Origin of the sequence: Providencia manganoxydans (assembly GCF_016618195.1) — a bacterium.
Lineage (GTDB): Bacteria > Pseudomonadota > Gammaproteobacteria > Enterobacterales > Enterobacteriaceae > Providencia > Providencia manganoxydans.
This window is the reverse complement of sequence record NZ_CP067099.1, coordinates 2883572-2941242: the sequence shown is the minus strand read 5'-3', so window position 1 is coordinate 2941242 and position 57671 is coordinate 2883572. Positions and strand designations below refer to the sequence as shown.

Below are 57671 nucleotides of genomic sequence, written 5' to 3'. Positions count from 1 at the left end.
GGCTTTAAAAACGTTTATCACGTTGAAGGCGGTATTATTGAGTATGCACGCAAGGCGAAAGAGCAAGGTTTGCCATTACGCTTTAAAGGTAAAAACTTTGTGTTTGATAACCGTATGGGTGAGCGGATCACTGAAGATATGCTAGCGAATTGTCATCAGTGTGGTGAGCCGTGTGACTCGCATACTAACTGTCGTAATGATGGCTGCCATTTATTGTTTATTCAATGCCCTTCATGCGCTGAAAAATATGAAGGCTGTTGCAGCAGTGCATGTACAGAAGAAATGAAACTGCCAGAAGAAGAGCAACGCGCTCGCCGTGCAGGGCGTGAAGTGAGTAATAAAATATTTAATAAATCACGTCATCGTTTATCCGATGGTTTGTTAAATAATGATAAGTAATTCATATAAATAAAAATATTTATTTTCAGCCCCAATAGTTGTTTAACCAATTATTGGGGCTTTTTTTAATATAAATATTTAAAAATATTATAAATAAAAAATAGTTCAATGCGATTTTTTACATAAACTTTTGATGCAATATGTCTTTTTTGTGAATAAACCGTACTGTTACTGATCCCCAACTTTTTTGAAATAATATGATTAGGTGTTTCATTCATCCAGCTGTTGATTATACACTGTTCTTTTAATGTAAATATTGAAGAATTCGTATTATTGGTTAATTTTATAGTTTCTTCGATTTGCTCGGATTCGTTGATCACTTTATTTAATGTCGGAATAATAATCTTCTTAGACATAATGAAGTAATTATTCTTTAATAACAATGGTTTATCTGATATTGGGTAAGTTGCGTTAATATAAATATAAAATCTTATCTCATTTGAAGTATTTAATAGTTTTTTTAAGGCTAAGCAAAAATGAGAATGATGACAATAGTAGGTTAAATTAACCAGTATAATGGTTGGCTTGCAATTGTTAATACAGTTAATCGCTTCTTTTATACAGCCTACGCTAATAAATTCTAATTTCTTATTAGAAGATAAATATTCAGTAATGCCGACACGAGTATAATAACATTCATCAATGACTAATATTTTCATAAGGAACATCCTTGTTCGAAAAGAATATTACAATAAATTGGAATGGATGCTGAAGTCAATAAGTGAATTATAAATTACGATTAATTGCTCTTATTTTTTTATAATAAAGCAATAATTTTAAATCATATCATTATAAATAGCATAAATTTATAATATGATTGAATTATATAAGAGTAAATATAATTTAAAATGAATTAATGATGTGAATTATTAGAGGGTATTGACTAAGATTGAAAAAATATTAGGTTAATGGATATTTGGTATGTACCAAATATCCATTACTTTCACTAGTGCGTCTTAAAACCTGGTTCTACATAATCGCCGGATTCTATTTTATCAATACCGGCCTGTAGAATATTAATCAGTTGTCTGGCTACATCGGTTGTTAACCACATTGTTTTATCAACAATGGCATTCTCATTTTGTTCACTTTTTTCTGGGAGGTAATGCAAACGTAACATCATTGCATTATAAGCATCAACAGTACTGATGTCCCAGCCAACAACAGGGTGGGTCTGAATTACATCATCTTTTCTATTCATGTACACCTCCTAATCATACTGCGAGATAAATATATATCGATAACTGACTAAGGGCGAAAACTCATACGCAATGAGTACTTGTTAGTATAAGGGGATTTTGCTAATTGAAAAGGGGGTTACTGACTTTTTTATGCAGAAATAGCAGTTAATGCACAAAAACTTAACATATAATAAATAAATCAACGGGGAATAAATTCCCCGTTGAAAACATTTAATCGAGATTACGTATAGTCCAGCGAGAATCTTCGCCTGCAAGGAATGGGATTAGTTTATCATTACCACACTCAATGGTTTCTGTAGTGATATTTTGCTCTTTCGTTAACTGAATATAGCCTTCATTGACAGGTAAATTATAGAATTTTGGACCATTTAATGAACAGAATGCTTCAAAGTGCTCTAATGCCCCTAATTCTTCGAATACGGTTGCATAAGCTGCCAGTGCGGTTGGCGCATTAAATACACCAGCGCAACCACAAGACGATTCTTTACGGTGCTGGGCATGCGGTGCGGTATCTGTCCCTAAAAAGAAACGATCGCTCCCTGATGCCACGGCTGTACGCAACGCTTCTTGATGAATATTACGTTTGAGAATAGGTAAGCAATACAAGTGAGGGCGAACGCCCCCGACTAACATATGATTACGGTTAAACATTAAATGTTGAGGGGTCAGTGTCGCGGCTAAAGAACCATCAGCTTCTTGTACATATTGTGCTGCTTCTTTAGTTGTAATGTGCTCAAAAACGACTTTCAATTTAGGGAATGCCTTTCTGAGCGGCTCCATCACTTGTTCAATAAAACGCGCTTCGCGGTCAAAAATATCAATATCACTGGCGGTGACTTCACCATGGATCAGTAAAGGCATACCCGCTTGCTCCATGGCTGCCAGTACCGAATAGATATTTTTAATATCCGATACACCATGACTTGAATTGGTTGTTGCGTTGGCTGGATATAATTTACATGCAGTAAATACACCCTCATTAAAACCACGGATCAATTCATCAGCATTTGTGCTATCAGTTAAATAGCATGTCATCAATGGGGTAAATTGCTGACCAGCAGGAACAGCTTGAATGATACGTTCGCGATAGGCTTTTGCCATTTCAATGGTTGTCACGGGTGGGACTAAGTTTGGCATGACAATGGCACGACCGAAAAATTGACTGGTGTAAGGTACAACTGTTTTTAGCATCTCGCCATCGCGAAAATGAACATGCCAATCATCAGGGCGGCGAATAGTTAAAGTTGTTGTCATGAAACCGGCTCCGTAAGGGGGAAATAAAATGATGAGCGAGGTGCTGCTTAAGCCGGGACAGGATCTTATACTCGTCATACTTCAAGTTGCAGCGTTGTTGGCTGCATTTATTCGTACTAGTCACATAGTTTTCTATGCTCCCAGCGACTCATTCACTTGCCGCCTAGCCGCACCTCGAATTATTTAGAGTATAAAGCGACGATGATAAAATATCTATGTTAATTAATGATTATCTTGCTAGGCAGTGAAAATGGTTGGTAACACGCTAAGGATATATAATTAAAAGGGAAATAAATGGAATAACGATATAGACGGGGATCTTTAAGTTGGCTCCTCCAGCTGGACTCGAACCAGCGACATACGGATTAACAGTCCGCCGTTCTACCGACTGAACTATGGAGGAACTCCTTAAAGCGAGACGAATATTAGCCTTACCGATGTGAAATGTCAAAGAAGAAACCACAATAAAAGTTTGATTGCCTGTTATGTGATCGAATCGATGCAAGTTTCACCGAAAGGCAATATTTAAGGTGATTAAGAGGGGGGAGAGGGAAAAGGTAAGCCCATAAAAGCAAAAAGCCTGCTATAAAAGCAGGCTTTTTAAATTTGGCTCCTCCAGCTGGACTTGAACCAGCGACATACGGATTAACAGTCCGCCGTTCTACCGACTGAACTATGGAGGAATTGCTTTGTTCCTGAGAACGAGGCGCATATTACCCATCCTGCCGTTCGTTGTAAAGCATAAATATTAAAAAAAACGTCAAGTGATTGCTAAATAAGCAAATTGGTGATTATGTCAGCGAAAAGTAGTCCTATAGCTATCATACTGAAGAACGATAGCCATAGGGGGAAACAATATTTAACGTTAATATCACAAATAATTAACAACAATGGATAGGCTATGATCAAAAAAACGATGTTAGCAGTTGCATTAAGTTCAGTTATTTCAGGGGCTACATTTGGTGAAACCAATGAAAAACCTAATGTTCTCATTATTATTGCTGATGATATGGGCTATTCAGACATAAGCCCATTTGGTGGGGAAATTCCAACGCCAAATTTACAAGAGATGGCTGATCAAGGCGTTAGAATGAGTCAATATTATACCTCGCCTATGTCAGCTCCTGCTCGTTCAATGTTGATGACTGGGGCAACCAACCAGCAAGCAGGAATGGGGGGAATGTGGTGGTACGAAAACACGGTCGGCCAACCAGGTTATGAATTACGTTTAACTGATCGTGTCGTCACGATGGCGGAACGTTTTCAAGATGCGGGTTATAATACTTTAATGTCAGGTAAATGGCATTTAGGTTATACCAAAGGCGCTAGACCGACAGATAGAGGATTTAATCAAGCATTTGCTTTTATGGGAGGAGGAACTAGCCACTTTGATGATGCGATGCCTTTAGGCACCGTAGAAAGTTTTCATACCTACTACACATTAAATGGTGAAAAGACGTCATTACCAAGCGATTTTTACTCAAGCAAAAACTATGCTCAGCAGCTTGAGCAGTGGATTAAGCAGACACCTAAAGATCAGCCCATATTTGCTTACCTTGCATTTACCGCTCCTCACGACCCAATCCAAGCCCCTGATGATTGGATCAGTAAATTTGATGGCCAATATGATGAAGGATTTGGCAAAGTCTATCGCCAGCGTATCAATCGATTGAAGGAGCTTGGTATTATTAATGATAAAACGCCAATGCCCGAGCTTGATCTTGATAAAGAGTGGGAACAGCTGACTTCTGAAGAAAAACGTTATGCGGCTAAAACCATGCAAGTTTATGCGGCGATGATTGCCTATATGGACGATCAGATTGGTGGCGTGATCAATACACTCAAAGAAACAGGAAGAGATAAAAATACCATTATTATTTTTGCTACAGATAATGGCGCTAACCCTGCATCCGGCTTTTATTATGAATCTGAACCTGAATATTGGGAGCAGTTTGATAATAGCTATGAAAATATTGGCCGTAAGAATTCTTTTGTTTCTGTGGGACCTCATTGGGCTAATGTTAGCAATGCCCCTTATGCGAATTTTCATAAAACAACCAGTGCACAAGGAGGAATCAACACTGATCTGATTATCACAGGGCCGGGTATTGGCAAAGCGGGGAGTATTGATAACACCCCGATGGCCGTATATGACATTGCGCCAACGCTATATGAATTTGCCGGTATTGATGCAAATAAGCGGATTAAAAACATTCATCCACTTCCTATGTTAGGAACCAGTTTTAAATCTCATTTACTTGATAAAGCTAATATTAATTCACAATATTCATTTGGTGTCGAATTACATAATCAGGCGGCATTGGTTGACGGTGATTGGAAGTTAAGGCGCTTAGTTAAAGGTTCGCCAAAAGCAGAAATGGCACCATGGCAATTATTTAATTTAAAAGACGACCCTCTTGAAACACAAGATGTGTCAGCAAAGCACCCTGATATTGTTAAGAAACTACAACAGCAATATGAACAGTTTGCTGCGACAGGCATGATTATTGAAGCGAAGGGGGAAGCGGTTGATTATATCGGTGTTGATGAGTCGAGTGGTCATTATATTGGTATTGATCCGAAAACCAATAAACGTATTGAATCCGTACCAGTGAAATAAGGGGGGAACATGAAAATCGCATTTTATGACCCTCCGGTATTGCAGACAAAGCCATTAAGATCGGCGATCCCGTTTCATATACTGTTAAAGCCAGTTGGCGCTGGTTGTAATTTAAAGTGTGATTATTGCTACTATCCCCAATCCGAGCAACAAAAAGCGGTTCCGATGATAAAAGCGATGCTAGAGCCTTTTATCAAAAACTATGTTGCTGCTCAGCCAGCTTATAGCAAAGAAATCAATTTTGTATGGCAAGGCGGTGAGCCGTTATTGGCAGGGTTGGACTTTTACAAGCGGGCAGTATCATTACAGAAACACTATACCCCGCAGGGCGTGCGCATTATTAATACGTTGCAAACCAATGCAACATTACTGACTCCTGCTTGGTGCCGCTTTCTCAAACAACATGATTTTATTATTGGAGTGAGTCTTGATGGTCCTGAAGAGGTGCATAATCGTTATCGTCATAACCGAAAAGGAAATATCGGGAGCTACGATGAGGTCATCAAAGGTATTCGCTTGCTCCAACAATTTGAGATTGAATTTAACATACTGACTGTTATCCATGATGACGTTGCGGATCTTGGTCGGGAAATTTACCTTCATTTTGTTCAACTTGGGGGGCGTTATATTCAATTTCAGCCGTTAATGTTAGAAGGTGATGCTCTTGGGCAAGGTTTTACATTGAGCGCAGAGAATTGGGGTAAATTTTTAAATAGTGTTTATCAACAATGGCAACAACATCATCACCTTGGTAAGGTATTCGTGATGAATATTGAGCAAGTTTATAGCCAATATTTTACCCAAGTGAGTACTTCGTGTGTACATTCAGAACGCTGCGGTACAAATATGATGATGGAAACAAAAGGAGAGATTTACGCATGTGACCACCAAGCAGACCAACGCCATTATTTAGGTCTGTTTAATGGTGAAAAAGGATTGAGTGATTTTGTAAATTCATCAGTGGCATTGCCTTTTGGGCAAAATAAAAGCCGTCGTAAAGAGTGCCAACAGTGTGATGTGAAAATGGTTTGCCAAGGTGGTTGCCCAGCTCATGTTAATCAATCAGGCCGCAATCAATTATGTGAAGGCTATTATGCCTTTTTCAGTAATGTATTAAAGCCAGTAAGACAATATGCTCGCAATGCACAAGGTGTGCAGAGTTGGCGCAGAGAAGTGCTAGGTATCAGATAGCAAAAAGCCCGCTATAAAGCGGGCTTTTCAAATTTGGCTCCTCCAGCTGGACTTGAACCAGCGACATACGGATTAACAGTCCGCCGTTCTACCGACTGAACTATGGAGGAATTGCTTTGTTCCTGAGAACGAGGCGAATATTAGCGATATCACCTCAGACTGTCAACGATAAAAACACAAAAATAATTCGTTTGGTTATTGACTGTGCATTATGGTTGATTTTTATTCTATATTATTGATATTGCGCTTTATTCTGTGCCATCACTGTCGTTTGTGTTGGCGATGGAATTTCAGGATAGGCAATATGGTAAATATCATAAAACGACAATGTTCCTTTAAGTGCCATCAAACGGTTTATTTCTTGCTTAATTGCATGATTAACTTCATCTGAATCAAGGATTTTTTGAATAGAGGATGGTGAAACTTCTTCAGTGACGAACCACTCTCCATTATAGCAAACCCGCAGGTCAAGCACTCCAATATCTTCAAAACGATAAACTGGCTTAATATCAAACAGCAAAACAGCACCTAATATAATAAATAATAGAGTAAAGCCAAGCATCCAATACACGCCAAAGTAGGACGCATAGAGGACTAAGATTGCCAATGGGATATAAGCGGCAACCATACCAATACATAGATAAGGATGGTTAGCGATGAATTGGCTGTTGAAGTAAGGTTTTCCATCACGTTTTTCATTTTTATTGATGGTATCCAAATCTTCTATAAGTATTTGTTTAATAATATCCATGATGTGACCGCTCTTTGTAAGACTTCTATGCATGAAGAGTATCATGCGTAAATGAAATTGTTATATATCAATTATGAAAAATTTTGAGTGTAATTGTTTCAGGGTAAGAATTATCTGACTGAGTGGTTGGGCGGTTTACCTTCATAAAACTTTAAATTATCAACAAAATGCAAAGTTTTTGTTAACCCAATTATCGGAAAAGTGACACAACCGAAAAAACAGCATTTTTTTAAGGGGGATCCATACAAAATAGTTGCTATTATCCTTAACTCATGAGTTAATGAGTATCGGCCTGTTTAGCAGTCCTATTTGATGTACGATTACTGAGTTATTGTGTTCGAAAGAGAGAGTTATCCCTGATAGCCTTTGACCGTTACGCTTCATCTTGGTTTTTTCCTGTTAAATAGTAGACTCCGGCCAATATATGCCGAAAAGGCAAGTTTTTTTTGATGTTATATAGGAAAAGTCAAATGTCCGACAAAATGAAAGGTCAAGTTAAGTGGTTCAACGAGTCTAAAGGCTTCGGTTTCATCACTCCTGCTGATGGTAGCAAAGACGTTTTCGTTCACTTCTCTGCCATTCAGGGCGCTGGTTTCAAAACTCTGGCTGAAGGCCAGCAAGTTGAATTCACCATTGAAAACGGTGCAAAAGGCCCAGCAGCTGCTAACGTAACTGCAATCTAAGCTTAATTGCTTAACTGATTTCTAAAGCCCGTCATTTTAATGACGGGCTTTTTCGTATCCGCTATACTCGATCCTGTATATATTCGTGACACTTCAAGTTGCAGCGCCTTTCATCAAGGTATGGTGATCACACTCATTCGCATTAGTTACTGCATTTTGTGATTCATTTGCTTACCGACTAACTGCATCTTGAATTATTTTGTGTATACATTTTTATTGGAGACTACCGCCTAATGAAAATCCATGACCGTGTTTATGTGAAAACAGATGGCCAAGAGCGCCGTGAAGGTAAAATCTTACTGATTGAGCCATTTAATGAAGGGGTTATGTATTTAGTTTCTTTGCCTGATTACCCTGGTGGTATCTGGTTTTTTAATGAAAAAGAGGGCGGAAAAGGGGTTTTTGTTACACCGATTGAAAATTAAATTTATTATACTCGTTATATTTCGAGTTCAATGGTTTGGTTGGAGTATAGCGGCTGGATTCATTCGCTGCTCATCACATGTTTATGGATATTCCTAACACCTTATTCACTTACCATCTAGCAGTACTTCGAATTATTTAGAGTATAAAAATAATATTAAGGCTTTACTTCATAAATTTAGCAATCTATACTTCTTGCAAATTTTCTTAGGAGATAATTACTTGGACAGTCAGAGTTGTAATAAAAATTTAAATTTACTGGCAAGTTATTAATTATCTATTCTATTAACTGCTTGCCACTAGTGACTAATAGGGTAGGCAGTATCCAGCGTTAACTCACTCGATACTCCTTTTTACAGTTGTTTACTATCAACAACTTAAGTTTTATTGCGAGTACAGATCATGAAGATCTACCTTTATTCATTATTTCCTCCAGGCAATAGCCAATAATTTCTGAATAATTATTTAATTATTCAAACTTAAGGTGCTATGGATTTAATTCCATATATTTTGCTATCCAAAATATCTATTTTTTGGAGGAATACTCATGTTATTTACATTCGAAATTTTAAATTTAGCTTCCGCAATGTGCTTAGGTGCTTTAATTGGCGCTGAGCGCCAATGGCGCCAACGTATGGCTGGTCTTCGCACTAATGCATTGGTTGCAACGGGGGCGGCGGTATTTATTTTAAGTTCTGTAACGACATCACCTGATAGCCCTGGAAGGATTGCTGCGCAAGTCGTTTCAGGGATCGGCTTTCTAGGTGCAGGCGTGATCATGCGCGAAGGGATGAACATTCGAGGTCTGAATACAGCGGCAACACTGTGGTGTTCAGCGGGGATCGGCGTGCTATGTGGCTTAGGGCAATATTCTTTGGCGGTTATGGCTACACTGCTGATCCTATGCGCCAATATTTTATTGAGAGAAGCTGCACAACGTATTAATAAGCAGCCACAACAGCAAGCGCTTGATGTTGAACAGAGTTATAAGATCCGTGTTATGTGTCATCAAGGTGATGAAATACTCGTTAGGACACTGATTTTGCAAGCCATAAATGGATTACACATTCGCCTACAGTCATTAAGTAGTGCCGATACACTGAAACCTGAACAGTTAGAAGTTGTTGCTGAATTTTTAGCAACACCTGCGGAACAAAAAGAAATTGAAGCGCTGGTTTGTCGGATCAGTCTTGAACAAAGTGTCAGTGCTATCAACTGGAAAGTGGCATCAGAGTTACCAGCCTGATTGCTGAAGAACGATTAACTAAAGGAGCCAAAATGGACGATCACCCTCCGTCATGGAGAAAATATGGGAGCTATCTAACGATGAATAAAGATACTCGTCATACTTCAAGTTGCTGTATTGTTGACTAGGTTTATTACTCCAGTCACCTATCTGTACCTCGAATTATTTAGAGTCAACTTATTTTCAGTTAGATAGCGGTTATAAAAGCATCATAAGTGCTAGATAGAGATAAGTATCATGACTGAAATAAGGCATCAACGTAAAAGTGCTAAAGCACCCGTGCGCCAAAAATTCATTGTTGGTGAACAAGCAAGTAAAACAATGGAACAAGTGTTGAATGAATATCAAACTAACCTATTGGGCTTGTCTGATAATGAAGCATTGGATCGCTTAGTGACTGAAGGCGAAAATGAAGTCGCTCATGAAAAAGCACCACCGGCATGGAAGCAACTCCTTTCATCATTTAAAAATCCTTTCATTTTTGTATTAATAACATTAGCGATAGTGAGTTTCTTTACTGACTATCTGATCCCCGAGCGACAAGGTGAAGAAACTGATTTAACAGGGGTTATCATCATTGTCACTATGGTGCTACTGAGTGGATTGTTACGGTTTTGGCAAGAATATCGTACCAATAAAGCTGCGGAGGCACTGAAATCTTTAGTGCGCACAACTGCAACAGTATTTCGCCGTGATAATAAAACTGGGCGCTCCGTACGCAAAGAGGTACCGATAAAATGCCTTGTTCCCGGTGATATCGTGCTGTTATCAGCGGGAGATATGGTACCTGCTGATCTTAAATTGATTGAATCGCGAGACTTATTTATCAGCCAAGCGATACTTACCGGTGAATCAATCCCTGTTGAAAAATATGACACTTTAGGTGATGTAACCGCTAAAAGTATTGAGCCAACATCACCGACTGAAAATGAATTATTAGAGATGTCTAATATTTGTTTGATGGGAACCAACGTAACTAGCGGTACAGCAAGAGGGATTGTGGTTGCGACGGGGGGGAAAACATACTTAGGTTCATTAGCCAAGTCAATTGTGGGTAGTCGTGCGCAAACGGCGTTTGATCGCGGTGTTAACAGTGTGAGTTGGTTACTGATCCGTTTCATGTTAGTCATGGTACCGATTGTTTTACTGATTAATGGTTTTACAAAAGGTGATTGGTTTGAAGCAACCTTGTTTTCCCTTGCCGTGGCTGTTGGACTAACACCAGAAATGCTCCCGATGATTGTCAGTTCAAACTTAGCCAAAGGGGCTATTGCCATGTCTAAACACAAGGTGATAGTCAAAAGGTTGAATGCTATTCAAAACTTTGGGGCGATGGATGTTCTGTGCACAGATAAAACGGGGACATTGACACAAGATCGGATCATATTAGAGCATTATCTTGATAGTGATGGGCAGAAAGATAATCAAATTTTGCAACTGGCTTGGTTGAATAGTTTTAATCAAAGCGGTGCAAAAAATATGATGGATCAGGCGATTATCCGTCGAGGAAGAGGAAAAGATGATATCGAACATCTACGGGCGTATCAAAAAATCGATGAGTTACCTTTTGATTTTGTACGCCGCAAACTCTCCGTTACGGTCAGAACGCCGGAGGGTGACGCACTATTGATTTGCAAAGGTGCGGCAGAAGAGATGTTAGCTGTATGTACTCACTATCAGCAAAATGGTCAATCTCAACTGTTGGATCAGCAAGCTAGAGAACACATCACTGAATTAGTGAGTGACTATAATCGTCAAGGTTTTCGAGTGTTATTGCTTGCTACTCGTGTATTAAATAATGATGAGGCAAGTTTACCTCTTTCTGCTTTAGCTGAGGAACAGCTCGAATTACGTGGTATTTTGACTTTCCTTGATCCCCCAAAAGAAAGTGCAATTGCTGCAATTGCGGCGCTGCGTGAAAATGGTGTGACGGTAAAAGTATTAACGGGTGATAATGCCGTTATTACCGAAAAAATTTGTCATGATGTTGGCTTAAATATCAGTGAAATTATGACGGGTCTTGAGGTTGAAGCATTATCTGATGAACAACTAAAGCAAAAAGTTGAACAGGTATCCGTATTTTGTAAGCTAACGCCGTTACAAAAATCGAGAATTTTAAAATTACTGCAAGCAAATGGTCATACCGTTGGGTTCTTAGGTGATGGTATTAATGATGCACCTGCATTACGTGATGCCGATGTGGGTATTTCCGTTGATACAGGCACTGATATTGCCAAGGAGTCAGCAGACATTATTTTGTTAGAAAAAGATTTAATGGTTTTGGAGCAAGGTGTTATTAAGGGAAGAGAAACTTTTGGTAATATCATCAAATATTTGAATATGACCGCTAGCTCTAATTTTGGTAATGTGTTTTCAGTTTTAATTGCCAGCGCATTTATTCCTTTTTTACCCATATTAGCTATCCATCTATTAGTGCAAAATTTGCTGTATGATATTTCCCAATTAGCATTACCTTGGGATAAAATGGACAAAGAATTTTTAAAACGTCCACGTAAATGGGATGCTAAAAATATTGGTCGTTTTATGGTGTGGATAGGACCCACATCGTCGATATTTGATATTACTACCTTTGCATTAATGTGGTATGTATTCCAAGCAAATAGTGTTGCACATGAAGCGTTATTTCAATCGGGTTGGTTTGTCGAAGGATTATTATCACAAACATTAGTGGTTCATATGTTACGTACACAGAAAATTCCTTTTATTCAAAGTACTGCGGCATTACCGGTATTATTAACAACAGGGCTAATTATGGCACTTGGTTTATATATTCCATTCTCACCATTCGGTGCAATGATTGGCCTACAACCGTTGCCTATTGAGTACTTCCCATGGTTAGTATTAACCTTAGTCAGTTATTGTGTCGTTGCTCAACTTATGAAACAGTTTTATATAAAACGTTTTGGAACTTGGTTGTAATATATCGATATATGATATAAGCGAAAAACAGTAAGGCAATATAGATTGTCTTACTGTTTTTATATTTATTTTTTCCTGTCTTTTAACGTGTGTCTTATGGCTTTTTCAGCCGATTTTTTAATTTCATTAATTGGTATTTCTGGAAAATAATGCTCAAAAAGGAAATCACCAATTATAGAGACACAATTACTCGCTAGCTCCATTCTAGAGTTATTATCGCTACTATTTGATTTTGCCAAATCTTGAATTTCATCATAGACTAACTTGTTACTTTTAATTGTACTGTTAATACTTGGGTTTACTAAATTTTCCGGATTGATAACTATACCTAAATTATAGCGTTTACTTAAATAGTAATATATGAATTTTTTTTCATTATAATTTATGGGAAGTTCTTTTTTCTGACTTAGGCTGATATTTTCTTCATTAATAATTCTATTTATAACAGAAAAAATATATGTATTAAATTCTTGCTTCATCATTCTGTCAATTTGATGATTTCTATCGATCCCTCTGGGAACGATGTATTTTCTTTGAGAGGATGATACGTTTGCATTGGCTTCACTGAGCGTTTTAGTCAGTGAGCTCTTTGGTATTGCATTTAAAAAGTATTCATTGGAAAAGAGAATAATTTTATTTAGATTAAAATCTACAGCTTTCTTTTCTCTGCTATAGTGAGGTAGAGGTAAATCCCCTCTGTTGGTGATACAAGTTATATTAGAGTGCAATTTATTATCGTCTGGGGCGATAGAAAAATGGACAACTAAAGTGAGATCATCAGGTCTTTTCCTGAAAAAAATATCTCTATCCATATGACATGAAGATGTATAGTTTAACATATGACCCCTGTTTATATTATTTTTCAAAAAATAGAAGATATATGATTAAGAATATATATCTTTCAAAAAACAGGGTTGGATTTATAACATGTTATGGCTTGTGTAACCTGAGGGAACTAGATGAAATGGGACCATCAAACACGGCCCCATTTCATATCATAAAGCTATTATTGTAAGCCTAACGCAGATTTCATTTGTTTCATTGCGTCAATACCTTGTTGACAAGCTTTGTCTTGCTGATCTTTAGGTAGTGCTGCAACTTGTTTTTTACCTTCTTCCAGTTGACCTTTCATAGCATCTAACTGAGCTTTTGCTTGTGGGTTTTCAGATGCTTTAGAAATCAGTGCATCAACTTCAGCGAAGTAAGCATTACAAGTTTCAGTTGCACCAGCAACTTCAGGTTTTTTCTCTTCATCTGAACATGCTGTAATAGCCAATGCCATTAAACCCATACCACAAGCTAGAATTAACTTTTTCATAATCAACCTTAAAATTATTAGTTATTGAAGTAGCAAAATCGAGTATATAAGAGTTCGCTTTAATATCAAATGTAACAAATCCTAAAAAAAAATTCGTTAAATCTCCTATAAGCCAGTATTAAATATAGATTAGGTTTGTAATAAATTTATTATTTAGTGGTTTAATCCAAAAAATGCTGTTTTTTTTATGACAAAGAATGAGAACTCATAGTGATGAAGAAATACTTTATTGATTATCATCCAGTGATAAATCTTCTTTATTAGTTTTTATATAGTGAAGAATTATTTTATGCGGATTAACCTATGTAAAATTCCCCTCAAAATCTTTTGTTGATTAAGTTATATACTTGTTCACAAATATTTTACAGAGTTCTTAACTTCTTAATGTGGATTTTCATTACAAAATAAACACAAAGTTTCTCTGGTTAATAAATATGAAATCAGTAAATATACCTAGATGGGTTGAATGATGTACTGTTTTTTATAATGGAAAATAACGTATAAGCTATGGATTGAATATAACTTTTCACCATAAATTATAACTATTTTGCATATAGTCAGAAAATAAATTCATATAATAAATCTAGCTTAGTGTGTAAAAAAAAATTTACATTTTATTTTTTATAGCTGCTTAATGTATATTTAAAAAATAAACAGCTATTGAAACAATAGTTAAATTTTAGTTATGTTAAGTGAGCTGGTTCACAATTTTACTATTTTAATGCTCAATGCCCTATCAAACTGATTTTTAAATCAAATTATTATTGAATGCATTGTTGATTATCAGGTAAAGTCTTGAGCTTAGTGGTTGGTATAGTTAGTGTCTGATAATGCTTTATTAATTTTTGTCGGTATGAAAAGACAATAAATGACTGGTTTAATAGGTTGACGCTAAATGAAATTCGTACCACACTCTAGTCTTCGCAGAAATTCGCCAAAGAGCGATAGACGCGATAGAATGCAATTCACTTAGGGAAAAACAGTACATACAGTGTATTTTTAGTATGAACTCATTCCTTAAGTAAAAGCAAAAGAACTTGATACAGAGTCATCTGTATCAATATGTCACATAGCGGATAATAATAATGTTATGGGCATATTCAGTATGTAATGTGACATGTCACATTACTATTTTAATTTTAGACTTACACACAGGGCTTTATCATCATGTCTGCTTCTATTGTTAAGAAACGGCCGCTGAGTCGTTATATCAAAGACTTTAAACACAGCCAAACTCATTGTGCGCACTGCCATAAAACACTGGATCGTATCTCTCTCGTCTTTAACGATGCTATCTTGAATAAAGAAGCTATTGCTGAGATGACAGAGCTAGTCGATGAAGGTGCTTGGCTTGATTTACAAGATAAATTTACCGCACTTTGTCGTTTTTGTAGTGAAATTTACTGCAATAGCGATACTGATTTCTTTGACATTATGTCATTTAAACAGTACTTGTTTTTACAGACTGAAATGAGCCATAGTACCGTTCGTGAATATGTTGTTCGTTTGCGCCGTCTTGATGAACTCCTCTCATCATCAAACTTTTCCATGAAAGAGTTCACAGCGAGCAAAATCCAAGAACAATTAAGCGATAGAATGACCGAATCTGCATTCAGTAATTACAATATTGCTTTACGTAAATATGAGCAATATTTGTTCTGGGAATCAGAAAAGAACTAATTATTAGCTACGAATTAAGTTAACTACTTATTCAAAGTAAAATAATTAAATTGTTTAGGGTGTCCTTAAAGGGCACCTTTTTGTTTTTGTGGGTCTCTATAATATAAAAAATCATCAATTGAGATTTTATATCTCGTTTGAATTATCATATTTAGAGTAAGTATTAACCACAATATCAGTCCATAAAAAATAACAATTTTATTTTTTATGGACTGATATTGTTATTAAGATTAGAAATAATATATTTAATAATGCCTGAGCCTAAAGATATTAGACTCAGGCTAATTGATTAACCGATAGTCATTAAGCTTGCATTACCACCAGCTGCCGCGGTGTTAACACTTAATGAACGCTCATGAACTAATCTTTCTAGCAGTAAGTTAGTTTCGCCACGTTCAAACCCTTGGACTGAAATAATAGGTCCTTTACGTTGAGCAATGGTTTCACATACCGTTTTAAGTTGATCACTGTCACCATGATAGATAACTGCCTCAATGTGTTGGCTATGCTCAGACCAATTTTTGCTTATTGAAACAGTATGATGAACTTTTTCTGGTAGTGCTTTATACAAGCGCTGATGCATTTCACTTTCCGGCCATAACGCTTGGCAACCATTTGCCAATACCCCAGCTAGCTGGATCAAACAATCTTTTTCATTGTCACTGAGACAAAGAATTACGCCTCGTGGTGTTAAAGTATAAGTGTTTCGTTCACCTGTAGGACCAGGTAATAGACGTGAAGTGCCTGCCTGAGCTTGGCGAGCAAATCGCTCTAACACGGCAGGTTCAACACCATATTCTTGCTTCTCTGACCATGTTGAGAAGGTGTCAAAGGTTTCAAGTAGAATAGGGCGAGCACTTGCATCCATAGGCAATTCATTGTCTTGTCTTTCTAATGTACGGCAGACTGCATTGTCAGGACGTTCGCTGAGTAAACGATACAAGTACAATGGACCACCTGCTTTAGGACCCGTTCCAGATAGACCTTCTCCGCCAAATGGTTGTACACCAACGACGGCACCTACCATATTACGGTTGACATAAAGGTTACCGACTTTCGCTTTCGCCACGACTTGGTTGATGGTTTCATCGATGCGTGTATGTACACCTAATGTTAACCCGTAGCCAGCAGCATTAATTTGATCGACCAATTCTTTAAGCTCTTCACGTTTAAAGCGGATCACATGTAGCACAGGGCCAAAAATTTCTTTTTTCAACTCAGAGACATTGTCTAATTCAATCAAAGTTGGTTTAACATAAGTGCCTTCTTGCTGCTCGCGATGATCATCTAAGCTATTGAATGCTGCTTGGAAAACCTCTTTACCTTTACTGCGCATTTGTTGAATGTGCTGCTCAATATTCTCTTTGGCTTCACTGTCAATAACAGGACCAATATCAGTAGAAAGATGCTCAGGATTGCCCATGCGACACTCTTCCATTGCGCCTTTCAACATACGTATGGTGCGATCTGCAACATCCTCTTGGATACAAAGGATACGTAGAGCAGAGCAGCGTTGACCCGCACTATCAAATGCAGATGCAACAACATCAGTCACAACTTGTTCTGTCAGAGCCGATGAATCGACGATCATGGCATTTAAGCCACCTGTTTCAGCAATTAATGGTGTTGGGCGGCCTTGAGCATCCAGTCTGCCTGCAATATTACGCTGTAGTAAGCCTGCAACCTCAGTTGAACCCGTGAACATCACGCCGCGAACTCGATGGTCGCCGACTAATTTCGCACCAATTGTTTCACCTTTACCGGGTAAAAATTGCAACACTTCCCGTGGGATACCCGCTTGATGCAACATTGATACAGCAATTGAGCCAATAATCGGGGTTTGTTCAGCCGGTTTGGCTAATACAGTATTACCTGCGGCTAGGGCAGCTGCGATTTGGCCAGTGAAAATCGCCAGTGGAAAGTTCCATGGGCTGATACAAACGACTGGGCCTAATGGGCGATGGGTATTGTTATCGAAATCATCTCTGACTTGTGTCGCATAATAATTAAGGAAATCCACCGCTTCACGCACCTCAGAAATGGCGTTAGCATAGGTTTTCCCTGCTTCTCGAACTAAAATATCCAGCAACGACTGTAATTGTTGCTCCATAATATCGGCAGCACGTAATAAAATTGCTGCGCGCTCTGATGGTGGCGTCGCAAACCAAATGGCTCCTGCATCGCTGGCGATGTTGAGTGCATGATCAGCCTCTTCGACGGTTGCCTCACGTACCTGACCGACAATATCGGCGTGGCAAGCAGGGTTAATGACTGGGTAAGCCGCTTCTGCCGCGATAGTGGCTTTAAATTCCCCACCTAATAATGGTTGTGCTAATTTTTCCTGCATTGCAGCGGTCAATAGCGCACTAGAGAGGGAAGCAAGGCGATGCTCATTGGACATATCTAGACCCATTGAGTTAACTCGACGTTTGCCATATAGGTCACGAGGTAGCGCAATTTTTGGATGTGGTAAGCCAATTTGCCCTTCAGTTTTAGACATTTCTAAAACATCTTTTACGGGATCAGCGACCAGCTCATCAAGAGGGATCGTCGTATCAGCGATTCGGTTAACGAAGGAAGTATTGGCACCATTTTCTAATAAACGGCGTACTAAATAGGCTAATAATGTTTCATGCGTTCCTACAGGCGCATAAATACGGCAAGGTCGATTGAGTTTACCATCCGCAACTTTACCAACGACTTGCTCATATAAAGGTTCACCCATTCCATGTAGACATTGGAACTCATATTGACCTGGATAGTAGTTTTTACCTGCAAGTTGATAAATTGCAGCTAGTGTATGTGCGTTATGAGTCGCAAATTGAGGGTAAATCAGGTTAGGAACGGATAACAATTTGCGAGCACAAGCGAGATAAGAAACATCAGTATAGACTTTACGTGTATAAACTGGGTAGCCTTCTAATCCATCCATTTGAGCGCGCTTAATTTCGCTATCCCAATAAGCTCCTTTTACGAGTCGGATCATCAAACGGCGTTTACTACGCTCAGCAAGATCAATAATGGAGTCAATCACAAATGGGCAGCGTTTCTGATAGGCTTGAATAACGAAGCCAATACCGTTCCAACCCGCTAGCTGTGGTTCAAAACACAATTTTTCCAGCAGGTCGAGGGAGATCTCTAAGCGATCGGCTTCTTCTGCATCGATATTAATTCCTACATCGTATTGGTGTGCTTGCAGTACCAGTGATAATAAGCGTGGATACAGCTCTTCCATCACACGTGAATATTGGGCTCTGCTATAGCGTGGATGCAATGCTGATAATTTGATGGAAATACCAGGACCTTCATATATACCACGACCGTTAGAGGCTTTACCGATAGCGTGGATCGCTTGTTGATAAGACACCATATAGTCTTGAGCGTCTTTTTCAGTGAGTGCAGCTTCACCTAGCATATCGTAAGAGTAGCGGAAACCCTTTTCTTCGAGTTTTCGTGCATTAGCCAAGGCTTGAGCAATGGTTTCGCCTGTTACAAATTGTTCACCCATCAAACGCATGGCCATATCAACGCCTTTACGGACAAGTGGCTCACCACTTTTACTGATGATCCGGTTTAAAGAGCTAGAGAGTTTGGCTTCATTGTGAGTAGAAACTAATTTACCTGTAAACAATAAACCCCAAGTTGCCGCATTCACAAACATTGAGCTACTTTGCCCTAAATGGGATTGCCAATTACCCGTGCTGATTTTATCGCGGATCAAGGCATCGCGAGTGGCTTTGTCTGGAATGCGTAGCAATGCTTCTGCTAGGCACATTAGTGCAACACCTTCTTGTGAAGAAAGAGAAAATTCTTGCAATAGGCCCTGCACCAGCCCTGAACGGCCAATACCATTTTTTTGGTTACGCAGTTTTTCCGCGATAGAGTAGGCTAATTTATGTGCGGCATCGGCTTGCTCAGGAGGCAGCTGTGCTTGTTGTAATAACATAGGCAGAGCTTGAGTTTCTGGAATACGATAAGCAGATGTTATCGCTGAACGTTTAACCGATTGGGGTAAAATATGCTCAGCAAAATCCAAAAATGGCTGATAATTTGATTCAGTTAATGATTCTTCTTCTGAAATTGGATTGTCTTTGCTATCTTGTCCCGTGGAAATTTCAGGGATGAATTGCGCATTATCCAGTTGTTCAAGGTAATTGAATATAGCCTGTTTAATTAACCAATGTGGTGTGCGGTCAAGACGCTGAGCAGCAGTTTTAATGCGTTCACGAGTTGCCTCATCAAGTCTGACACCCATAGTTGTTGTACTACTCATCCCTATTTCCTCAAATGATTGATACTCTTCATCTTTCAAGCTGTAGTGCACTCACTCGCACCAGTCACATACATTGTATGCCCTAGTGGTTCGTTCATTAACGATACGTTGAATTATTTAGAGTATGTAAGAGTAAGAAAACAATAAAGTTACACCTTAATAGCATCATGTTGCAACTTTGTGCAACATTGTTAAAGCCAATTCTAACCGAAGTGTGAAATATATCGTATTTTTATTGGTTAAATTGGATGGTTGATAGGTGAATTAATAAATTTTCAATTTAAATCATTGTGTTATTTGTGATTTGCCTTTAGAGCATAAGTTAATCAATCTATTGGTTAAATTATCAAAATTGTAACATTTGTGATGCAGATATCGTTTATGGAACAAAATAACGTTAATTTCTTGTTAAATTGAAATGAGTTTGTCTAGCATGCAGGTGTAATCTTTTTAATTAAGAAGTGCAACACAATAAAATCACAATACACATAATATTTGTTATTTAATTTGCAGATGTGCAATTAAGTGCAACAAATCAAAAAATATCACTGCTTAATAAATATAAATCCCAAATATTTTTATAATTTATAAATAGGATAGGCGGGAAACAACAATTCTATGGAGAAGGCGAATGACCGTAAGCACTCCGATGATCATTATGTTCATCGTATACATTACTGGCATGTTACTTATTGGCTACTTAGCTTATCGCTCAACAAAAAACTTTGATGACTATATTCTTGGTGGGCGAAGTTTAGGAAGTGTTGTCACCGCATTATCAGCAGGGGCCTCAGATATGAGTGGCTGGCTGCTAATGGGGTTACCTGGCGCTATCTTCTTAGCGGGTATCTCAGAAAGTTGGATTGCCATTGGTTTGAGCTTAGGAGCTTATCTAAACTGGCTATTCGTAGCAGGTCGGCTACGGGTTCAAACTGAAAAGAATAATAACGCGCTCACATTACCTGATTATTTTACGAGCCGTTTTGAAGATAAGAGCAAAATCTTACGTATTATTTCTGCTGTTGTTATTCTTGTATTCTTCACTATCTATTGTGCTTCTGGCGTCGTTGCTGGTGGATTGCTATTCGAAAGCACATTCAATATTAGTTATGAAAAAGCGATGTGGTTAGGGGCATTGGCAACAATTGCTTATACCTTCCTAGGGGGCTTCTTAGCGGTAAGTTGGACTGACACCGTTCAAGCTTCATTAATGATCTTTGCTTTGATTTTAACGCCTATTGTGATCATTTTTTCATTAGGGGGTTTAGATACCGCTGTTGAGGTAATTAAAGCGAAAAACCCTGAATATTTAGATATGTTTAAGGGGCTAAACTTTGTCGCTATTATTTCTCTACTAGGTTGGGGACTGGGGTATTTCGGGCAGCCACATATTTTAGCGCGCTTTATGGCGGCGGATTCTCATCGCACCATACGTTCTGCTCGTCGTATCAGTATGACATGGATGATCTTATGTCTGGGCGGAACAACTGCGGTTGGTTTCTTTGGGATTGCTTATTTTGAGATGAACCCTGCGTTGGCTTCCTCAGTGATGGGGAATAATGAGCGGATCTTTATGGAACTTGCAGGCATCTTATTTAATCCATGGATTGCAGGTATTTTACTATCAGCAATTTTAGCGGCCGTGATGAGTACTTTAAGTTGCCAATTATTAGTATGTGCAAGTGCCTTAACAGAAGATCTATACAAACCTTTTGTCCGTAAAAATGCCAGCCAAAAAGAGTTAGTTTGGGTAGGGCGCTTTATGGTGCTGTTAGTGGCGGCGATTGCTATCTATATTGCACGTGATCCTAACAGCAAAGTGCTTGCTTTAGTCAGTAACGCATGGGCAGGGTTTGGTGCCGCATTCGGTCCAGTTGTTCTGATGTCAGTGTTATGGAAACGCATGACGCGTACAGGTGCGCTTGCTGGTATGGTTGTGGGGGCAGTGACTGTGCTGGTGTGGATGAAATTCAAATGGTTCGGACTGTACGAAATTATTCCAGGCTTCATTTTAGCGACGATTGCGATTGTCGTCGTCAGCCTACTAACCAAAGCACCAAGTGCAGCGGCTCAGGCTCGATTTGAAGAAGCAGAAGCAGAGTATAAAACAAAGTAAATAATTACATAAATAAAAGGCCGAATAATCAATGATTATTCGGCCTTTTTCTTGCTATTTAAATGGATTATTGTGCTTTTTTGTGGCGTTTAGCGAAATGGTAACCGACGAACAAGATAATAAACCATATTGGCGTGGCAATTAGCGCCTGCCTAGTATCGTGCTGGAATGCTAATATGATCACCATAAATACAAAGAAAGCTAGGCAAATCCACGACATCACAATCCCTGCGGGCATTTTATAGTGTGATGCTTTATGCAGCTGCGGACGATGTTTTCTAAACTTTAGATAGCTAAGTAGGATCATGCTCCAGATAAACATAAACAAGATCGCAGACACTGTGGTAACCAGTGTAAAAGCATGCATGATATCTGGAATAAAATAGATCAGTACAATACCAAAGCTTAAGCAAATACAGGTAAAAATCAGCCCTGTTGCGGGTACAGCCTTGCTTGATAAACGGCTAAATTGCTTCGGTGCATCACCTTCTTTGGATAAACCAAACAACATACGGCTAGTCGAAAAAACACCACTGTTTGCAGAAGAGGCCGCTGATGTGAGCACCACAAAGTTAACCACACTGGCGGCAGCAGGCAAGCTAATGAGTACAAACATTTCAACAAACGGGCTCTTGTCCGCTAAAATCGTGCGCCATGGTGTGACCGCCATAATTACAATCAGTGATAATACATAAAATGCAATGATCCTAAATGGGATGGCGTTAATTGCTCTTGGCAATGATTTTTCAGGATCACGAGTTTCAGCTGCTGCGGTGCCCACGAGTTCTATCCCTACAAAGGCAAAGATAGCGATTTGGAAGCCAGCAAAGAAACCACTGATCCCCATAGGGAACATCCCACCATCATTCCAGATATTGCTCAAAGAAGCGGTATGACCTGCGGGTGATTGGAAATTCATGGCAATTAATGTTCCACCAACAGCGATCAAGGCAACAATGGCAACAATTTTGATCATGGCAAACCAGAACTCAAGCTCACCAAATAATCTGACTGAGACTAAATTCAGGGTCAATAATGTTACTACACAAATAAATGAGGTAACCCATTCAGGGAAATCGGGTACCCAGAAACTGACATACGATGTGATAGCAACAATATCGGCAATTCCTGTGATCACCCAACAGAACCAATAAGTCCAGCCGACGAAAAAGCCAGCCCACGGACCAATCAGATCAGCGGAGAAATCACTAAAAGATTTGTAGTTGAGATTTGAAAGTAGTAACTCCCCCATTGCTCGCATAACAAAAAATAACATAAAGCCGATAATCATATAGACAAAAATGATTGATGGCCCAGCAAGAGAAATCGTTTTACCTGACCCCATAAACAAACCTGTTCCAATAGCGCCACCAATGGCGATCAGTTGGATATGTCGATTGCTGAGGCTACGTTTTAGCTGATTGCGATCAGCTGAAGAATGCGTTGGGATTGCGGGTTGATTTTCTTCCATATATATCGATCCAAGGCGGTTAGTAATGTGCAGTCACAGTATATTTTTAGTTGTGTGACGGTGTTTGCATAAAATATTGTGACACAAATCTCAATTAGAGTAAGGAAAACTTAACTTACAATCATCGAAGTGGCGATATCTTAATCTAACAATAACATTGAATTAACATTAGTAACTAAAATTTAATTATCTAAGTAAAAATAGCAGAATAATATTGACTGTATGAAATTGAAGGCGTTAAATAAATTCAATGGGTTGTTAGCTCAGTTGGCAGAGCGGTTGACTCTTAATCATTAGGTCGGGGGTTCGAGCCCCCCACAACCCACTAAGTTTTTCAATGGGTTATGAGTTATTCATGTTACTAACCAGTGTCACTTGGGACATAATCGAGACAGCTATCACAAAACTACTCGATTTTTGGTGCAACCTAGCCAAGTGTAGACCAGTATTTTCTTCCCTGAGTATTTCTTTCAATATTGATAATGCATCTAAGCCAAGTGAGTCGATACTCTGATATAATAAATTTATCTAAGTTGAATGAGTTTATTAGCATGAGATTATCAATGTTGTTTATAGCTATTTTTTTGTCTACGTCTGCAATTTCGGCTAATCAGTGTCAATTGGATGATATTTGTTTGTCATTTAAAACCGATAAAAATGAATTTTCTGTCTCCTGTAGAGACATAAGCTCTGTAAGTATTACTTCTAGATTTCAAAGTCGAGATTCGATATCTATTGAAATGTCTGAAAAAATTGACATGTTAGATTTTGTTAAACAAAATCAATATACTATAGCCACATTCAGTATATTAGGTTATGAATATGATAAGTTGAGATTGGATAGCTATCTTAAAAATAAAGTGAGAATACCCCTCAATAATAGCCCCAAACTTGAGCTTGTTAATAAATTAATTGATTGTGTACATTTACTAAATAAGTGATTTAAATATTATAAATCGAAAAAAATTAACTTTTTAATTAAAAACACTAAATTGTGATGGCCAGTATAGGCTTGCAATCATCGTTTAGGATAGTTTTTTTATCCATTATAAAATGTTTTATAGTAATTTTACTTTTTCTATGACATGAAAGGTTAAGAAATGATGAATATTATTGTGAGTTTTTACAAGTAAGTTTCAACTAAACGTTAAGAAATACAGTTATTATTTAATTAAGATAAAAGTTTAATATCTTTTATTAAAATTAAATAGGGCTTAAATGTTATGCGTAAATTAGCTCATCATTATACGTTATCTAAAATAATTATCATCACTGAATTTTACAGTGAGCTCGTTTACAATGAGGCTACGTTAGGAATAACGTGGGAACTATCATGAACTGGAAAAGGGTAGCCCTTATTTTAGTTGGAGTTATGATACTAGGCGGCTTATTAAATTGGCTAATCACCGAGAATCGACAGCTAATAAATGAGAATAAATCATTAACAAAAGAACTTGCAGCATTAGAGTTAATAAGTAAAGTCACTCGGTCTACGATCATTCTTCACTATCAAGTCTCACTCCACAATATTAAAGCAAAGCAACGTGAGGACTCAGAGTATGTCAAGGTTAAGACTGTTATCAAAACAATACTCAAAGATAATGAATGTGCTAATACTGCCGTGCCTGATGATGTTATTAACGGGTTGCACAACTACAAAAGAGGTATTAGTGCCCGTTCAACCAGTACCGATCCCAGTACATCTAACCGCTGATTGTGAGCAACCTGATATTCCAGAAAAAATGAATTGGAAAGATATGCCGCTATTGCTAGTAGATGCAATGAATTCAATTGCCAAGTGCAACTTAGATAAAAAAGCAATTCGAGAAATTGAATCGGAGAGGGTAGCTAATAGTATATTTAAAAGTGATAAAGATAATTAATATCGAAGGAAGTTGATGAGATTAGGTCATTTAGATACTGATATTTCATTATTTTTCTAATCTAATCTAATCTATAAATGAAGTGGCTATAAATTAAATAAATACATAAACTTTAAAAAATACATTAAAAAATCAATTTAAAAATGAAACATTAATTCTATCTACATAAATTCTCACATATTTATTTTCATAAAATGATAACTCATACAATAAATCATGTTGTAATATTGTATTACATACAATGAGTTTGTTTTCGAATAGATATCCATTCAATTCATATGCAAATGAACTCTCAATTTGTTTTGGTAATGAATCAGTAGATAACTCAGCGCTTATTTCATCAAAAATTTCAAGCTCAAGCGTAACTAAATAAACGCTATTCAATTGTATTGGTCTACTAAGTTCACTGATAAAACATGTTAATACAATTTCACCAAGAGAAATTGTTACTTCTTCTTCAATATCTGGATTCAGTGCAATGACTTTTGCATAATATTTCATATTTTATAATTCAATAGGGTTAGGTGAGTATATGCATTCTAGTATCTATATCATAATGGTGATTTGATATAGATATCAACAGCGCTTTTTTTGAGTAGTTGTCGACCATTGGCATTGTAAAAATGGTTTTTATGGCCTTTGAGGGCTTTACGGCGAATGACCTGACTATCTTGCTGCTCCTGCACCAGTTGAATAATCGCCGTATGCGCATCCTCCGGCAAGGTGGTGTGCTCGATCAGGTTTAAGTTTACATCGTACTGAGAACGTTCATATTGGTTACGTCGTTCAGAGCTGTATTGGGTTTCAGTGATGTATTCATAGTTGGTCGTGGATAAACATTGATGATTGAAACCATCATCAAGGCACTCACTTTATTCAATGATCACCCCCGAAGAGTTAGCACTCCAGTTTCAGGCCATCAGTTTGATAGAGTCTGAGCAGCAGGCAGTGATTAAGCAGCAGAACAAATAAAGCCCCGAAAACAGAGCGTTATTACACAGTGGGCTACGCCTCCCAAAGGCAGTAAAGCCACACCACCGCCGGCGATAAACTTAAAAGGGCATTGGTTAAAAGAGGCAGGATTTGAGACTGGCTTCACCTTTACCGTCAAAATCTTAAACGGGTGTTTGGTGTTGATACCGGACAGCGAAGAGACAAGAGCAATAAAACAACAAAACCAACAACAGCAAGCGCAGCTCAGTGCAATACAGCACACCATGCGCGAGCTGATGGCAGAGTATATTGGCGGCTAAAGGGTAAACTGAGCGGCTCTAAAAACTAAGAAACCAGAAGATTCCAAGGATCTTCTGGCTATTAAACCAATATTAAGTAATTATCTTCTTTTTGATTGTATATTCAGACAAAAATCACGAAAGGATGGTGCAATATCAATAATGTTATCTAAACAATCAATATCTGTAGATTTAGTATACTTAATTTCTCCGGTTTCAAGACTAATCCAATAATCATTATCTCCAGCGTCACCAGCAAAAGGAATATTAAATTGGGTAAAATCAATAAAATCCTTAGAGATCTTACGTCTATATTTCAATACATCTGATATTGAAAGTAAGTAAGGGGAGCCAATATCATCTAATGATATAAAATTAAATGATTCAATTTCCATCAAGTTATAATCATTATCATTTATTTTATTAAAATTATCGCGATAGATAAAAGCACCGCCATAAAAATAGCCACCATTAAAATGTTTATAAAATTCAATGAAAAAATCTTTTCCATTAAACTCTTGAGGAATGAATGTCTTTATTTCTTCTGATGTTAACCCATCTAGTGATTTTTCAAATTTTAAGTGAGGATCTGTAAAAAATTCACTCAACATTTTATCCCTCCAGGCTTGCAATTTAATATAGCATTATTTCGTTTAGTGGCTTCATCAATAGCATTTTGAGTACCATATTTGTGTCCAGTTTTTTCCTCAAATTGATGAGCTCCTCCTACATGAGGGTGGCTATGGTATTCAGGATTAACGAGTTGCATAACCATTTCATTTTTTTCGGCGTTATAACTTACATGATGTGAAATCCACTTACGTGACGGATACTCTTCTATACCAGCAGCTTTATATAGTGCTAACTTATCATCAGCATAGCTACCTGTAGCTTTTATTGTAAATAGCCCTTCAGGATTTTGAGCTGAAACGGTTTTAGGGTGTAACACATCACCACCGTCAGGTAAGAAAATAATAGGTTCTTTTGCTAGCCCAAATGGATCTATAAATCCAACCGGATCATGCACATACCCATACGGATTAAACCCACCCAGCAGCCCGATGGGATCGGGTGAAATATACTGTCCGCTGTCTTTATCATAATAGCGAAAGCGGTTGTAATACAAGCCTGTTTCGTTATCTTCGAATTGTCCGGCAAAGCGAAAATGGCAATCAATATAGTTGGGGTCGTTTTCAGCACGGCCTTCACGGGACTCCCAAAAGGCCAGTTGCCCCCATGTGTTGAGCCGTCCTGCCCAGCTGGCGACACCGTTTTCAGTAAACATCTCCCGCGGAGTGCCTTGGTGGTCAATAACCACATAATGCAATTTCCCGCGCTGGTAACGTGCAGCAGGGGTTATCGCCCCCGGTTGGTATACCCATTGTATACCGGCATCGTAAGCGATAGTGCCATCGGCGTAGACGGGGGTCTCTTCAACCATTTGGTCGCCAGACCACAGATAGTGCCATGCGGTGATACGTTGCTTTGACAGCGGAAAGGCGGGGCTTTCATTGATTTTTAGAATATCAACGACTTTGGTTTTCGACAGCCGTCGACCAAAAGCATCGTAGGTATAACGCCAGACATCGCCACTGGGGGTAAAGCAGCGAATAAGTTGGTTCTGGGTATAACAAGGAGTTGACTATAGCTAAGGCGCGTTCTAAGTCAGACAGCAGTACAAATAAAGCCCCGAAACAGAGCGTTATTATACCGTGGGGTATACCCCCAATGGCAGCAAAGCCGCACCACCGCCGGCGATAAACTTAAAAGGGCATTGGTTAAAAGAGGCCGGTTTTGAGACTGGCTTCACCTTTACCGTCAAAATTTTAAACGGCTGTTTGGTATTGATCCCCGATAGCGAAGACATTCGAGAGATGAAGCAACAAAACCAACAACAGCAAGCACAGCTAAGTGCTATCAAACACACCATGCGCGAGCTGATGGCGGAGTATATTAGCGGCTAAAGGGTAAACTGAGCTGCTCTTAACAATAAGTCAGTTCACAAAACTATTGGACTGACTTATTAGTTTAAACATCAAAGAAAAACTCTAAAAAATCATTAAAACTAGGCCATTGTGGCTTTAATTTGCCTGCTATAAAATCCCGCAGCTCTTTACCTAAACCTAATCCAATAACTTCACCAGTTTTTTGATTATAAAAGTAGCCATATTCACCTTCAAAATTATCTAATGGCAAATATTCTTTAGGTAATTTTAGAACATCATGAGCACTTTTCAGGATTAATAAATAATCATTGCTATTAATTAAAAACCAACCAATTTGATAGATCTCTCTATTTTGGCCTAAAAATGTTGGGCAATCTTCAACATGTAAGTAAAACTGTGCAAAATCAGAGTCAATATCGACATCAATACTTAACAAAGCATCGCGGTATTCACTTGAAGGTTCATCAAACCACCAATTTTTACTTTTAAAATATTCAACTAATTTAGGGGTTAACATTTAGCCTCCTTTTTTACAGCAATCGATCAGCTTTCTACGATTGACTTCTTCTTCGGCTCTTTGCTTCCAGTAAGCTTTTCTATCTGCATCAAAAAGATCACGATCCACTGGGTTAGATGGGTGACTTCCAGGCAAGTGAGGATGCAATGCATTAGTATAGCGATACTTAACATGCGTTTCAGTTGATAACTCAAATAATGGCCCCAAGCCATTTTGTTTAGAATGGTGAAGGCTTACAACTGAATATTTCCCATCTTTTACCACCATAGGACTTCGACCATCTTCGAGAACTATTTGAAGATTTGTTTTTACACCATCTCGTGTATTAACTTTTAAATCCCAGTCAATAGGCTGTTGATAGACCGTATAAGTAATGTCTGAAGGGCCTGTAAAAGTAGAACCTGTAAAAAAGCCACTAAGACCAAACGGGTCTACCCAACCAACAGGATCATGCACATACCCATACGGATTAAACCCACCCAGCAGCCCGATGGGATCGGGTGAAATATACTGTCCGCTGTCTTTATCATAATAGCGAAAGCGGTTGTAATACAAGCCTGTTTCGTTATCTTCGAATTGTCCGGCAAAGCGAAAATGGCAATCAATATAGTTGGGGTCGTTTTCAGCACGGCCTTCACGGGACTCCCAAAAGGCCAGTTGCCCCCATGTGTTGAGCCGTCCTGCCCAGCTGGCGACGCCGTTTTCAGTAAACATCTCCCGCGGGGTGCCTTGGTGGTCAGTAACCACATAATGCAATTTCCCGCGCTGATAACGTGCAGCAGGGGTTATCGCCCCCGGTTGGTATACCCACTGTATACCGGCATCGTAAGCGATAGTGCCATCGGCGTAGACGGGGGTCTCTTCGACCATTTGGTCGCCAGACCACAGATAGTGCCATGCGGTGATACGTTGCTTTGACAGCGGAAAGGCGGGGCTTTCATTGATTTTTAGAATATCAACGACTTTGGTTTTCGATAGCCGTCGACCAAAAGCATCGTAGGTATAACGCCAGACATCGCCACTGGGGGTAAAGCAGCGAATAAGTTGGTTCTGGGTATAACAAGGAGTTGACTATAGCTAAGGCGCATTTTAAGTCAGGCAGCAGGATAAATAAAGCCCCGAAAACAGAGCGTTATTACACGGTGGGCTACGCCCCGAAGGGCAGCAAAGCCACACCATCGCTGGCGATAAACCTTAAAGGGCACTAGTTAAAAGAGGCCGGATTTGAGACAGGTTTCACGTTCACGGTGAAAATCTTAAACGGCTGTTTGGTATTAATCCCTGACAGCGAAGACATTCGAGCGATTAAACAACAAAACCAACAGCAGCAAGGGCAACTCAGTGCAATACGGCACACCATGCGCGAGCTGATGGCGGAGTATGTTAGCGGCTAAAGGGTAAATTGAGTAAAAACGAAAAAGCTGGAAGATAATGAGGATCTTTCCTGCTTTTTAATCAGATCACTTTCTGCTTAGAAGTAATTCTCTCCATTGTTCAAGATAGCCTTTGAACTCTGCTATCGTGGCAATTTTCATGCTTTCTTCGGTGTACTCGTTAAAGATCTCGACTCCATTTGGTTTGATAGTGACAGTATGCGCATTGCCAGTACCTTTCCATTGTGGCAATTCGCCATTACGTACTACTTCACACCAAGAGATATATTCTTCGACCCCATGCAAACTACCTTGCACATCATCATTTAAGAACCAAGCAATAAGGCGATGTTCTTCGTCTGCCTCAGCGTGAGAATAACCATCTTGATCAATATAAAATTTCATTCTTATTTAACCTTCTCATAGACAGGAAATGCAGTGTTTATGTTTCCGTTTTTATCAAGATAGCCACCAATTTTTACCCCACTTGGTGATACTCCTTCCCACTTGCTGCCTTGGATAGTGGAGTTTTGATAAGCTCCTTTTATTTCTGACATTACCTGCTGGCGACTCCAAGATTTAGGGAAGAATGATGATTCGGGGCCTTTTTGTACCCATTGGCCAGTTTGAGCATTAAATATCTCAACTTTCCCTCGATAGACACCTTGAGCATTTGGAAGGTCTGTAATTTCACTAATACGGGCTTTTCCTTGATGACCTATACTGGCTTCGTGATGGAAACCGACGGCATTTCCTCTTCGGTTTATTTCACCGTGGAAAACATGTTCAGCATTAACTTTTGGTGGACAGCACGCCAACCCAAATGGATCTATAAATCCAACCGGATCATGCACGTACCCATACGGATTAAACCCACCTAACAGCCCGATGGGATCGGGTGAAATATACTGTCCGCTGTCTTTATCATAATAGCGAAAGCGGTTGTAATACAAGCCCGTTTCGTTATCTTCGAATTGTCCGGCAAAGCGAAAATGGCAATCAATATAGTTGGGGTCGTTTTCAGCACGGCCTTCACGGGACTCCCAAAAGGCCAGTTGCCCCCATGTGTTGAGCCGTCCTGCCCAGCTGGCGACACCGTTTTCAGTAAACATCTCCCGCGGAGTGCCTTGGTGGTCAGTAACCACATAATGCAATTTCCCGCGCTGGTAACGTGCAGCAGGGGTTATCGCCCCCGGTTGGTATACCCACTGTATACCGGCATCGTAAGCGATAGTGCCATCGGTGTAGATGGGGGTCTCTTCAACCATTTGGTCGCCAGACCACAGATAGTGCCATGCGGTGATACGTTGTTTTGACAGCGGAAAGGCGGGGCTTTCATTGATTTTTAGAATATCAACGACTTTGGTTTTCGACAGCCGTCGACCAAAAGCATCGTAGGTATAACGCCAGACATCGCCACTGGGGGTAAAGCAGCGAATAAGTTGGTTTTGGGTATAACAAGGAGTTGACTATAGCTAAGGCGCGTTCTAAGTCAGGCAGCAGGATAAATAAAGCCCCGAAAACAGAGCGTTATTACACGGTGGGGTATGCCCCGAACGACAGCAAAGCCGCCCCAGCGCCCGCAATACACCTAACAGGGCATTGGTTAAAGGACGCAGGATTTGAGACAGGCTTCACCTTTACCGTGAAAATCTTAAATGGGTGTTTGGTGTTGATACCCGATAGCGAAAACACCCGAGTGATTAAACAACAAAACCAACAACAGCAAGCGCAGCTGAGTGCCATCAAACACACCATGCGCGAGCTGATTGCGGAGTATGTCAGCGGCTAAAGGGTAAGTTGAGCAGCTCTTAAAAACGAAGAAGCCAGAAGATTAAAGGATCTTCTGGCGTTAATATCATATTTTTTGTCTGGGTTTATTAAGCCATTTTATAGCATAATTTAATATGGTATTTAAATTCTGGGGGCTTCCATAACCTTTAAATTCTATATCATTTGTTATTATATTTAGCCAATCATCATCATTATTATTAACAGTAAGATTTAATTCCTCTTTTCCTTTTTCACCATTAATATGAACCTTCCATCCAGGATTATCCAATGTGCTGATATCTAAACCATATTCATGCTCCCAAAGACCATTACATTTTGATTTATACCAATTTTGTAATTGAGTAATTAGATCATCATTCATTTCAAAAGTCCTTGTTTCTCGGCTAATTTCTCCGCTGTTCTTATATCTTGCTTTGTAGCTGGTCTAGCTTCTTCTAATTTTTTGAGAGGGAAGCGATTTCCATTAGGAGCAACGTTAATTGGTGAAACTTGAACATGCGGTGTTGGAATATCAGTTTGAGTCACTTTATCAAAATGAGCTCTTCCTCTTAAGTCAATATGCCCCATGCTATTAGGAGTAGAAAAAGTCACAGTATTTCTGTTAATTCGATTAGCTAAATCTTCAGCCATCTCTTGAACTGTTTTACTCCTAGGGTTAGTAGCAAGAACTAATAACTGATCACAACACTCACCCGCCAACCCAAACGGATCTATCCAACCCACTGGACTATGAACATACCCATACGGATTCAACCCACCCAGCAGCCCGATGGGATCGGGTGAAATATACTGTCCGCTGTCCTTATCATAATAGCGAAAGCGGTTGTAATACAAGCCTGTTTCGTTATCTTCGAATTGTCCGGCAAAGCGAAAGTGGCAATCAATATAGTTGGGGTCGTTTTCAGCACGGCCTTCACGGGACTCCCAAAAGGCCAGTTGCCCCCATGTGTTGAGCCGTCCCGCCCAGCTGGCAACACCGTTTTCAGTAAACATCTCCCGCGGGGTGCCTTGGTGGTCAGTAACCACATAGTGCAATTTTCCGCGCTGGTAACGTGCAGCAGGGGTTATCGCCCCCGGTTGGTATACCCACTGTATACCAGCATCGTAAGCGATAGTGCCATCGGCGTAGACGGGGGTCTCTTCGACCATTTGGTCGCCAGACCACAGATAGTGCCATGCGGTGATACGTTGCTTTGACAGCGGAAAGGCGGGGCTTTCATTGATTTTTAGAATATCAACGACTTTGGTTTTCGATAGCCGTCGACCAAAAGCATCGTAGGTATAACGCCAGACATCGCCACTGGGGGTAAAGCAGCGAATAAGTTGGTTTTGGGTATTCCACTGGTAGCGCCATTCTTGTGGACGATAACCATGTTGATACACCATTTTGCGTTCGAGTCGGCCGTTGGCATCGTAGAAATAATTTTTATGGCCTTTGGGGAAGTTACGACGAATAACTCGGCCCGCTTGCTGCTCTTGCGCCAGTTGAATAATCGCCGTATGCGCATCTTCCGGCAGGGTGGTGTGCTCAGTGAGATTTAAGTTTGCATCATACTGAAAACGCTCATACTGGCTACGTCGTTCAGAGCTGTATTGGGTTTCAGTGATTTGGTCGTTGGCGTTGTAGTGATATTGGGTACGTTGCCAACGTGCATCTTCGATGGCCACCACATTGTGGGCACGGTTGTAGTGAAAATCACGATGTACATCAGAACACATCGGCGGTTGATGTGGGTTATCGTACAACGACCACAAAAAGTTATCCGAGCCACGACCCGCGCGTTGGTGTGCCAGCAAGCCAGCGGCATTGTAGTGGCTGGAGTTGACAAAGCCGACGTCACTGCGACGCAGGTATTCTTGACCGACGGCGTTATAACTGAACTCTAACGGTCGATGTTGATTGACCTGAAGTTGGGTCAGTTCCCCCAGTTGGCCAAAGGCGTAATGGAGTTCTCGCTCACCAAAGCGTGTTTGGGTGAGGGCGTGTGTGGCTTCATCCCATTGATGGTGTACTTCACGGCCATTAATGCGCTCGCAAGTTAATTGACCGTGGGCATCGTACTCGAACTCGACGACGGAATCGGGGTTAGTGGCTTTAATCAGTCGTAAATGGGTATCGTATTCATAGGTGGTCGTGGATAAACATTGAGGATTGAGACCATCATCAAGCCACTCACTTTGTTCAATCACCACCCCGAAGAGTTGGCACTCCAGTTTCAGACCATCAGTTTGATAGAGCCTGAGCAGCAGGCAGTGATTAAGCAGCAGAACAAATAAAGCCCCGAAAACAGAGCGTTATTACACGGTGGGTTATGCCCCGAACGGCAACAAAGCCGCCCCACCGCCCGCAATACACCTAAAAGGGCACTGGTTGAAAGACGCAGGTTTTGAGACAGGCTTCACCTTCACCGTCAAAATCTTAAACGGCTGTTTGGTGTTGATCGCCGATAGCGAAGACATCCGAGCGATTAAGCAACAAAACCAACAGCAGCAAGCGCAGTTGAGTGAGATCAAGTTGCGCTTGTGTGAGTTGGTAGAAATAAATAACGGTTAAAGAATAACTATCGGTTCATTATATTAGGAAGACAGAAGGGTATTCTGACTTCCTTTTTAATCAATTAGACTTTTTAAAAATATTAATTCATCATCAGTTAAAGGGCGATATTCCGTGTGTAGATCAGTATGACATATAAATAGGTCATCAGGAGTCAATGCTGCATATACTCCACCTGACATTTCATTTGGATCAAAAAGCTCTGGTGGTTCAGAGAAATATCCATCTAATCCACACCAACTAATTTTAGCGTTATATTTTATAAAATAAGATAATGTATCTTCCGTTACTTTTTTCCATTCTTCCGGTGGAGTTGAAAATTTTACATCCCAGAGCCAAATAACCCAGTCATCGCCAAATAGTTTGTGTTTCTTACTTTCTGTCTTTTCAGGCCATAAAAATGTAGGAAACTCCGGGGAAATATAATCAAGGCTCTTGCTGAAAAGGTAAAAAGTTTGTCCATCTACGTCACCAAAGGTACTATTCCAATAGATACCTAAAACTTCTCTTGTTAGCATTATCGGATCCCCCATTTAGCCATTTGTTGAGCATCGGGAACTATTGAAGTAGCAATTAATCCTTTATTAGGACCTTCTTTATAAACCATGAACGCAACTGTTTTCCCATTCGCAACCCCAGTAAAACCAGTTACTGCATTTCCATCTCTTAGAACATGCTCAAATGTATGAACAGGGTTTTCTAAAATATCCACACCCATTTCTTTGAATTTAACAGCTGTATTTTTATTCCAATTTGGAAGAACACCTTCATCAATTAAATGACGAGCTGCATGTTGAACACGCTTAGGGTTTGAAAAAGCACTTTCTGCAGTACCTTTTTCAAAGGTGAGAGGACAACACGCCAGCCCCAGCGGATCAATAAACCCCGTCGGATTATGCACATACCCATACGGATTAAAACCACCTAGCAGCCCTATGGGATCGGGTGAAATATACTGTCCGCTGTCCTTATCATAATAGCGAAAGCGGTTGTAATACAAGCCCGTTTCGTTATCTTCGAATTGTCCGGCAAAGCGAAAATGGCAATCAATATAGTTGGGGTCGTTTTCAGCACGGCCTTCACGGGACTCCCAAAAGGCCAGTTGCCCCCATGTGTTGAGCCGTCCTGCCCAGCTTGCGACACCGTTTTCAATAAACATCTCCCGCGGAGTGCCTTGGTGGTCAGTAACCACATAATGCAATTTTCCGCGCTGGTAACGTGCAGCAGGGGTTATCGCCCCCGGTTGGTATACCCACTGTATACCGGCATCGTAAGCGATAGTGCCATCGGCGTAGACGGGGGTCTCTTCGACCATTTGGTCGCCAGACCACAGATAGTGCCATGCGGTGATACGTTGCTTTGACAGCGGAAAGGCGGGGCTTTCATTGATTTTTAGAATATCAACGACTTTGGTTTTCGATAGCCGTCGACCAAAAGCATCGTAGGTATAACGCCAGACATCGCCACTGGGGGCAAAGCAGCGAATAAGTTGGTTTTGGGTATAACAAGGAGTTGACTATAGCTAAGGCGCGTTCTAAGTTAGGCAGCAGTACAAATAAAGCCCCAAAAACAGAGCGTTATTACACGGTGGGCTATGTTCCAAACGGCAGCAAAGCCGCTCCACCGCCCGCAATACACTTAACAGGACATTGGTTGAAGGAAGCGGGTTTTGAGACTGGCTTCACGTTTACTGTGAAAATATTAAACGGCTGTTTAGTATTAATCCCCGACAGCGAAGACACCCGAGCGATTAAGCAACAAAATCAACAACAGCAAGCGCAGCTCAGTGCCATCAAACACACCATGCGCGAGCTAATGGCGGAGTATATTAGCGGCTAAAGGGTAAACTGAGCGGCTCTTAACAACAGTAAGCCTGAAAATTTGGCTTACTGTTTATGAGGGCGGTTATTTTGAAAAGTCAATAAAAGCATCATTTTTCACATAAAAAACAAATGCTTCAAATAAATGATGAATCGTATAATGTGAAAGTTGTAATTTTGCATTTTCTACAACTTCTTCGATTGAACCATTATCGAGCGCTTCAATCCAACCATCTTCTGTTGCTTGCTTTGGTATATATTCCGTAGAATCAGGAGGATAATAATACGAATCCTCAGAAAAAATGCCTAGAGTATCCAAGTTCCACTCATCAATATTTGGAGGTAAATAAAAACCACCATCAGGATTATTTTCAGTGTTAGATAATACTTCTTTTATAGAAATTAACTCCATCTTTTTTCCTTAATTAATAATCATCATTTAATTTTTTAAATCCACCTTCTTGGTTTGGATGTAAAGAATTTTGCACTGGACCAGGAGCTTGATGCTGAGGTCGTACGGTTAATTCTATTTTAGTTGGATCTTGTGCATTGTGATGCCACGTATGATTAGGTGGGCTAGATCCTTTAAATCCACCTCTAGGACCTGGCTGAACATGAGCAACAACCTCAGGTGGTAATTTACTTGCTAATTGAGGATCTTTCTTGATTGCATTATAAAGCTGCTCGTTAGCATACCTAAAATGAGCTGTTCTCGACGATTTATAAAGGCTAGGCGGTAGTTCAATTTGTTGCCAAACACTATAATTAGGGCTTTCTAGCGGTCGGCCAGATTTATCTAGTTTTGAAGTACCACTCAACCCAAACGGATCTATCCAACCTACCGGATCATGCACATACCCATACGGATTCAACCCTCCCAGCAGACCGATGGGATCGGGTGAAATATACTGTCCGCTGTCTTTATCATAATAGCGAAAGCGGTTGTAATACAAGCCCGTTTCGTTATCTTCGAATTGTCCGGCAAAGCGAAAATGGCAATCAATATAGTTGGGGTCGTTTTCAGCACGGCCTTCACGGGACTCCCAAAAGGCCAGTTGCCCCCATGTGTTGAGCCGTCCTGCCCAGCTGGCGACACCGTTTTCAGTAAACATCTCCCGCGGAGTGCCTTGGTGGTCAGTAACCACATAATGCAATTTCCCGCGCTGATAACGTGCAGCAGGGGTTATCGCCCCCGGTTGGTATACCCACTGTATACCGGCATCGTAAGCGATAGTGCCATCGGCGTAGACGGGGGTCTCTTCGACCATTTGGTCACCAGACCACAGATAGTGCCATGCGGTGATACGTTGCTTTGACAGCGGAAAGGCGGGGCTTTCATTGATTTTTAGAATATCAACGACTTTGGTTTTCGACAGCCGTCGACCAAAAGCATCGTAGGTATAACGCCAGACATCGCCACTGGGGGTAAAGCAGCGAATAAGTTGGTTTTGGGTATTCCACTGGTAGCGCCATTCTTGTGGACGATAACCGTGTTGATACACCATTTTGCGTTCGAGTCGGCCGTTGGCATCGTAGAAATAATTTTTATGGCCTTTGGGGAAGTTACGACGAATAACTCGGCCCGCTTGCTGCTCTTGCGCCAGTTGAATAATCGCCGTATGCGCATCTTCCGGCAGGGTGGTGTGCTCAGTGAGGTTTAAGTTTGCATCATACTGAAAACGCTCATACTGGCTACGTCGTTCAGAGCTGTATTGGGCTTCAGTGATTTGGTCGTTGGTGTTGTAGTGATATTGGGTACGTTGCCAACGTGCATCTTCGATGGCCACCACATTGTGGGCACGGTTGTAGTGAAAATCACGATGTACATCAGAACACATCGGCGGTTGATGTGGGTTATCGTACAACGACCACAAAAAGTTATCCGAGCCACGACCCGCGCGTTGGTGTGCCAGCAAGCCAGCGGCATTGTAGTGGCTGGAGTTGACAAAGCCGACGTCACTGCGACGCAGGTATTCTTGACCGACGGCGTTATAACTGAACTCTAACGGTCGATGCTGATTGACCTGAAGTTGGGTCAGTTCCCCCTGTTGCCCAAAGGCGTAATGGAGTTCTCGTTCACCAAAGCGTGTTTGGGTGAGGGCCTGTGTGGCTTCATCCCATTGATGGTGTACTTCACGGCCATTAATACGCTCGCAAGTTAATTGACCGTGGGCATCGTACTCGAACTCGACGACGGAATCGGGGTTAGTGGCTTTAATCAGTCGTAAATGGGTATCGTATTCATAGGTGGTCGTGGATAAACATTGAGGATTGATACCATTATCAAGCCACTCACTTTGTTCAATCACCACCCCGAAGAGTTGGCACTCCAGTTTCAGACCATCAGTTTGATAGAGTCTGAGCAGCAGGCAGTGATTAAGCAGCAGAACAAATAAAGCCCCGAAAACAGAGCGTTATTACACGGTGGGTTATGCCCCGAACGGCAGCAAAGCCGCCCCACCGCCCGCAATACACCTAAAAGGGCACTGGTTAAAAGAGGCCGGTTTTGAGACAGGTTTCACCTTTACCGTCAAAATCTTAAACGGGTGTTTGGTGTTGATACCTGATAGCGAAGACACCCGAGCGATAAAACAGCAAAACCAATAACAAGTGCAACTCAGAGCCATCAAACACACCATGCGCGAGCTGATGGCGGAGTATGTTAGTGGCTAAAGAGTAAACTGAACGGCTCTTAATAATAGTCTAACTAGAGGATAATTTTTCTAGTTAGATATTATTTAATCAACATATTTAGCTCCGGCTTTTAAAGGTGAGAATCCCTCAGGCCATATTGTATTTTTATCGAAGATTGCGTTGGTAAAAGTTGCATCCATAATTCTACTAGCATTCATATTAGCCCCTTTTAAATTTGCATTATTCATATTCACAGCAAATAAATCCGCGTTTTTTAAATTAGCGCCCTCTAAATTAGCGTCCTGAAAAAATGCACCGCTGAGTTTAGAGTTTACTAATTTACAATTAATTAATGATGCACCTAAGAAGTTAGTATTCATCAATAATGAGCTAGTAAAATTGGTATTATTTAATATACAATATGCAAAATTAGCACTACGTAAATTAGCTTGCTCGAAAGATGCATGTTGTAAGGATAATCCTTCAAAAATTGCCGTATGCAATAATTCCCCAGAGAAATCATAGCCATCTAAGGTATCACTATCTATTTCTTTAATTTCATCGGTAGATTCAAAATGGAGATTTATCATTTAATAGTTCCCCCAGTCAAAAGCATCTACCTTTGTTTCAGACATTGGCTTGATACGTGCCGCTTGGCTAGGAGATAATGTTCCAGGCACTGTTTCAGGGATTTTTCCTACAATTTTGCCAGCCACATAGCGATGGTTACCTTCAACGATAACATTACCATCAACTTTTATTGGTGGAGCTACATCACCTTTTAATAGTCGGTCAACATAACGTTGAATAGCTGGTAAGGATACAGAGCCTTGGACGGTTTGCATCGTATCTCCTTTCAGTGCACCTTGAATAATGTCAGAGGTAACATCTGCACCTTTTGTTATTAGAGGGCAACACATCAACCCCAGCGGGTCAATATACCCCACCGGATTATGCACATACCCATACGGATTAAAACCTCCCAGCAATCCGATGGGATCGGGTGAAATATACTGTCCGCTGTCCTTATCATAATAGCGAAAGCGGTTGTAATACAAGCCCGTTTCGTTATCTTCGAATTGTCCGGCAAAGCGAAAATGGCAATCAATATAGTTGGGGTCGTTTTCAGCACGGCCTTCACGGGACTCCCAAAAGGCCAGTTGCCCCCATGTGTTGAGCCGTCCTGCCCAGCTGGCGACACCGTTTTCAGTAAACATCTCCCGCGGAGTGCCTTGGTGGTCAGTAACCACATAATGTAATTTTCCGCGCTGATAACGTGCAGCAGGGGTTATCGCCCCCGGTTGGTATACCCACTGTATACCGGCATCGTAAGCGATAGTGCCATCGGCGTAGACGGGGGTCTCTTCAACCATTTGGTCGCCAGACCACAGATAGTGCCATGCGGTGATACGTTGCTTTGACAGCGGAAAGGCGGGGCTTTCATTGATTTTTAGAATATCAACGACTTTGGTTTTCGACAGCCGTCGACCAAAAGCATCGTAGGTATAACGCCAGACATCGCCACTGGGGGTAAAGCAGCGAATAAGTTGGTTTTGGGTATTCCATTGGTAGCGCCATTCTTGTGGACGATAACCATGTTGATACACCATTTTGCGTTCGAGTCGGCCGTTGGCATCGTAGAAATAATTTTTATGGCCTTTGGGGAAGTTACGACGAATAACTCGGCCCGCTTGCTGCTCTTGCGCCAGTTGAATAATCGCCGTATGCGCATCTTCCGGCAGGGTGGTGTGCTCAGTGAGGTTTAAGTTTGCATCATACTGAAAACGCTCATACTGGCTACGTCGTTCAGAGCTGTATTGGGTTTCAGTGATTTGGTCGTTGGCGTTGTAGTGATATTGGGTACGTTGCCAACGTGCATCTTCGATGGCCACCACATTGTGGGCACGGTTGTAGTGAAAATCACGATGTACATCAGAACACATCGGCGGTTGATGTGGGTTATCGTACAACGACCACAAAAAGTTATCCGAGCCACGACCCGCGCGTTGGTGTGCCAGCAAGCCAGCGGCATTGTAGTGGCTGGAGTTGACAAAGCCGACGTCACTGCGACGCAGGTATTCTTGACCGACGGCGTTATAACTGAACTCTAACGGTCGATGTTGATTGACCTGAAGTTGGGTCAGTTCCCCCAGTTGCCCAAAGGCGTAATGGAGTTCTCGTTCACCAAAGCGTGTTTGGGTGAGGGCCTGTGTGGCTTCATCCCATTGATGGTGTACTTCACGGCCATTAATACGCTCGCAAGTTAATTGACCGTGGGCATCGTACTCGAACTCGACGACGGAATCGGGGTTAGTGGCTTTAATCAGTCGTAAATGGGTATCGTATTCATAGGTGGTCGTGGATAAACATTGATGATTGAGACCATCATCAAGCCACTCACTTTGTTCAATCACCACACCGGAAGGGGCATAGTGCCAACGCAGTTCATGTTTATCAGGGTAACGTGTGGCAATGCGACGGCCTAAACGGTCATAACGATATTCGAGTACGCGTCCGGCAAAATCGGTTTCACGAATGATTTGCCCTGCGGCATCGCGCTCATAGGTGTAGGTCTCGCCCAATGCATTGATGACTTTTTTGAGGCGTGTTAATGCGTCATATTCAAAATGGATTGCGGTGCCATCGGGGCGTATCATGGACGTTAACAGGTCAAAGGGGCCGTAACGATAACGGGTAGTGCGTGCTTCACCGTCAGTGACCGCCACCACACGGCGTTCGCTGTCGTATTCGATCTGTTGTTGTACACCATCAGGAAGCAAGATGTTGCTAACGCTGCCATTGACCCCTGCATGATTTGGGTCATAACGGTATTGCGTGGTGTGTTTAAGAGCATCGGTATAGGCTTGTAAGCGCCCGAGTTCATCAAACTGATATTCCGTACTCTGTTGATAGGGATTGGTGCTTTTAATCAGTTGATGTGCGGCATTGTATTGGTATTGCCATTGTGCGCCGTTCGGAGCAATGGATTTTAGCAGTTCACCGTGCTTACTGTATTCGTAGGTCTGCACCAAACTTTGCGGCGTAGTGACCGTGGTTAGATTGCCTCGAACATCATAATCCAGTTGCCAAACATCACCGGTGGGCGCGATATAGCGTGTGAGTTGCCCATTCTCATTGTACTCATAACCGACTTTCCGGTTATCGGGCAGGTAAATTTGCGCAATCAAACCATCAGGGTGATAGGTGTAATGTGTGGTTTCACCCATATCATTGGTTTCACTGATTTTTTGAAAATCACGCCACTGGGTACGGGTTTCTCGGCCTAAAGGGTCAAGAGTACGTACAATGAGTTGGTCTTCATTATAATAATAGCGAAAATGCCCGCCTTCTCCGTCGACATAGGTGTTAATGAGCAACGTATCATCATAGAAGAAACGGTCGCACCAATAGCCACTGTCAGAGTGAGTTTGTATGACGCGGCCTTGGTTATCATAATCAATGCTGAGGGCGGTTTGATCGGTATCGCGCCATGAAGTCATCCACCCTTGTGCGGTATAGGTGTGCCAGAGATGGTTTTGTTGAAATGCGTCACATTCACTCAAGTAGCCATGATGATCGTATTGGCAACTGACCAGCCGTTGGCTCTGCTGAGCATGCTCATAATCGATATGGGTTAATTGATGATGTTGATAATGCAATCGAATCAAAAAACCGTCATCACGTAGCAGGTAATCGAGCTGCTGTTCATCATTATAATGAAACCGTAATGCAACCCCTTGTAAGTTAGTGATTTTGGTTAAGCGCCGATGGGATGTGGGGGATAGTTCAAAATGGTAGATACGTTGTTGGCGATTATCTTGTATTTGTAATGTTGATTGCTTATGACCTAATAGCAAATAGTGGGGAGCGCGTAAGTTACGTGAACGCACTTCATCACTTGAGGCGGTAAAGGTGTATATGCTTCCTTCTGGATCTTGAAAGTCGATGGTTTCATCATGGATTTGCAGAGACATTGACCAGTTATCGGCCCATTTTAGCCCAAAGATGCCACGAGGAGATTGAGTTGAATAATAGGTTCGAGTCAGCTCAATAGGCAGTAGGCCGGGGATATTAATGACAGGCCAAGCTTGGATTAAATCGCCTTTGACAATATCAACGGGATCACCACAGGTGTTTTTAGTTGAGTTTGGATTATTTTCACCCTTGTCGGTTTTTTTAGTATCGGGTGATTCATCTTTAATTTTTGCAGGAGGAGTATCTGGTGTTTTTACTGTGTCAGGATTGGGCTTATCGACAGATTTTACCGTACCACCAGGAGACGGCTGAGTATTTTGTATAGTTACCGCTTCAGAATTGGGTTTATCGGCAGGTTTGACCATGTTACTGGGAGATTGAGGCTCATTTTTGATAGTATTACTGACGGCATTTTTTTTAGCTGCTTGTTTAGCTGAATTCTCAGTGACTTCTTTAACTATTTTTCGACTAGCACCTTTTATCATTCCGACTGGTGTCATTGATGCAATCAAGCTACCACCTTGCTCAGCTTCACTCAGGTTAAATCTTATTGGATCAGCAATTGAATAACCTAATTGTCCTTTAACGAGCTCGGCATGCTCATTTAGGTCATTTTTAAGTTCGTCACTAAATAGCCCTAAAACAGGTGCAAGAGCTTTACTTCCACCTATCTCAATCCCTTGTGCTAGTAAATATCCTAAATCAATGACATCAGGAACAATATTCCAAAAACCTTTTATTGCACCACTCGCACCTTCAATTGGAGAGTCGATGGCCGCATTAACTTGGCCACGCATTTGGTTTACATCGTTAAGAACCTCTTGTGCTTGCTCGTCTACCCATTCGGATATTGCTGCCGCTTCTTTTTTGGAGAATAAAGAAAGTGAGTGGCGTTCAACTATCTTTTTTTCTGCGGGATTTTCAGTTTTAACTACGGTATTTGCATTTTCAATGGACGCAGAAGACGGCTTCGCTTGGTGTGTGATTGCACCTTGCGTATTGCCGTTTGCCGAAATAGGGGAACTTTTTGCGGTTTCTTGTTCTCGGCTGCTTATAAGTCCACTATCAGGATCGCCTTTTTCATCCTCATTAAGTTCAGGTAAATTCAGTTGCGGGTTTTGTTGACGAAAAGCCTCATATTCTTCGGGTAAATAAACTCCTGTCGCAATAGTTTCATCGCTATTATCGAAAAATTGCATGTAAAATACGGGTTCCCCAGTGGGGTCATATACTGCGTCACTGTAGAGCTCCCAGTTCACCACCTTATCTTTGACTTGTTCGAAGGGAGGAAGTGGTGTAGCTGCGGGGCTTGGGCTAATGACAGCCATAGAATCGTGTTTAGCTTGGTTACTTGACATGGCGTTTCCCTATTTCCCATTCATCCAAAATTTATCGTCATGACGCAGTATCGGTTTTTTTCCGATCCGCACACTTTTTGAATGCTCCAAGGGATAGCATTTTCCACCCACCGTGCCACTTTTCACGCCATTGGCGACACCCGGTTCATCACCTAATGTGGTGGGAATGTAACTTTGATCGAACACTACTACTGGATGACCATTGGCTTTAACCGATGGCACCACGGCGGCCGCAGTTTCTAATTTCGCGATAACCGGATAAGGGATAGGGGGGGTTGATGATCCCATTGGCGTTTTACAAACATCAGGCGTTAAGCTTATGACCAACCATTCGCCTTGCTGGCGAGCTAAATAATTATCAGCCATGGTTCAATTCCTCCTGAGGTTCGGCAAAACGGACGAGCGGTGCATTAGGATCCATTTCAAAGCGTGCTTCACACACCCGTATCGGTAAATCAGCCTCAAACATTAAGCGGTAGGTTAACGATAACTGTAGTTTTTCGGTATCAATCAACAGAGTATCTAAATTAAGGTGTAGGGGGATAAAAAGACCATTTTGCATACGTAATAAAACAAAAGGGCGATGTCCCGGTAATGTTGTTTTAAGTTCACCCGTTGGTGTTAAGTTTTTGAGGGTGAGCGAAAAATCCGTTGCTGGATAATCAATTTGTTGGTCTGTAGGAGCGCAATTCCAATAACTAAAATCAAAATCATGAGGAAGATAAGGATGGCGCTGATCTAGCCACATATCATCATACGTCCCAGCTAATAAACGTCGAGGTAACCATGCACGACCAACCGCGCCGAAGCCTACGGCAGGTTCAGAGGGCCGTTTATTGTTGAGCTGTGATGTCATACATTCAGCCGTAATCGGATGGGTTAAAGATTCAATTTGTGGTGCCGGTAGCGAGGTAATGTTTTTGGATTGTTGATACCAAGGTGTGATGAAACCTAGCCCTAACGGATTATATTCATAGGTATTGTGTGCGATAGGTGCTAAATCTTTTTCAGGATGCTCACTACGTAAGGCTTCAGGAAATAAAGCCTCATCAGGTATAGGCTCTGCAAGTTTCTCATCTTGATAAATTTTGCATTCACCACCAAATGCATAACGATAATCAATCGGCAACTGTCGGATCGGTTTAGGGGGGGTGAGTTGCCATGTGTTTGAATCTTCATTGAAGACAAATTGACGTTCCCCAAAACAACGTAAGGACTTCTCAATTAATACGCGATTATCTCGATTGGTCATCAGAATGGATGCTACTATCGAGTCAGTCGGTATATCGTCAGATGCATAAGCCATACCGTTAATAATGACATCACAACGCGGTTTAAATGGAGCTAAGTCACTTTCAAGACGCACGGATGAGCTATTGGGCTGATTGACAAACTGATCTTGAAATTCAAGCTTTAAGTCAGTTAATACATGTGGTGTATATTCATTATTATTGCCGGTTGGTATCAATTTATAACCCACTTTCATCGCAATAACATGGTGCTCAATGTCATCGACATTGAGCATTTTATAATTCAATACTGAAAATGGTGTTAGATTGCGAAATTCCATTTCTGCCCCCTAGTTAATATCCACATCTTTACCTGTGATTTGCACATGCTCTGATGCTTCAAAATTAAACTTCACACCATTGATGGTCACACGGCCCGCACTGTCCATGCGCAATACGCTGGCCCCGCAGCGCAGTTCAATGACACTTCCCACATTAATTGATAGCTGATCACCAACATTGATCGTTTTCTTTTGCCCAACCGTTTCGGTATTATTTTGATCAATATTTTCAGTCCGATTACCTTTAACATGCATCGCTTGGTTATTATCAACCAATTCAGTATGGTCATGTAGAACATGGGTGGTGCGATCATGTAATACCTTGGTATTCATATCCTTTTGGGCATGAATAAACACTTCTTGCTTGCCGTTTTCATCCTCAAAACGCAGTTCGTTAAATCCTTCACCTTTATGGGTTTTGGTGCGAAACGTGGTGCGGGTTTTATTTGCTGGAAACTTTATGGGGGTCGCATTGCGCCCATCGTAAGTACATCCAGTGATGATTGGCCTATCAATATCCCCATTGAGATAAGACACCTGCACAATCGAATTTATGCGTGGCACCGCTGAAAAACCATAACCATTACCACTCCAACCCATGGCAACGCGTACCCAGCAAGAAGCGCCATGATCAGGTTTACCATAACGATCCCAATGAAAATGCACTTTTACTGCGCCATATTCATTCACATAGATTTCTTCGCCCGGAGGGCCGACAACTGTCGCTAATTCGTCACCATCCGCTGTCGGTTTGTAGCGATGTGGTGGACGCCATTCGGTACGATCAGGAATAAAGGAAACGCTATTACTGAATTGCGTGCCTTCGCCACCGCCATTGTCGGCGAGTGGTTGCACTCCATGATGCGTTACTGTAATCACTTGCCAGCGATCGTTCATGGGCTCATGGGGGTGGTTTTTTAAAGAGAAAATTTTACCCGGTCGTAAGGCAAAACAGTTTGTGGTGGCACTACCTTGCCGGCTCCCACTGCGTAGTTGTTCAAAACGTATCTTGGTCAGTGGCTCACCTTCGTCATCGAATTGAAAGCGACCATAACTTTCAAATACACTGTGTTGGCCACCATGCTCTAATTTGGCTTGATGACTAAGAGGGTAAGAAGGGCGAACATAGTTATTATCTTTTTGAATGGTTTCATCAACACACAAATATTCGCCATATTGCCACGTAGACACTGTGCTATCGGTAATATCTGTGTCTGCTTGTGGGTTATAGGTTAAATGAATTCCTGCGGTCATACCCATATGTTCATCACTATAGAACATTTGGTCTTCTTCAAACCAAAAATTAATTCCTTCTTCAAAGGCTAAACGGCACCAAAAATCATACGCAGATTCACGTTTCTGAGTTGTATAGGCTCGAACCGGATGCAGTGCTTCACGATAAAATATGCAGTCAGATTTAACATGCGCTTCATCTAACAAAGTTTTTAAAATGGTAGGGACGTTTTGGTCTTGAAAAATGCGACTATCTTGATTGAGGGTCATGATCCACATTTCAGGACGTATATCAAAGTGGTACCACGTTTTTACGCCATCAGTATTTCCCTGAACAGCACCTGCAAGAATACCTTTTACTGTGCGGACAATTTTACCGTCACGTTTAACCGTTAATGATGAGGCTTGGCCTAAACTTGCCTGAAAATCGAGTGTTGGCAGTAAGCTAACCGCGTTGATACTTAAACTAAAAAGGGAAGATAATCCTTCAGTTAAAGAAAAGTCTGTTACCTGTAAGGTGCCTGGCAGTATTCCACCAATTTCACAGGTGAATACCAATCCACTTGGCTCAGGGTTTAGCCCTAATGCACTGAGCAGAGCAGATTGGGCCACATCGGCCATTTCACTGTAAGATTCTAAACTAGAAGCGATTGACATAGCGGTTTGTGCTGCTGCAATCGCTTGGCGTGGGGAGGATGACATGTTAGACATCGCTAGATTTTTGGCTTGGTTAAAAGCTTCATCTTGAAAACCAGCCATAGGGTCAAATGCAGGGTTTTTAGGATCTTTTGCGAACATGGTGTAGTTCCGAGTGAACGGGGAATTTAGAATTCAAGGGGATCTAACAAAAACGAGCCTCGAAAGGCTCGTTAAGGCAAGATTACGCTTCGAGTGGTGCGCGCCAGTCGTCAGCACCTGATGTGCCTGCACTGGTGTGTTCCCAATCAATTTTACGATAAGCCAGTGAAACTTCGATCAGCTGCGTGAAATCCGCTTTAGCTGGATCTTGGCAGTGTGGCATTTGGCAATCGATGTTAACGATAGTGGCATCAGTCAGTGTGGTGGTAAAGAAGTGCTCTTGTTTACCTTCCACTGAAGTGCGGTACCATTTCAGTTCTACTTTTGGCAGCATTTCACCAGAAGCCAATGCGTTGTATAACAGTGGAACAGCTTTATTGAGAGCAACTGTAAAGCGGAATGGCTTATGTGCACGTTGACCTGAAGGCTGACCTGATTGTGGATCAGTAGGTACTGTCACAACGTGAGAAAACTCTTGAACTAACATTTGGTCTTCATGACCTTGTACATAGATGTTACCCACAGATTCAGGGGTAAATGCACCAGCAGTGATGTTGCCTTGGGTTTTGCCTTCAATAGAGATATAACATGGAGTTGGCATACTCATTCCTTTAGTTAAGTGACAAATGTCAGTGTTATTAATAGCGATATAATCATTGATTAATATCCAAAAAATCAGCCAATGCGTATGCTAATTTCGGTTAGTGCGGATAATATAGGTGAGGTAATGGGTTGTAAATAACTAGGAATAATCCTATCTCGGTAGGATAAGTGACTCAGCGTAAAAACATTGAAATATCGATATTTATCACTTTAATTTGTTTTAAATTGACTTTTGAACAGGATGAAATCCTGTAAATTTTATTCATCATTTGCGTTAAAAATGCTTAACTATCGAAAATATTAGAAAAAATCTATGTACATAGAGGTAAAAAACGTTCCAGAAAAATCCTAGAAAAATTATTTTTTAACCTGTTGTTTTATAAGATAATTGATTTTAACTCTTTAGGTGCTTATTGATGGGGGTTATTAGATAAATATTTTTAATATTTATTAGGCATAAATGCATTAATCTCAATATATAATTCTTTTTGTGATTCTATATGCTTATAAAACAATTGGTTATAATGCTATTTGTCTTGAGGTTTTTAACGCAATAAATGCGAAATGAATGTGATGTCAAAATGAGAAGTGTTATGGATTTGAGGCTAAGTGAACTATTTAGTGTGGTTGACTAGTAATAGTGAATATAAACTAAACGACTTATTTATTGTAAAAGGTTACTTAATAAGTGTAAGGCTTCTACTACATAAAGCTTAAATTTTTAATAATGATTTCTATTTCTTATGACTTACTTTTATCTTTAGTCTATTTTGCATTTTAGTGATCGTTTTAGTCGCTCTTATGCAAGTTAATTGCTTTGTTTTAAAAGAAATGCATGTTATGAAAAAATGTGGTGAGATAAATAGCATTTCACTATGTATACGCTATTTATCCAATTTATTTTTTAGAATAAAAAAGCCCCAGTGATTAACTGGGGTAAAAGGAAGAGTTGAAATACAAATAATGCATGATCTAAAAGGAGAGTCACCACCAATTAGGGCGCGCATTCTAATCATATTTGAGTCATCCGCCAAGAGAACTATTGTTACAACATACTGAAAAGATAGTACAAATATGAGCGTCGCTATAATATAGAGATGGTCTGTCGTTTGAATGTGATTTTTACAAAATGCTATGTGGCATTTTTTTCATTTTTGCTGCTTTACAATTTCATTACAGCACCTTAGTAAAGATTTAAACTTAACACATTAGAGGGGAATTGAGTGGTTACCTACTCAATATATTCACTTTAATAGAACCTACATTTTACGATCAACCACCTATAAGTACTATAAATTCAAGATTAGGGGAGGGAACGGAAAATGGCTTTCAAAGATCCTTTCAACTATTACTGGGCAAGAGAGATATTAATATTAGTTATGATCTTGCTTGGTTCGATAGCAAGCTATGCTTATAAAATGATTAATGGTGAAAAATTTAGTTTTTGGATGCTTATTTCTCAGATCCTTGTTTCCATTTTTGCAGGAGCATTTGTATACCTTGCAGCAATATATTATCAATGGTCTACGGAATATGCTGGAGGCGTTGCGGGTATTGCGGGATGGTCAGGTGCTGAATTCGTCAAGCTGATTGAAAAAAAACTAAGAAGGAAAATAGACGATGAAAAGTAAACAACCGCGAGGGATCCGTAATAATAACCCCGGTAATATTGATTATAATAAAAATAATCATTGGAAGGGGCAATTAATCTACGATCCTAGTATTGAGCCTCGGTTTTGTCGATTTGAAACGGTGGAATATGGGATCCGCGCATTAATATTGCTACTTCAAACATACCGAGGTCAATATGGATTAACAACAGTATCGCAAATTATTGGTCGATGGGCGCCAAGCAATGAAAATAATACCATAGCCTATATTCAAAGTGTTGCTGATACATTAGGGGTATCGCCGACAGAAAGAATTGATCTTAATAATAAGGCTATTGCTATTAATTTAGCCAAAGCGATTATTCAGCATGAAAATGGCCTACAGCCTTATGATACAGCAACTTTTGAAAAAGCATGGGAACTCTTATAGACGTCAATAATCAATCTTTATTTATAAACATTAGATTAATGTACGCCATTTGAGCTATTATTTTAATTTTATGAATTCATTTGCCCCTTATCATTAAAGCGATTTTACTGTGTATAGTTAAATCTACCTGCTATCTCTTATTTTTAAATGAAGAGTATAAATATAGCAGGATGGATAAATAGGGGCCTCCTATTAAAAATTAGTTCACAAAAAGTGTGACTATCAGTTAACGTAAGAGGCGATCTTACTGAGGTTAATTGCAACGTTGGTTAATTGTGAGGTTAATGTCATAACCTAATAAATAAAGGGCTTGCTCTAGAGCATCAACTTTAGAGGCATGTTCGATATCAAGTAATCTATCAATTTGTTGTGAATTTAAATTCAATTTGCGTGCTAGATCGGCTTTACGCGTATTAGTTTGGATAATGGCATTATGTAATGCAATTTTCAAACAACAGAGTATAGGTAAATGAACGGATAATGTTTCATGCTCAGCTGATCGAGAAGGTAATGGGATCGACTTTTTGGATGAAATAAAATCAGTAAGCCCTGTCATTAAGGTTTCTGTCGCTTCAAGCTCAATATCTTCTTCACAATAAGCCGTACCTTCGATATCAGGGAAATCTACAAATGAAATCTCATAGCAATCAGTTTCTTCATCGAACTCGACAGTAGCCAAATAGTTAAACATAATTTTTCCAATAGAGAGTTTAAAAGTACCATCTGGATGATCTTACTTAAACCTGAGCTGTTATCAATACTAATAGGTTACATTAATCGTGACGGTATCTTTATAGCTACCCGGTGTGAAATTGGCTGAAGGTACAGTGACATATACAGTATAAGACTTTGCGATCCCAGTACCAGTATCTGTAATCACATTGAGTAAGTCATTTCCCCACACAGAACCACTTGGATTAGAACTGAGTTGATAAGGAATTTGGTCTGTTGATGTTGTGCTTTTTAACACACCGGCACCTTGTAAATTATTGTTTGAAGGGGATAATCCGATAGTAAAAGGTGTCGTATTCGTGCATGTCACCGAAATAGCACTATTGCCATTTATATTGGTAGCCGAACTTTTTAGGCTACCTAAATTAATATCGCCATTGCTGGAGACAGTACACTGTTTATCTACGGTGGCCATTACAGTAAAAGGAAAAGTAGGCCCAACAACCGCTCCACAGGTAGTTGGTGTACTAAAAACGCCTAGATTGATGGTGCTGCTGGCAGTTAATGTTGTATAAGTATCTAAATAGCTTCCTGGTATGATACTAGATTGATTGACTGATAATTGGCCATACAAAGTGACTGAACCTGTTATGGGCGTTAGCACTTGAGATAAGCTGATACTAATCATAACGGGGGTGCTACCTGAGACATGTTGGCTTCCCCAAACGAGGCTATTACTGGGATTTTGATATATTTGATAGCTTAAAGGGCTGCCTAACCCTAAGGCTGACATTTGTCTAGATATGACTTGGCCTGAAATACTGGAAGCGCCTATATTTAAACAAAGTGTTGCTCCAGCTAATACATCTGTTATTCCTTTGGTACAACTATAATTAAATGTAAGAGATGTTATTGCGGTATTATTGGTGAGCGGCATGATTGTACCAAAATTTAAGGTGCTAACATTGCTAATAGAGCAAGTGAAAGCCGTACTATCATAGGGCGAGCCGAGCAATATAACGCTAACTAAAGTGTAAACAATTTGACGGTAACCTGTACGATAAGTTGACATAGTATTGACTCTTTCATTAAACGTGGTTTTGGATAAAAATTTTTATATACAATCGATTCGATTAATGACTACAGCGCAACGGGCCGATTTGTGGGATCAAATCTTTAGTTTTTGGATAGATTAATTTCAGATAGCACTGTCCTTTAGGGTAGGTAATTAACAGTTGATTAGTGTCATTGAGCATTTCGAAATAGGCCATTCCATCGAAGCCTACTGTAATTGGATTATTTGTTTGGCCATTTAATTGAATTTGACTGCCTTGGGGTAAGATTTCGCCATTTGGATCAGTAATAGTCACCAGAGCGGGGTGAGTTTTGATGACGTCAAATTTAACTAAGGTTCCGGCGCGATATTCAGGTACAACCTCAATACTTGTTTGTTTAACTTGAATATTGGCAGGTAAATTAGTGGAATCGAGAGCTACGATATTCTTTTGGTAACTATTAAGAGAAGGAATTAATAGCAAGCCATCATCATTGGTCACCCCAACAGTACTATTCTCTAATCGGATAGGGATATTGCTTAAACCATTAGCGGAAATAACAGCGAAACTATTCGTAATAGGCTTCGACGCAAAAATATGGTCATTCATTATCGCTAGTGTTCCACTTGCTCCTAGATAACGTGAATGGTTAGAGTTTATATTATTAAAACCGGCACTGACGTTGAATTTATTCGTTATATAATTGAGATCAACTTGGTTGTTATTTGCATTATCCTGCTTACTTGCCGTGATATTCCATCCTAGACCGCCTTCAGAGGGAGCCGTCCGATTAGTATTGATTTGATAACTTTTACTATCGGAGCTTTGCTGGCTTGAAATGCTGACACTTTGATTATTATTTAGCAGCATTGTAGCGGTTAAATAAAGAATACTTTCTTTATCATCATCAAGTTGCTTATTGACACTCGCACTCAGATATAAATTATCATTTATAGGTCTATACCAATTAAGGCCGACATAACGAATGGGATCGTCATGATGGGATTGAAGTGCAAAGTAAGATAAATTAAGGCTGCCTAGATATTCAGAATTATACCCAACAATTAGGTTACCGTTAAAGGCAAATGGCATAGACGAATAGCTTGCTGCAACATCTTGATATTGAGCTGAGGTGGATATTATTGAAGTGGCAAAGTTGAAGCGATTATTTGCCCAGCGGTAACCTACATAGTAAAGCCACCCTAAATGGTCTGTATTTGAGCTAAAAGCAATGGCTGATGATACCGTTCCCCCTCCTATTTGCGGGATCCAATGACTTTCTACACCGAGATTCACTAAATCTTCCATGAATTCAGCATGAGCACTCGCGGTGAGATGATTATTGACGCCATATCGTAATGTTGTGCTGGCAATAGGTTTATTGGCGTAATCAAAAGATTTTATCGCATAATTTTCTCGTACTACACCTAACTCTGCTGACCAATCAAACAAGTACTCACGGAGTAAAGATTGGTCATTATAAAAGGAAATATTTTGAACGGATTCTCTCCCTAAAGAGTCAGTTAAAATAATTTGAGCGTCTCCTTGACCATTTACATTTGGCAAACTATTTAATGTAAAGTTGCCTATCGGAACTTCACCGCTATAACGTTTAATGCCATCAATATAGAGCTCTACATTTGAAGGGAGTGTTGCTGAACCATAAAAGGCAGCCAAGGGAGCAGTCGGAATATAAGGTTGTAAAGAGTAGTCCGTACCGATCTGGATGCCTGCGATTCGAGTCGATCTTGACCAACTGAGTGATCGAGTTTGTGTATCTCCTACATTAACAACAAGATTGTGATCAGAAAAAGCAGAGCGCCAAAGAGTATCTAGCCGTATAGGGGATTGACTAAACGTATCATGGTCTAAGTTATGCTGTGTTTGCTGAGTTGAACTCAAAAGCCCATATTGGTTAAACAGGCGAAATTCTGAAAAGCTACGGAGTGAAGTCGTAATATTTTTTGTTGCGTATAAATCGTAATTGAGGAGTGCACCAGTAGATGAATTAGTTTGTACTTTGTCTGATGGGATTAAGTTAATGGTAGTATCTTGAAGATCCAGCAAAGAGAGTGGCGCATCAATAGAGAGCGTTTGCTGGTTCGAATTATAATGATAATTTATTTCGGTAATATCATTTAAACAAATGAGATTTTCATTGTTAGAGGGAACTTTAAAGTGTAATTGTTTCAAAGTTGCTGCGCTTACCCAAACTTTTTCATCTTTATAACCAAAACGAGCAATACCAAAATGGGATTGATTGATTGTCACGTCAAGATACAGCTCTATACCCGGTAAGAGTGTGGTGTCAGTGATCATATTTTCAGACGATGTTGGATATAAGCGAGGTTCAGCCAGAGCGGATAAAGTGTAAAAAATAATAGATAGCAGGGCAAAGTCTACTAAATAGTGAGAGGGTGAGTTAGAGGGCGTAAATTTTTTGTTCACCATTAATTGTAGCTTCTAATTTATTGTTTTTTCCGGAACAAATTTCTATCGAACCTATTTTCCACTGCATTGAGGAATTAGCTAGTGCATACCCTAATAGGCCTTGGTTAATATTTGTTCGCTTCCCTTTACAATCAAGGATGTTAACAGCTGAAATTTGGGCATGTGTATTGCCCTTATTTTGAAGTGAAATCAGGTTGTTGGTGCTAGAAGATAGCTGCCATTCTAATAAAACGGTAGCAGGAGGCATATTTATAGGTTGTACAAAAATAGGTAATGAATAATGGAGAACAAACTGCAATTTGTTATTTTTTACGGAAGAGATTGGGATTTCATTGATTGATAGCCGGTACGATCTTTCCGTCTTTCCAGAAGCTAGGTTATTGCGAATGACTCTGACTAATTGTTGCTCATTTGGTGCCAGCTTTATCATGGGGGGACTGATAATAATGTCTTTTGTTGGTGCTAATTCGTCCTTAAAATTATTCTGACTCCAAAGAAATGTTCTTACTTGAGCCTGAATAGTCTCTTGTCCATTATTACTTAGCCATATTCCTGCTGAATTTTGCTGTGGACTAAACGTTAATGTTACAGGCGTAACTTGTAAACCGCTTGCACTGACCAGCTGGGGAAATAATAAGCTGGCAAGCAGGTTTACAGATGATAATAATAAAGAATATCGCCTAATCAAAATGATACCCTGATATATGCAAACTGTTTGTATTTAATAGTTAACGTTAACAGTGACGACATCTGAATAGGTATCAGGTGTAAAATTAGCATTAGCGACAACGGCATATACAGTAAAAGATTGGTCTGCTCCTGTTCCTGTACCTGATATACCATTACCTGGATCTGATGACGTGGCGGTATTCCCCCAGTTGGTACCTGTTGCTGAAGTCTGCTTCAGTTGATAGGGGATTTTATCGGTATTCGTTGAGGAATTACTTACAGAGGCTAAATTACCTGCTCCTGCATCAGTTCCACTGTTTGCTGCTGATGGTGACAGCCCAATATTAAAGGGAGTACTTTTTGAACAATTAACATTCAGAGTATTGCTAGATGACACATTTGTGGTACTGGAGCTAACTGAGCCTAAATTCATATCGGAGCCAACACTTACGTGGCACGAGCTAGTTATAGTCATTAAGACTTGAAACGTGGCTGTTGCTAAGCTGGCGGCATTGGTTGTTGATGACATAAGTGCTAAGCCAGTTAGAAACAGTGTTTTTTTAATTATTGTTTGCATAGACAACCTCATAAAGTGTGTTGATTTTAGTTATTTTACATATCGATGTAATATTCTAATTTATTAGTCATAAAATGATTAATTTCAATATTAAAATGGTTATTTTTTATGTTTTGAGTGCTGTTTTTGCTATGTAATACAGTTAAATCATTATAATCAAATCATTTTTTTGTTTTTGCTAGTAAGTGGATATGCTTCAAGGGAATGTTCTAAACGCAATCTTACTCCTGAATAAAATCAATCGATTGATTTTATATTAAGCTTAGATTTAATAGAAAGAAGGAAAAGAGGGCTATTTTGGTTTGGGAGCATAAAAGATTACGGCTATTGGTGAGTCAAGTTAGAAGGGATTGTGAATTAAATACGACGAAAGCGACTTGATAACATTAGAGTGAATAAATAGTAAGCTAATCTATATCAAATTAATTGGAAAACTTTCAGAAACTAAAAAAATTTTTGTGACATTAGTAACACTTTTGGAGTTAACTTTTTAGCTTAAAAATACAGCAAATTAAGGCATTACGATATCTTAGGTTTTGAAATGAAAATTTGAAATGAAAGGTGTTAATGGTTAGGTATTAATGTTGTTACCTAGAGGGTTTTGCTTACACTGGCCATTGTTAACAAGTAAATTGTTAAAATAAAAATAGATAGTAACATAATGTAATAATAACATACTGGCACTAAGGTGTGTCTAATATGAAATCAAATTTCACATTTATTCTGTATAGGTTGCTATAGGATATTGGTTGGAGTTTTCTGTTTCTTTGAGATAACGATAATATTTAACATCAGCTAAAATTAATAAAAAGTATTTTTTCATCTTTAGAGTAGTTTGTCATAATTGTCATAGCATAAATAAGTATAGCTATGTAGGTTGATCATTTCATTAAAAAAAATACCACCTTGTTTATTCTCATTCAGAGTGAAAATACGTTTTAAAAAATAATTAAATAAAATGTTAAATAGAGTAGTGAGTCTTACATATTTTATAAATATCATTATTTCTATACTAAGAATTTTCTTCTTTATGCAGAAATAGGTTACATTTTTTTGAATAGTAGTCGACGGTTAAATTTAGTTTTAACAAGAATCATTCCCCTTCATGAATCATAAGAAAAATTAATCAAAAAATAAGTGGTGTTTATAATGCATATTATCGAATGTGGCATTTTTTTTGCGGTTTTTGATTGAGAAATTTTGAATGAACTGCATTTTAATCACTGAACTTATTGAAAATAAATGGATAAAATTCATTCTGATTTTATAGCTTATCTATTTGATGAGTACTTTGGAGGGGACTTTCTTAATAGTTTTCTTTGATATGGATCAATGTACTGTTTTGTTGGT

General features: G+C 39.9%; 52 protein-coding genes, 4 tRNA genes and 1 pseudogene (1 of these 57 cut by a window edge). 21 read left to right on the top strand and 36 right to left on the bottom strand.

Going from position 1 to position 57671, the window contains the following annotated elements:
- Positions 1-399, top strand: the end of a protein-coding gene (gene trhO / locus JI723_RS13240) for an oxygen-dependent tRNA uridine(34) hydroxylase TrhO (RefSeq protein WP_070924808.1). 648 nt of this gene lie to the left of the window's left edge; 399 of the gene's 1047 nt are visible here — the last part of the coding sequence; its start codon lies off the left edge, out of view; the stop codon is at positions 397-399.
- A gap of 65 nt (positions 400-464) precedes the next feature.
- Here trhO and JI723_RS13235 read toward each other — a convergent pair whose 3' ends face one another.
- The 5 genes from JI723_RS13235 to JI723_RS13215 all read right to left on the bottom strand — a co-directional run bounded on the left by JI723_RS13235 (position 465) and on the right by JI723_RS13215 (position 3538).
- Positions 465-1058: a LuxR C-terminal-related transcriptional regulator gene (locus tag JI723_RS13235; RefSeq protein ID WP_272580864.1), complete on the bottom strand. Its 594-nt coding sequence runs from the start codon at positions 1056-1058 to the stop codon at positions 465-467.
- A gap of 287 nt (positions 1059-1345) precedes the next feature.
- The gene (bssS, locus tag JI723_RS13230) at positions 1346-1600 is read right to left on the bottom strand and encodes a biofilm formation regulator BssS (protein ID WP_070924804.1); all 255 of its coding nucleotides are present in this window, start codon (positions 1598-1600) and stop codon (positions 1346-1348) included.
- A gap of 211 nt (positions 1601-1811) precedes the next feature.
- Positions 1812-2855, bottom strand: coding sequence for a dihydroorotase (gene pyrC, locus JI723_RS13225; protein ID WP_070924802.1), 1044 nt, complete (start codon positions 2853-2855; stop codon positions 1812-1814).
- Between the two features lie 327 nt (positions 2856-3182).
- Positions 3183-3258, bottom strand: a tRNA-Asn gene (locus JI723_RS13220).
- A 204-nt stretch (positions 3259-3462) separates the two neighbouring features.
- A tRNA-Asn gene (locus tag JI723_RS13215) sits at positions 3463-3538 on the bottom strand.
- 221 nt (positions 3539-3759) lie between these two features.
- Between JI723_RS13215 and JI723_RS13210 the strand changes: the two genes are divergently transcribed.
- Together JI723_RS13210 and JI723_RS13205 are read left to right on the top strand one after the other, a co-directional pair.
- A complete protein-coding gene (locus JI723_RS13210) occupies positions 3760-5475 on the top strand; it encodes an arylsulfatase (protein WP_337979969.1) in 1716 nt (571 codons plus the stop codon).
- Between the two features lie 9 nt (positions 5476-5484).
- Positions 5485-6666 (top strand): anaerobic sulfatase maturase, encoded by a 1182-nt coding sequence (locus JI723_RS13205; protein ID WP_337979444.1) that lies wholly within the window; start codon positions 5485-5487, stop codon positions 6664-6666.
- A gap of 34 nt (positions 6667-6700) precedes the next feature.
- Here JI723_RS13205 and JI723_RS13200 read toward each other — a convergent pair.
- Both JI723_RS13200 and JI723_RS13195 read right to left on the bottom strand, forming a co-directional pair.
- Positions 6701-6776 (bottom strand) — tRNA-Asn (locus JI723_RS13200).
- Between the two features lie 122 nt (positions 6777-6898).
- Positions 6899-7417: a YlaC family protein gene (locus JI723_RS13195; protein WP_337979443.1), complete on the bottom strand. Its 519-nt coding sequence runs from the start codon at positions 7415-7417 to the stop codon at positions 6899-6901.
- Between the two features lie 470 nt (positions 7418-7887).
- On the opposite strand from JI723_RS13195, the gene cspE reads away from it, so the two are divergent.
- From cspE to mgtA, 4 genes are all read left to right on the top strand, one after another.
- Positions 7888-8100, top strand: coding sequence for a transcription antiterminator/RNA stability regulator CspE (cspE, locus tag JI723_RS13190; protein ID WP_008911725.1), 213 nt, complete (start codon positions 7888-7890; stop codon positions 8098-8100).
- A 233-nt stretch (positions 8101-8333) separates the two neighbouring features.
- Positions 8334-8525, top strand: a complete 192-nt coding sequence (dsrB, locus tag JI723_RS13185) for a protein DsrB (RefSeq protein WP_070924718.1) — start codon at positions 8334-8336, stop codon at positions 8523-8525.
- Between the two features lie 545 nt (positions 8526-9070).
- On the top strand, positions 9071-9769 hold the full coding sequence (locus JI723_RS13180) for an MgtC family protein (protein WP_070924717.1): 699 nt from the start codon (positions 9071-9073) through the stop codon (positions 9767-9769).
- A 237-nt stretch (positions 9770-10006) separates the two neighbouring features.
- A complete protein-coding gene (gene mgtA / locus JI723_RS13175) occupies positions 10007-12709 on the top strand; it encodes a magnesium-translocating P-type ATPase (RefSeq protein ID WP_337979442.1) in 2703 nt (900 codons plus the stop codon).
- Between the two features lie 65 nt (positions 12710-12774).
- Here mgtA and JI723_RS13170 read toward each other — a convergent pair whose 3' ends face one another.
- Positions 12775-13548, bottom strand: a complete 774-nt coding sequence (locus tag JI723_RS13170; RefSeq protein ID WP_272580862.1) for a hypothetical protein — start codon at positions 13546-13548, stop codon at positions 12775-12777.
- Between the two features lie 167 nt (positions 13549-13715).
- On the bottom strand, positions 13716-14027 hold the full coding sequence (locus tag JI723_RS13165) for a DUF5339 domain-containing protein (RefSeq protein WP_070924711.1): 312 nt from the start codon (positions 14025-14027) through the stop codon (positions 13716-13718).
- Between the two features lie 1167 nt (positions 14028-15194).
- Between JI723_RS13165 and fliZ the strand changes: the two genes are divergently transcribed.
- Complete coding sequence (gene fliZ, locus JI723_RS13160) at positions 15195-15707, top strand: flagella biosynthesis regulatory protein FliZ (protein WP_070924709.1); 513 nt, start codon at positions 15195-15197, stop codon at positions 15705-15707.
- 289 nt (positions 15708-15996) lie between these two features.
- On the opposite strand, the gene putA is transcribed toward fliZ, so the two are convergent.
- Positions 15997-19980: a trifunctional transcriptional regulator/proline dehydrogenase/L-glutamate gamma-semialdehyde dehydrogenase gene (putA, locus tag JI723_RS13155; RefSeq protein WP_337979441.1), complete on the bottom strand. Its 3984-nt coding sequence runs from the start codon at positions 19978-19980 to the stop codon at positions 15997-15999.
- A 631-nt stretch (positions 19981-20611) separates the two neighbouring features.
- Here putA and putP point away from each other — a divergent pair.
- Positions 20612-22096: a sodium/proline symporter PutP gene (gene putP, locus JI723_RS13150; RefSeq protein WP_070924705.1), complete on the top strand. Its 1485-nt coding sequence runs from the start codon at positions 20612-20614 to the stop codon at positions 22094-22096.
- A 67-nt stretch (positions 22097-22163) separates the two neighbouring features.
- On the opposite strand, the gene cycA is transcribed toward putP, so the two are convergent.
- Complete coding sequence (cycA, locus tag JI723_RS13145) at positions 22164-23567, bottom strand: D-serine/D-alanine/glycine transporter (RefSeq protein ID WP_140181555.1); 1404 nt, start codon at positions 23565-23567, stop codon at positions 22164-22166.
- Positions 23568-23819: 252 nt separating this feature from the next.
- Between cycA and JI723_RS13140 the strand changes: the two genes are divergently transcribed.
- Positions 23820-23892, top strand: a tRNA-Lys gene (locus JI723_RS13140).
- 1234 nt (positions 23893-25126) lie between these two features.
- Entirely contained in the window at positions 25127-25450 is a 324-nt protein-coding gene (gene lysC / locus JI723_RS13135) for an Rz1-like lysis system protein LysC (RefSeq protein WP_254679770.1), read from the top strand.
- Between the two features lie 132 nt (positions 25451-25582).
- On the opposite strand, the gene JI723_RS13130 is transcribed toward lysC, so the two are convergent.
- Together JI723_RS13130 and JI723_RS13125 are read right to left on the bottom strand one after the other, a co-directional pair.
- Positions 25583-25951, bottom strand: a complete 369-nt coding sequence (locus JI723_RS13130; protein WP_272580860.1) for a hypothetical protein — start codon at positions 25949-25951, stop codon at positions 25583-25585.
- Positions 25952-26001: 50 nt separating this feature from the next.
- The gene (locus JI723_RS13125; protein WP_272580859.1) at positions 26002-26172 is read right to left on the bottom strand and encodes a hypothetical protein; all 171 of its coding nucleotides are present in this window, start codon (positions 26170-26172) and stop codon (positions 26002-26004) included.
- Between the two features lie 246 nt (positions 26173-26418).
- Between JI723_RS13125 and JI723_RS13120 the strand changes: the two are divergent.
- Both JI723_RS13120 and JI723_RS13115 read left to right on the top strand, forming a co-directional pair.
- A pseudogene (locus JI723_RS13120) lies at positions 26419-26535 on the top strand (SymE family type I addiction module toxin); the annotation flags it as partial.
- Between the two features lie 45 nt (positions 26536-26580).
- Complete coding sequence (locus tag JI723_RS13115) at positions 26581-26703, top strand: hypothetical protein (protein WP_337979440.1); 123 nt, start codon at positions 26581-26583, stop codon at positions 26701-26703.
- A gap of 80 nt (positions 26704-26783) precedes the next feature.
- Here the strand turns inward: JI723_RS13115 and JI723_RS13110 are convergent, their stop codons facing one another.
- Together JI723_RS13110 and JI723_RS13105 are read right to left on the bottom strand one after the other, a co-directional pair.
- Positions 26784-27293 (bottom strand): SMI1/KNR4 family protein, encoded by a 510-nt coding sequence (locus JI723_RS13110; RefSeq protein ID WP_272580857.1) that lies wholly within the window; start codon positions 27291-27293, stop codon positions 26784-26786.
- Positions 27287-28123 (bottom strand): RHS repeat domain-containing protein, encoded by an 837-nt coding sequence (locus JI723_RS13105; RefSeq protein ID WP_337979439.1) that lies wholly within the window; start codon positions 28121-28123, stop codon positions 27287-27289. The genes JI723_RS13110 and JI723_RS13105 overlap by 7 nt, the downstream gene beginning before the upstream one ends.
- Before the next feature lie 271 nt (positions 28124-28394).
- On the opposite strand from JI723_RS13105, the gene JI723_RS13100 reads away from it, so the two are divergent.
- Positions 28395-28646: a SymE family type I addiction module toxin gene (locus JI723_RS13100; protein WP_319067483.1), complete on the top strand. Its 252-nt coding sequence runs from the start codon at positions 28395-28397 to the stop codon at positions 28644-28646.
- A gap of 64 nt (positions 28647-28710) precedes the next feature.
- On the opposite strand, the gene JI723_RS13095 is transcribed toward JI723_RS13100, so the two are convergent.
- Both JI723_RS13095 and JI723_RS13090 read right to left on the bottom strand, forming a co-directional pair.
- Entirely contained in the window at positions 28711-29145 is a 435-nt protein-coding gene (locus JI723_RS13095; RefSeq protein WP_319067481.1) for a hypothetical protein, read from the bottom strand.
- Entirely contained in the window at positions 29146-30015 is an 870-nt protein-coding gene (locus tag JI723_RS13090) for an RHS repeat-associated core domain-containing protein (RefSeq protein WP_337979438.1), read from the bottom strand.
- A 377-nt stretch (positions 30016-30392) separates the two neighbouring features.
- On the opposite strand from JI723_RS13090, the gene JI723_RS13085 reads away from it, so the two are divergent.
- The gene (locus JI723_RS13085) at positions 30393-30539 is read left to right on the top strand and encodes a hypothetical protein (RefSeq protein ID WP_319067477.1); all 147 of its coding nucleotides are present in this window, start codon (positions 30393-30395) and stop codon (positions 30537-30539) included.
- 66 nt (positions 30540-30605) lie between these two features.
- On the opposite strand, the gene JI723_RS13080 is transcribed toward JI723_RS13085, so the two are convergent.
- Positions 30606-30923 carry a hypothetical protein gene (locus tag JI723_RS13080; protein ID WP_319067474.1) on the bottom strand — a complete coding sequence of 106 codons (318 nt, stop codon included), beginning with the start codon at positions 30921-30923 and terminating at the stop codon, positions 30606-30608.
- Positions 30924-30925: 2 nt separating this feature from the next.
- Positions 30926-31786, bottom strand: coding sequence for an EndoU domain-containing protein (locus JI723_RS13075; protein ID WP_337979437.1), 861 nt, complete (start codon positions 31784-31786; stop codon positions 30926-30928).
- 197 nt (positions 31787-31983) lie between these two features.
- Between JI723_RS13075 and JI723_RS13070 the strand changes: the two genes are divergently transcribed.
- Positions 31984-32310, top strand: coding sequence for a SymE family type I addiction module toxin (locus tag JI723_RS13070; protein WP_337979436.1), 327 nt, complete (start codon positions 31984-31986; stop codon positions 32308-32310).
- 66 nt (positions 32311-32376) lie between these two features.
- Here the strand turns inward: JI723_RS13070 and JI723_RS13065 are convergent, their stop codons facing one another.
- Both JI723_RS13065 and JI723_RS13060 read right to left on the bottom strand, forming a co-directional pair.
- Complete coding sequence (locus tag JI723_RS13065) at positions 32377-32673, bottom strand: Imm53 family immunity protein (protein ID WP_337979435.1); 297 nt, start codon at positions 32671-32673, stop codon at positions 32377-32379.
- Entirely contained in the window at positions 32670-34502 is a 1833-nt protein-coding gene (locus JI723_RS13060) for an RHS repeat domain-containing protein (RefSeq protein ID WP_337979434.1), read from the bottom strand. The genes JI723_RS13065 and JI723_RS13060 overlap by 4 nt, the downstream gene beginning before the upstream one ends.
- A gap of 115 nt (positions 34503-34617) precedes the next feature.
- On the opposite strand from JI723_RS13060, the gene JI723_RS13055 reads away from it, so the two are divergent.
- Positions 34618-34866 carry a SymE family type I addiction module toxin gene (locus tag JI723_RS13055; protein WP_337979433.1) on the top strand — a complete coding sequence of 83 codons (249 nt, stop codon included), beginning with the start codon at positions 34618-34620 and terminating at the stop codon, positions 34864-34866.
- A 56-nt stretch (positions 34867-34922) separates the two neighbouring features.
- Here the strand turns inward: JI723_RS13055 and JI723_RS13050 are convergent, their stop codons facing one another.
- Complete coding sequence (locus JI723_RS13050) at positions 34923-35384, bottom strand: hypothetical protein (RefSeq protein ID WP_337979432.1); 462 nt, start codon at positions 35382-35384, stop codon at positions 34923-34925.
- Positions 35384-36181: an RHS repeat domain-containing protein gene (locus JI723_RS13045; protein ID WP_337979431.1), complete on the bottom strand. Its 798-nt coding sequence runs from the start codon at positions 36179-36181 to the stop codon at positions 35384-35386. Before JI723_RS13045 ends, JI723_RS13050 begins: the two co-directional genes overlap by 1 nt.
- A 197-nt stretch (positions 36182-36378) precedes the next feature.
- On the opposite strand from JI723_RS13045, the gene JI723_RS13040 reads away from it, so the two are divergent.
- Complete coding sequence (locus JI723_RS13040) at positions 36379-36705, top strand: SymE family type I addiction module toxin (RefSeq protein ID WP_337979430.1); 327 nt, start codon at positions 36379-36381, stop codon at positions 36703-36705.
- A 66-nt stretch (positions 36706-36771) separates the two neighbouring features.
- Here the strand turns inward: JI723_RS13040 and JI723_RS13035 are convergent, their stop codons facing one another.
- Positions 36772-37098 (bottom strand): DUF7716 domain-containing protein, encoded by a 327-nt coding sequence (locus JI723_RS13035; protein ID WP_070929582.1) that lies wholly within the window; start codon positions 37096-37098, stop codon positions 36772-36774.
- Between the two features lie 13 nt (positions 37099-37111).
- Positions 37112-38995, bottom strand: coding sequence for an RHS repeat-associated core domain-containing protein (locus tag JI723_RS13030; RefSeq protein ID WP_337979429.1), 1884 nt, complete (start codon positions 38993-38995; stop codon positions 37112-37114).
- A gap of 115 nt (positions 38996-39110) precedes the next feature.
- On the opposite strand from JI723_RS13030, the gene JI723_RS13025 reads away from it, so the two are divergent.
- Positions 39111-39293, top strand: coding sequence for a SymE family type I addiction module toxin (locus JI723_RS13025; RefSeq protein WP_337979428.1), 183 nt, complete (start codon positions 39111-39113; stop codon positions 39291-39293).
- A gap of 131 nt (positions 39294-39424) precedes the next feature.
- Here JI723_RS13025 and JI723_RS13020 read toward each other — a convergent pair whose 3' ends face one another.
- The 6 genes from JI723_RS13020 to JI723_RS12995 all read right to left on the bottom strand — a co-directional run bounded on the left by JI723_RS13020 (position 39425) and on the right by JI723_RS12995 (position 48855).
- Positions 39425-39910, bottom strand: a complete 486-nt coding sequence (locus JI723_RS13020) for a pentapeptide repeat-containing protein (RefSeq protein WP_318710341.1) — start codon at positions 39908-39910, stop codon at positions 39425-39427.
- Complete coding sequence (locus JI723_RS13015) at positions 39911-44653, bottom strand: RHS repeat-associated core domain-containing protein (RefSeq protein WP_337979427.1); 4743 nt, start codon at positions 44651-44653, stop codon at positions 39911-39913.
- 9 nt (positions 44654-44662) lie between these two features.
- Positions 44663-45019 carry a DUF4150 domain-containing protein gene (locus JI723_RS13010; protein WP_140181577.1) on the bottom strand — a complete coding sequence of 119 codons (357 nt, stop codon included), beginning with the start codon at positions 45017-45019 and terminating at the stop codon, positions 44663-44665.
- Entirely contained in the window at positions 45012-46223 is a 1212-nt protein-coding gene (locus tag JI723_RS13005) for a DUF2169 family type VI secretion system accessory protein (RefSeq protein ID WP_272579568.1), read from the bottom strand. The genes JI723_RS13010 and JI723_RS13005 overlap by 8 nt, the downstream gene beginning before the upstream one ends.
- Positions 46224-46232: 9 nt before the next feature.
- Entirely contained in the window at positions 46233-48254 is a 2022-nt protein-coding gene (locus JI723_RS13000) for a type VI secretion system Vgr family protein (RefSeq protein ID WP_319068603.1), read from the bottom strand.
- 82 nt (positions 48255-48336) lie between these two features.
- Positions 48337-48855 (bottom strand): Hcp family type VI secretion system effector, encoded by a 519-nt coding sequence (locus JI723_RS12995; protein ID WP_070926003.1) that lies wholly within the window; start codon positions 48853-48855, stop codon positions 48337-48339.
- A gap of 1324 nt (positions 48856-50179) precedes the next feature.
- Between JI723_RS12995 and JI723_RS12990 the strand changes: the two genes are divergently transcribed.
- Both JI723_RS12990 and JI723_RS12985 read left to right on the top strand, forming a co-directional pair.
- Positions 50180-50488 (top strand): phage holin family protein, encoded by a 309-nt coding sequence (locus tag JI723_RS12990; protein WP_070926006.1) that lies wholly within the window; start codon positions 50180-50182, stop codon positions 50486-50488.
- Entirely contained in the window at positions 50478-50897 is a 420-nt protein-coding gene (locus tag JI723_RS12985) for a structural protein (RefSeq protein WP_272579570.1), read from the top strand. The genes JI723_RS12990 and JI723_RS12985 overlap by 11 nt, the downstream gene beginning before the upstream one ends.
- A 253-nt stretch (positions 50898-51150) precedes the next feature.
- Here the strand turns inward: JI723_RS12985 and JI723_RS12980 are convergent, their stop codons facing one another.
- From JI723_RS12980 to JI723_RS12960, 5 genes are all read right to left on the bottom strand, one after another.
- Positions 51151-51588 carry a type II toxin-antitoxin system HicB family antitoxin gene (locus JI723_RS12980; protein WP_140181585.1) on the bottom strand — a complete coding sequence of 146 codons (438 nt, stop codon included), beginning with the start codon at positions 51586-51588 and terminating at the stop codon, positions 51151-51153.
- A gap of 69 nt (positions 51589-51657) precedes the next feature.
- Positions 51658-52641, bottom strand: coding sequence for a Csu type fimbrial protein (locus JI723_RS12975; protein ID WP_272579571.1), 984 nt, complete (start codon positions 52639-52641; stop codon positions 51658-51660).
- 61 nt (positions 52642-52702) lie between these two features.
- Positions 52703-55075: a fimbria/pilus outer membrane usher protein gene (locus JI723_RS12970; protein WP_337979426.1), complete on the bottom strand. Its 2373-nt coding sequence runs from the start codon at positions 55073-55075 to the stop codon at positions 52703-52705.
- Positions 55047-55763: a fimbrial biogenesis chaperone gene (locus tag JI723_RS12965; protein WP_272579573.1), complete on the bottom strand. Its 717-nt coding sequence runs from the start codon at positions 55761-55763 to the stop codon at positions 55047-55049. The genes JI723_RS12970 and JI723_RS12965 overlap by 29 nt, the downstream gene beginning before the upstream one ends.
- 33 nt (positions 55764-55796) lie before the next feature.
- Positions 55797-56321: a Csu type fimbrial protein gene (locus JI723_RS12960; RefSeq protein WP_404826953.1), complete on the bottom strand. Its 525-nt coding sequence runs from the start codon at positions 56319-56321 to the stop codon at positions 55797-55799.
- Positions 56322-57671: the final 1350 nt, after the last annotated feature.

Coding starts and splice junctions, on each gene's coding strand:
- pyrC (WP_070924802.1), bottom strand. CDS start 2,855: ATGACAACAACTTTAACTATTCGCCGCCCTGATGATTGGCATGTTCAT.
- JI723_RS12985 (WP_272579570.1), top strand. CDS start 50,478: ATGAAAAGTAAACAACCGCGAGGGATCCGTAATAATAACCCCGGTAAT.
- JI723_RS13020 (WP_318710341.1), bottom strand. CDS start 39,910: ATGATAAATCTCCATTTTGAATCTACCGATGAAATTAAAGAAATAGAT.
- JI723_RS12990 (WP_070926006.1), top strand. CDS start 50,180: ATGGCTTTCAAAGATCCTTTCAACTATTACTGGGCAAGAGAGATATTA.
- JI723_RS13205 (WP_337979444.1), top strand. CDS start 5,485: ATGAAAATCGCATTTTATGACCCTCCGGTATTGCAGACAAAGCCATTA.
- fliZ (WP_070924709.1), top strand. CDS start 15,195: ATGTCTGCTTCTATTGTTAAGAAACGGCCGCTGAGTCGTTATATCAAA.
- JI723_RS13130 (WP_272580860.1), bottom strand. CDS start 25,951: ATGAAATATTATGCAAAAGTCATTGCACTGAATCCAGATATTGAAGAA.
- putA (WP_337979441.1), bottom strand. CDS start 19,980: ATGAGTAGTACAACAACTATGGGTGTCAGACTTGATGAGGCAACTCGT.
- JI723_RS13110 (WP_272580857.1), bottom strand. CDS start 27,293: ATGTTGAGTGAATTTTTTACAGATCCTCACTTAAAATTTGAAAAATCA.
- JI723_RS13195 (WP_337979443.1), bottom strand. CDS start 7,417: ATGGATATTATTAAACAAATACTTATAGAAGATTTGGATACCATCAAT.
- dsrB (WP_070924718.1), top strand. CDS start 8,334: ATGAAAATCCATGACCGTGTTTATGTGAAAACAGATGGCCAAGAGCGC.
- JI723_RS13065 (WP_337979435.1), bottom strand. CDS start 32,673: ATGAATGATGATCTAATTACTCAATTACAAAATTGGTATAAATCAAAA.
- JI723_RS13090 (WP_337979438.1), bottom strand. CDS start 30,015: ATGGTCGAAGAGACCCCCGTCTACGCCGATGGCACTATCGCTTACGAT.
- JI723_RS13050 (WP_337979432.1), bottom strand. CDS start 35,384: ATGCTAACAAGAGAAGTTTTAGGTATCTATTGGAATAGTACCTTTGGT.
- JI723_RS12975 (WP_272579571.1), bottom strand. CDS start 52,641: ATGTCAACTTATCGTACAGGTTACCGTCAAATTGTTTACACTTTAGTT.
- mgtA (WP_337979442.1), top strand. CDS start 10,007: ATGACTGAAATAAGGCATCAACGTAAAAGTGCTAAAGCACCCGTGCGC.
- JI723_RS12970 (WP_337979426.1), bottom strand. CDS start 55,075: ATGGTGAACAAAAAATTTACGCCCTCTAACTCACCCTCTCACTATTTA.
- putP (WP_070924705.1), top strand. CDS start 20,612: ATGACCGTAAGCACTCCGATGATCATTATGTTCATCGTATACATTACT.
- JI723_RS13080 (WP_319067474.1), bottom strand. CDS start 30,923: ATGAAATTTTATATTGATCAAGATGGTTATTCTCACGCTGAGGCAGAC.
- JI723_RS13095 (WP_319067481.1), bottom strand. CDS start 29,145: ATGTTAACCCCTAAATTAGTTGAATATTTTAAAAGTAAAAATTGGTGG.
- JI723_RS13105 (WP_337979439.1), bottom strand. CDS start 28,123: ATGGTTGAAGAGACCCCCGTCTACGCCGATGGCACTATCGCTTACGAT.
- bssS (WP_070924804.1), bottom strand. CDS start 1,600: ATGAATAGAAAAGATGATGTAATTCAGACCCACCCTGTTGTTGGCTGG.
- JI723_RS12980 (WP_140181585.1), bottom strand. CDS start 51,588: ATGTTTAACTATTTGGCTACTGTCGAGTTCGATGAAGAAACTGATTGC.
- JI723_RS13170 (WP_272580862.1), bottom strand. CDS start 13,548: ATGTTAAACTATACATCTTCATGTCATATGGATAGAGATATTTTTTTC.
- JI723_RS13000 (WP_319068603.1), bottom strand. CDS start 48,254: ATGTTCGCAAAAGATCCTAAAAACCCTGCATTTGACCCTATGGCTGGT.
- cycA (WP_140181555.1), bottom strand. CDS start 23,567: ATGGAAGAAAATCAACCCGCAATCCCAACGCATTCTTCAGCTGATCGC.
- JI723_RS13035 (WP_070929582.1), bottom strand. CDS start 37,098: ATGGAGTTAATTTCTATAAAAGAAGTATTATCTAACACTGAAAATAAT.
- JI723_RS13180 (WP_070924717.1), top strand. CDS start 9,071: ATGTTATTTACATTCGAAATTTTAAATTTAGCTTCCGCAATGTGCTTA.
- JI723_RS12995 (WP_070926003.1), bottom strand. CDS start 48,855: ATGCCAACTCCATGTTATATCTCTATTGAAGGCAAAACCCAAGGCAAC.
- JI723_RS13045 (WP_337979431.1), bottom strand. CDS start 36,181: ATGGTCGAAGAGACCCCCGTCTACGCCGATGGCACTATCGCTTACGAT.
- JI723_RS12960 (WP_404826953.1), bottom strand. CDS start 56,321: ATGCAAACAATAATTAAAAAAACACTGTTTCTAACTGGCTTAGCACTT.
- JI723_RS13010 (WP_140181577.1), bottom strand. CDS start 45,019: ATGGCTGATAATTATTTAGCTCGCCAGCAAGGCGAATGGTTGGTCATA.
- JI723_RS13005 (WP_272579568.1), bottom strand. CDS start 46,223: ATGGAATTTCGCAATCTAACACCATTTTCAGTATTGAATTATAAAATG.
- JI723_RS13235 (WP_272580864.1), bottom strand. CDS start 1,058: ATGAAAATATTAGTCATTGATGAATGTTATTATACTCGTGTCGGCATT.
- JI723_RS13075 (WP_337979437.1), bottom strand. CDS start 31,786: ATGGTTGAAGAGACCCCCATCTACACCGATGGCACTATCGCTTACGAT.
- lysC (WP_254679770.1), top strand. CDS start 25,127: ATGTCAAGGTTAAGACTGTTATCAAAACAATACTCAAAGATAATGAAT.
- JI723_RS13015 (WP_337979427.1), bottom strand. CDS start 44,653: ATGTCAAGTAACCAAGCTAAACACGATTCTATGGCTGTCATTAGCCCA.
- JI723_RS13165 (WP_070924711.1), bottom strand. CDS start 14,027: ATGAAAAAGTTAATTCTAGCTTGTGGTATGGGTTTAATGGCATTGGCT.
- cspE (WP_008911725.1), top strand. CDS start 7,888: ATGTCCGACAAAATGAAAGGTCAAGTTAAGTGGTTCAACGAGTCTAAA.